The sequence below is a fragment of the Enterococcus sp. LJL128 genome (assembly GCF_056924295.1).
The window spans coordinates 1-49791 of record NZ_JBXPBP010000023.1 but is presented as its reverse complement, the minus strand read 5'-3'; the positions used below and the strand labels follow the sequence as shown (position 1 = coordinate 49791).

The window sequence follows — 49791 nt, the reverse complement described above, 5'->3', positions numbered from 1 at the left end:
ACATAGAGCCAAAATACTCTACCACTACTGTAATAGATATTGTCACAAATTACATTAAGAATTATAATACCCATAGAATTCAACGGAAGTTGGGTTATCTATCACCGATAGCCTATCGAAAACAGACCGTTTAATCGCCTCTCTTTTGCCCTCTCACTTTTGGGGGTCAGTGCCAAAGTGTTTAGCTCCGAGAAATAAGACGAATTATCCGAAAATAGCTTTTCATATTTTTGAGATAGTTCGGCTTATTTCCGAGAGAGCTACTTTTGGAACGCCGTTTATTCGGATTTTAGAGAAAGAAGAGTTCGGGCATTTACTTATGTCCCAAACTCTTTTTTGTCATTTTATTTGAAAATTAAAAAAATATTACAAAAATATGTTTCTTATTTGTTGTATAAATATTATAATAATAAGTAGGATGTTTTTTGGCATTCAAATATTTTTTAGGGGGAAAAAAATGAAAAAGAAACATTTGTATTATTTTATTGTAGGAGTTTGTCTATTTTTAGGTATTGGTTTTTTTCAAACTGAAGAAGTACATGGAGAAAATAAGGATCCGCATGTTTTTGTCCATGGATTGGTTGGTTTTGGTCCAGATGAGCTGAAACCTTTCCCAATTACTTATTGGGGTGGATTTTCTAATATTTTAGGGGATTTGAATGCGAAAGGCTATACTAGTTTGGAAGCTATTGTTAGTCCGTTTGGAAGTAACTGGGATCGTGCTGTAGAGCTGTACTATTATATTAAAGGAGGAACAGTAGACTATGGTGCTGCTCATGCTCAAAAGCATGGTCATGACCGATATGGACGAACATTTCCTGGAATTTATCCTCAATGGGATGGTCAGCACAAAATCCATTTAATAGGACATAGCCAAGGAGGGCAAACCAGTCGAGTGCTGGAAACGCTGCTGCGGGAAGGATCCGCGGAAGAACAAAGTTATGCCGCAGCCAATGGAACAGATATATCAGAACTGTTTCAAGGAAATAAAAATTGGGTTCACAGTATTACGACCTTGGGAACCCCACATAATGGGACGAAAATCGCAGATGTTGCTAAACCACTAATTAGTGATCTTATCTATAGTTTGGCAGCTGCAACCGGAAGTAGTAAAAGTAAGATTCCATATGATTTCAAATTAGATCAATGGGGGCTGCGTCAGCGCACTGGAGAAAGCAACAAGGACTATATGAAGCGGGTATTGAGCAGTAATGTTTGGAATAATAGTCAAGATATTGCCCTTCATGATTTAACTGTAGCTGGTTCAGATACAATTAACCAAATGACAAATCTTGCTGAAGATGTATATTACTTCTCTTTTGCTGGAGATGCTACTTATAAATCAGGGATTAGCAGTAATTATTTACCATTTATTACAATGTCTCCTCTGTTTACAATTCCTTCATCAATTCTTGGGAAAACAGGAACAGTGGAATGGCGAGCGAATGATGGACTTGTACCAGTTATTTCGGCAAAAGCTCCTTTCACACAAAAGAGTAAAGTTGCGGATAATCAAATGGAACCAGGAATTTGGTATGTAGAACCAGTTATTAAAGGCTGGGATCATATTGATTTTATTGGACAAGATTATTTGCAGGCACCATTACTAAAAAAAGATGTAAGAGCATTTTATGAAAAAATTGTTCAAAGAAACTATACAATTTAATATATAAATAATAAAGAAGCATTCAGCGGTCAATAATCTGCTGAATGCTTCTTTATTAGGGAAATAGCTGTTTAGTCGTGGAAACAAAAGTATGGGGTTTAACTTCCTATTTTTATTGTAGCTTAGACTAATCATTCTCTTTGTGAGTCTGCTTACGTTCCTGTTCAAAAGCATAAATTCGTTTCAAACCACGCCCGCAGTTAAGGATAATTAAAAGCATACCCAGAATAAGAGGAAACCAAAGGATATTCGGAGAGTAGCCCAGTTGAACATCTGATTTTGCATTAGATGCCCAGAATTCCTGCATAACTTGAAAACTAAAAACAGTCATAAATGATGAGATGAGTAAAAGAATAAAACCTATATAATAATGAACATGGGTTTTTAGTCTAATCCATTCAAAAAAGATATATAAAACAATTAGAAACACTGGCACACCGAATGCAAAATACCCGTTCAGCATATAATTTCCCTCCTTCTTTTTGTTAGAAATTATCATAAATACAAAAGCAAAACTAAATTTCAAAAAAAGCAAAGTCTAAAATCAAAATTAGCGTTTGTTTTTTTCAGAACAATTGAAAAGTAACTCGCTGGATAAAACAAGTATCATGTTTTGAATCTGATTTCCATAACGGATAGTATGTGTTTCGATAGATAGCTGTAGTTTAGCTTCATATACCTGTTCAATAAGATTTATCTATATAATAACTGTAAATCGTTTAGTTTTCAAAAAATATTTTCTTTAAAAAGCATTCGCCTGACATGACAAATAGTTGTTTTTTGATTAGACTTAGAATTAAGTGTAAAGGAGGCGACAAGATGGCAGCATATGAAGGACCGATTCAGACAGCAATCTATACTTTTCCATTTTTAGCATTTGCTATTTCATTTATTTTTATCATTTATGAATATCGAAAATATGGTACATTTTTATTTAGACGGGCAGTTATTCTATATTCATTCATTTTTTATCTTTTATGTGCCTATTTTTTAGTTATTTTACCACTACCATCCCGTGAGGAGGTAGCAAAATACACAAGTCAGATTATTGAACTGCGGCCATTTTATACGGTTGTCCGATTTTTAGATCAAACGAAGCTGGTTATAGGAGAGCCATCAACCTATCTGCCGGCACTCAAACAGGGAGTTGTACTAGAGCCTGTTTTTAATATTTTACTTTTAGTTCCTTTTGGTATGTATTTAAGGTACTATTTCGGGTTAACCTTCAAAAAAGTTGTTTTATATAGTTTTTTGTTATCATTATTTTTTGAACTGACACAATTGAGCGGGCTATATTTTATCTATCCTAGACCGTATCGTTTAGCAGATGTCAATGATTTAATGAACAATACTTTAGGCGGAATGATTGGCTTTCTGTTTACACCGTTATTCACCTTTTTACTGCCGACAAGAGCGGAAATTGATGAAGCGGCTTATAAGAAAGGACAGCAGGTGACGCTGTTTAGAAGATTTGTTGCTTTTACGATTGACTGGATAAGCATTTTTATTCTTGAAGGCTGCATTAATATTATACTGCGGCTCATTCCAAGCTATCGTATTTGGGATGATCAAGTACAGTTTTCTGGAAGCCGTTTCTGGTACTTCTTGATGGTTTTTCTTGTATTTATGGTTTTACCTGCCGTAGCGAATGGTCAAACGCTTGGGAAAAAAATTGTTAAAATCAGAATCGTTTCAGAAGATGGTAGTAGTGTTCGTTTTCGCTCGTTAATCTTGAGATATGGCTATTTCTACTATGTATTTGGGTTAATCTCGCTTTATCTCAGCAGTTCAGCGCAATGGCTAAATTCAAATAATCGTATGCTTCAGTTGATTTCATTCATACTTACCTTGTTTTGTGGACTGCTTTTTTTACTGTTCTTTCTAAATATCGGCTATGCCTTTTTCAAGAAAAACAGAAGGCTATTTTATGAAAGAGCCAGCCATACGTATACTGCCAGTACCATCGCTAGAGAAGAAAAGTTCAGAAAAAGCGGAGAGTCTGAATGACTTTTGTGGTATAATGCTTGAGGACTTACTAGTAATTAAAAGAAAAGAGGTGGGCAAGTGAGCTCCTTTGAACAATTTCAATTTCAGCCTTTTATTATGAAGGCCTTAGAGGATAAAGGATTTAAAGCACCAACTGAAGTTCAGGAAAAGCTAATCCCTGTGATTAAAAAAGGAAAAAATGTGATTGGACAATCACAAACTGGAAGCGGAAAGACGCATACCTTTCTGTTGCCTTTAATGGATAAAGTTGATGCAGCACGGGATGAAGTACAGATAGTTATTACTGCTCCTAGCCGTGAACTGGCTGGTCAGATTTATGGAGAGGCAAGTCAAATTGCACAATTTAGTTCGCCGGAAATCCGTGTTACAAACTTTGTTGGCGGAACAGATAAGCAGCGTCAGCTCAATAAACTGGGGAATCAACAACCCCATATTGTAATAGGTACGCCTGGCCGGATTTTGGATATGATTAATGAACAAGCACTGAAGGTCCATACGGCGTTTGCTTTTGTAGTAGATGAAGCGGATATGACATTGGACATGGGCTTTCTTGAGGAAGTAGATCAGATTGCGGGACGTTTGCCTGATAAGCTGCAAATGCTGGTGTTTTCAGCCACAATTCCTGAAAAGCTAAAGCCTTTTTTGAAGAAGTATATGGAAAATCCAGTTGTTGAACATATTAAACCGAAGACGGTTATTTCTGATACTATTGACAACTGGCTGATATCTACCAAAGGTAAGGATAAAAACCGTTTGATTTATCAGCTGCTGACAGTTGGTCATCCTTATCTGGCAATTGTATTTGCTAACACTAAGCAACGTGTGGATGAAATTGCGGATTATTTGAAAAAGCAAGGGCTAAAAGCAGCCAAAATTCACGGAGATATTACGCCGAGAGAACGAAAACGCGTGATGCGCCAAGTTCAAAATCTGGAGTTCCAATATGTAGTAGCAACAGATTTAGCCGCACGGGGCATTGACATTGAGGGAGTTTCTCATGTCATCAATGCAGAAGTGCCTTCAGAACTGGATTTCTTTATTCATCGCGTTGGTAGAACTGGAAGAAATGGTCTGGATGGAACTGCGATAACACTTTATGATCCTTCCGATGATTTACTTATTGCTCAGGTTGAGAAACTTGGGATAAAGTTTTATCCTAAGGAAATCAAAGACGGTGAGATTGTGGATACCTATGATCGTAATCGTCGGACGAAACGTGTAAAATCAAAAGATGAGTTAGATCCTACGCTGATTGGCCTAGTAAAGAAGAAAAAGAAAAAGATTAAACCAGGCTATAAGAAAAAAATTGATCGTGCGATTTCTGCCAGCAATAAGCAGAAACGAAAAGTAGATCGTCGACAGCAAACAAGAACTGCAAGAAAAGCCAAGAAAAACTCTAATCAATAAGACACAGGCAGAGACTTTATTGCATACATTTGTATGGTAAGGTCTTTGCTTTTTTAGAGTAGGTTGTAGGTATTTTTAGACATCAAGAGGTGTTTGCACCTGTTTACATTCTATTGACTGAAGTTAGCTATAACACAAAATAAAAGATTATGATTATGTTATTATATTTTTCAGACACTTATAGGCAGGTGAGGAATCATTGCGTACAGATTTGCGGCGTGTAAACTGAAATCGTTCTATGCTATAATAATCTGGTTAGTACGAAAATGGAGGAAATAAGATGGATGGAATCCTGCCTTTATGGAAGGAAAGCGGAATGACCAGTCATGACTGTGTCTTTAAGCTAAGAAAAATTCTGCATACCAAAAAAATTGGTCATGGAGGCACACTAGACCCTGATGTCTCTGGTGTCTTACCCATTTGTATTGGTAAAGGAACAAAGGTAATTGAATATATGGTTGATTCAGGAAAAACGTATGAAGGAGAGATTACCTTAGGAATCTCTACAACAACTGAAGATGCCAGCGGAGATGTGGTTGAGCAAAAAAGCATTACCATACCTTTTCCTGTTGAGAAAATCGACTGGGCGATGGAACAGATGCTAGGAGAAATCACTCAAATCCCACCGATGTATTCTGCTGTTAAAGTGAACGGGCGGCGATTGTATGACTATGCCCGAAATGGTGAGGAAGTTAAACGACCTAAAAGAACGGCGCTGATTCATTCATTTGAACGAACTAGTACGCCGCAGTTAGATGAGGAGAAAGGAACGCAGTCTTGGCGTTTCAAAGTGGTCTGCGGAAAAGGGACTTATGTACGTACTCTTTCAGTTGATACAGGTACTTTATTAGGCGTACCCGCTCATATGTCTGAGTTAGTTAGAACAGCGAGTGGTGGTTTGAGACAGGATCAGTGTCTGACATTAGCAGAAGTGGCAGAGAAAATGGAGGCCGGAGAAATTAATCAGGTGTTACTACCTATTGAAACAGCAGTTAAAGACTTTCCTGCGTTTTATTTAACGGACGAACAGTATAGTAAAGTACGGAATGGCGTATTTTTGACGATGAAAGAGTTGGGCATCACTGATATGCCGGCAGAACTAATTGCCCTCTATCACCATGATTTGGTGGTAAGCTTATATAAACAGCATGAGGAAAAATCTCATCTTTTAAAGCCGAGCAAGGTATTGAGAAATAATTAAAGAAAGAAGTTTTGAATTATGAAAATCGTTTCAATCCGCCATCCCTACGATCCAAAAGAAATTCCAAACGAGGATGTGGTGATGGTTCTGGGTTTTTTTGACGGCGTGCACAAAGGACATCAGAAGGTTATCGAAACCGGCAAAAAAATTGCCGAAGAAAAAGGCCTGAAGCTCGCAGTGATGACTTTTAATCAACATCCTTCAATTGTATTTCAAAAAATTGAGCCGGCATCTATGAAGTACCTGACCAGTTTAAAACAAAAAGAAGAACACATGGAAGCGCTAGGCGTAGACATTCTTTATATTATTGACTTCACCTCTGCATTTGCAAAGCTGCCTCCACAGGAATTTGTTGATCAATATATTGTAGCGCTGCATGGAAAAGTTGCAGTATCCGGGTTTGACTATACTTACGGACCTAAGGATATCGCTGATGTTGCTCATTTTCCTGAATATGCCAAGGGGCGGTTCGATGTTGTTACTGTTCAGAAGGAAGAGCTGGAGGGGCTGAAAATTAGTTCCACACGTATTCGGGAAATGATGGATGATGGTAATATGGAAGAGGTTACTGAGCTATTAGGGTATGTGTATGAAACTGAAGGAACAGTTGTTCATGGAGATGCACGGGGAAGACAACTTGGTTTTCCTACTGCGAATATTCAAGTGAAAAGTATTGTTAGACTACCTCGAATCGGCGTTTATGCTACTCGGATTAAAATTGGTAATCAGTGGTATGCCGGAATGGGATCCATTGGGCATAATGATACATTTGGTGAAGGTAGGGAGTTAACAGTAGAAGTCTATATTTTAGATTTTCATAAAGACATCTATGGTGAGCAGGTTACTGTCCGCTGGGACCACTATCTGCGTGATCAGGTCAAATTCAATGGGGCAGACGCCTTAATTAGCCAACTGAAGCAGGATGAGCAGGATACTGCGGATTATTTTGCAAAAAGGAAAAAGTGAAATAAAGCAGCAAGCTATAGTTAAAGCGACTCTTGCATAACTGCAGTTGGCAAGAGAAGAATCCTATTGGTGAGTAGAATTAGTGCTTCTAATTGATGCGCCACTCTTAATTAAGGACAGGTTGAGCATAAGACGTTTTAGATCTCATGTTCAACCTGTCTTTTGTATATTCGTGATAATTAGTTTCTCAATTTTAGCAGCGTAGCCTCTAATTGCATTTAATTTGAACGTTTTTTACAAATCACAGGCTGGAAACTGCTTTCTTATCTTTTCATAAATAGCTAATAAATCGTAGGGATTAAGCCGCCATCTGCACGTAAAGCAGAGCCGGAAAAAGATGAGGCATACGGGCTGGCAACAAAAACGGCCAACCGACCGATTTCTTCAGGACGAATCAGCCGCTGAATCTGTGAAAGAGGACGATGGTTTTTCATAAAATCATGTTCCCATTCATCTGAAGGAAGACTGCTATCCTGGTACATGTCCTCAAGCATTTTCTGAACACCTTCAGTCAAAGTAGAGCCAGGCATAATCGTATTTACCGTTACATGAGTACCTACGGTCAGCTTCGATAAGCTTTTTGCTAAGGATAGATTCATTGTCTTCGTCATACTGTACTGGGCCATTTCTCCTGACGGCATCAAGGCCTCTTCGCTGGCGATAAAAATAATTCGTCCGAAATCCTGTTTCAGCATAGCTGGTAAATAATGGTTGGCTAGAGCATTACCGGCTAAGACATTAACCTTGAAAAAATGTTCCCAAATATCATCGGTGATAGCCCAATAATCCATTGGCTGAAAAATACCCATGTTGTTAACTAAAATATCTACTTTAGGAAAGGTATTGAAAAGCTTCTCACGTTCTTCTAATTTTTCTAAATCAGCTGGGGCCCCCTGTGGGTCAGTTTCTGGAAACAGCTGCTTAATCTCCTCAACAACATGCATCACCTGAACTTTATCTCGTCCGTTAATAATCACATCTGCTCCTTCGCGTGCCAGCTCAATAGCGATGGCTTTTCCAATTCCTTTGGTGGAACCAGTAACAAGAGCAGTTTTTTTAGCTACATTCATCTCCATAATAAAAACCTCCTTTAGAAGTCAAACGTATCAGGATCTGGTCCGACGCGTAGATTTTCGTTCAAATTAGTTATTGCCACCATCTCTTCATCAGATAATTCAAAATCAAACAGTTGTGCATTACTTTTCATCCGAGCAGACTGCACAGATTTTACTACCAGCAGAATATCCTGTTGAACAGCCCAACGCAAAACTATTTGTGCGCTGGAACGCTGGTGAGCTGCCCCAATCTTTTGTAGGAGGGGGTCATTTAATATTCTGCCCTGCATCAATGGTGACCAAGCCTGAATATGGATATTATGCTGTTTACAAAAATCCCGTAATTTCTGTTGGTTCAATTTTGGATGCAGCTCAATTTGATTGATGACAGGTAGAACGGTTGCGAAACTTAGCAGCTTTTCTAAATGCTGAATCTGAAAATTGCTGACGCCGATAGCCTTAACTTTTCCAGCTTTGTATAGGTCCTCCAATGCTTTCCAGGATGTCTCAAATGCATCTGTTCCAGGCCAGTGAATCAGGTATAAATCAAGGTAGTCCAGCCCTAGAAGTGACAAACTATTTTCAAAAGCAGTTATTGTTTCGTCATAGGATAAGTGATTATTCCAAAGCTTGGAAGTCACAAATAGTTCTTCCCTTGCTATATTTGCTGCCGCCATTCCTTTTTTTATTCCAGCGCCTGTACCAGCTTCGTTTCCGTAAATTTGAGCAGTGTCAATCAGGCGGTAGCCTTGAAGAATTCCTTCAGAAACCACTGCTTCTGTTTCTTCATCAGGTATTTGAAAAACCCCTAAGCCTAACCCGGGAATTTGGCTTCCATTGTTTACTATTATTTTTTCTTCTAATGAATGAATCATTGATTTTCCTCCTCAAGCTTTTTCTGAAATTACTATATAACGGAATTATCCAAAAGGATAGTACCGACTTTTTCGTGCTATACTAACAAAAAAGTATCAATTGTGAAACTAGAAGGATTGGAGCGAAAAAATGAAACAAAAAATTTATAATATTGGTGTTGAAGCTGCGATGGAGGTTATTGGCGGGAAATGGAAACCGATTATTTTATGTAATTTGCGTCATGGTGCATTGCGTCCAAGCGACTTGCAGCGTAAAATTCCGGGAATTAGTCAGAAAATGATGACTCAGCAGCTGCGTGAATTAGAATTGGATAATATTGTCAAACGAAAATCATACAATCAGGTACCGCCAAAAGTAGAATACTCATTGAGTCCATATGGAGAAACACTGGAAATTGTTTTGGATGGATTGTGTCAGTGGGGCACGATGCATGTGACCACCTTGCAGAATCAGGGGGAAGAGGTACTGCTTTTAGCAGAAAGTTGATAGAAAATGAAGAAAATTGAGCGTGTTTTATCAATCATTATTTTACTTTTAGAAAATGATGTTATTTCCGCTTCTGAGCTGGCTGCACGTTTCGGCGTTTCTAAGCGAACAATTTTCAGAGACATTGAAACGATTGAATATGCAGGTTTTCCGATTCACTCAGCTTTTCAAAAAACAGAGCCATTGTACTGAATCCTCAAGAAGTGTTGCCAATAGATACTCTGATTATCTGTATCCAGATGGCACTAACCTACCATGATAAAAAATAGAACTGAAAGATTCCAAACAGACTCTCTATAACCTATGCGGATAATATGCTAAAATAGACGGAAACATCCAGTGTTTAACTGGCGGCTTAAGCTTGAAAAGCAACCGAAGGGCGCTAGAAATGATTAAAATTTGAACGATGATACAAGTGAATTTTTTTCTAATGGTTTCCATGGTGTTAATATTGTGTGATTTTGGTTTTTGGAAGGAAAATGAATAGAATGACGATAAACAATGATTTAAGAAACAACAGCAAAATTTCAGCTTACATTCACATACCATTCTGTGAGCATATCTGCTACTATTGCGACTTCAATAAAGTTTTTCTGGAAGGTCAGCCGGTAGATGAATATATTGAAGCGCTGCTAAAAGAGATTCGTCTGACATTGGCGGAATCCCCTCGAAAAAAGATGGAAACAATCTATGTAGGCGGCGGAACACCAACATCGCTAAGTGCAGAACAGCTGGACCGCTTGCTGTTTGGTGTGAGGGAGCTGCTTCCTTTTGATGACTGCAACGAGTTTACAGTAGAAGCAAATCCGGGAGATTTAAGTCGAGAGAAGCTGAAAGTAATGAAGAATTATGGTGTAAACCGTCTATCAATGGGGGTTCAGACCTTCGACGATCAACTGCTGAAAAAAATTGGTAGAAAACATACCGCAGCTGATGTCTACCAGACAATGGACTTTTTAGACAAAGAGGCATTTGAGAATGTTAGTATTGATTTAATTTATGCGTTGCCAGGGCAGACGCTTGCCAGCTTCCAGGATACACTTCAGCGGGCAATTGATTTAGACCTCCCTCATTATTCATTGTATTCACTGATATTGGAAAATAAAACGATGTTTATGAATTGGGTGAGACAAGGAAGGCTGACTCTTCCTGATGAGGATGCGGAAGCAGGGATGTTTGAAGAGACAATCAAAAAAATGGCGCAGACGAACAGACAACAGTACGAGGTCAGCAATTTTGCGTTGAAGGGAAAAGAGAGCCAACACAATCTTGTGTATTGGAATAATGAACATTATTATGGATTTGGTGCTGGAGCCAGTGGTTATCTGGGAGACAATCGTTACCGTAATTACGGACCCATTCAGCATTATTTAAAACCCTTGCGTGAAAATCGTCTGCCAGTATTAGAAACTGAACATTTAACTAAGAACAATCAAATTGAAGAAGAAATGTTTCTGGGACTAAGAAAGCTAAGCGGTGTAAACAAAAAGCGTTTTGTAGAAAAGTTTGGCATTGACATAACGACAGTTTACGGGGAAGTTATTCCTTCACTAATCAATAAGGGATTATTAGTTGAAACAGCAGAGGCACTTCGCCTCAGTGAAAAAGGACTATATATTGGAAATGAAGTCTTTGAATCCTTCCTTTTGGATGCTTAATAACAAGAAAAAAGAAAACTATAGCAATTTTTAGCACTCGGTTATAAAGAGTGCTAAAAATTGCTGTTTTTTTCTTGACAATCATGATAGAACTTGCTATATTAATAATTGTATTAGCACTCATTAGAGAGGAGTGCTAATGGAGGGTGGTATTATGATTACTGAAAGACAAAAAGAAATCTTGAGACTTATCATCCAGCAGTACACAACTACGGGGACACCTGTAGGTTCGAAAAAATTGATGGAGGATGGAATCAAGTCCAGTTCTGCCACAATTCGAAATGATATGAAAGCTTTAGAGGAGCAGGGATTGCTGCTTAAAACCCATTCTTCTTCTGGAAGGGTTCCGTCTATGAACGGCTATCGCTATTATGTTGATTACCTGCTGAAACCAGCTGAGGTAGAACCGGGAGAATTAAATAGTATTCGCCAGTCCTTTGGCTCAGAGTTTCGGGAGATTAATGATATCATTGAACAATCTGCGAAAATCTTATCTGAGCTAACCAGCTATACAGCGTTTTCTTTGGGGCCGGAGGTTAAGGAAAGAAAATTAACAGGATTTCGGATGGTTCCTTTGAATGATCGGCAGGTTATTGCTATCATTGTTACTGACAAAGGAAATGTCGAGAGTCAGGTATTTGCTATCCCAAACACTGTTTCCAAAGAAGATTTAGAAAAAATGACTAATATTATCAACGAAAAGCTTGTTGGGCAGCCTTTGCTGACCGTTTACCATCGTTTACGCACAGAGATTCCAATGATTCTGCACAGGTATTTCCAAACGCCTGAAGGGATGATGAATCTTTTCGACACGATGCTGGGGCACATTTTTGAAGAGAAGGTTTATGTGAGCGGTCGTTTGAATCTGCTGGATTTTGGCGTTAGTATGGATCACAGTCAGTTAAAATCAGTTTATTCTTTTATGAATAACACAGAAGCGCTGACCAATCTGCTGGAAATGACTGAAACAGCTGCAAGACCAATTAGCTTTAAAATCGGTTCGGAAATCGGCAACGATTTACTGAAAAGCATGAGCATGATTACGGCAACCTATGAAGTTATCGGACATGGCAAAGGAACTATCGCATTACTGGGACCGGCAAGTATGCCGTATTCTAAAATATTTAGTCTAGTTGATGTATTTAGAAATGAGCTGGCTTCACAGTTAGGCTCTTACTATCGATTTCTTGATGGATAGCGCTTTGGTGATATTCTTAAAGATAAATTGAATCTACGAAACGGGAAGGGAAGTTGCTGGATTGAACAAAGAAGAAAAAGAAGAGCTTCAGGATCAAGTAGAAGAAACAGCTTCGGAAAACACAGAACCTGAACTGACAGAAACAGAAACACTAAAGAACGAGCTTAATGAAATGGAAGATAAGTTCCTGCGGGCCCGTGCAGAAATTGCTAATATGAGCAATCGTTTTAAAAATGAACGAGAGCTGCTGGTTCGTTACAGATCACAGGATTTAGGGAAAAAATTATTGCCGGCTCTAGATAATTTAGAACGGGCAATGGCGATTGAAGTCGACGATGAACAAGGCGCAAGCCTGAAAAAGGGCATCGAGATGGTTTATGAAAGCATGATCTTTGCCTTGAAAGAAGAAGGAATCGAAGAAATACCGGCACAGGGAGAGTCTTTCGATCCGAATCTTCATCAAGCAGTTCAGACAGTTCCGGCTGATGATGGTGTTGCTTCAGACACAATTGTAGAGGTTCTGCAAAAGGGCTATAAGCTACAGGATCGTGTTCTGCGCGCCAGCATGGTAGTCGTTTCTCAATAAATAAAATAAGCACATTCAATTTTAAAATTAAAATAGAAGATAGGAGAAATAAACATGAGTAAAATAATTGGTATTGACTTAGGAACAACAAACTCAGCAGTTGCTGTATTAGAAGGCGGAGAAGCAAAGATTATTGCGAATCCAGAAGGAAACCGTACAACACCTTCTGTTGTATCTTTTAAAAATGGAGAAATTCAAGTAGGGGAAGTTGCTAAGCGTCAGGCAGTGACAAATCCTCATACAATCGCTTCAATTAAACGCCACATGGGTGAAGCTGGCTTTAAAGTGGAAGCTGAAGGTAAATCTTATACGCCTCAGGAAATTTCTGCAATGATTCTGCAATATCTAAAAGGTTTTGCAGAAGACTACCTAGGTGAAAAAGTAGATAAAGCAGTTATTACTGTTCCAGCATATTTCAACGATGCACAACGTCAGGCAACTAAAGATGCTGGTAAAATTGCCGGGTTGGAAGTTGAACGGATTGTCAATGAACCAACAGCAGCAGCATTGGCTTATGGTTTGGACAAAACAGATAAAGATGAAAAAATTCTAGTATTTGACTTGGGCGGCGGTACATTTGACGTTTCCATCCTTGAGTTAGGCGATGGTGTCTTTGATGTATTATCTACTTCTGGAGACAACAACTTAGGTGGGGATGATTTCGATAACAAAATCATTGATCATATGGTTGCGGAATTCAAGAAAGAAAACGGTATCGACTTAGGTCAGGATAAAATGGCATTGCAGCGTTTGAAAGATGCTGCTGAAAAAGCGAAAAAAGATTTATCAGGTGTTACAAGTACACAAATCAGCTTACCGTTTATTACAGCTGGAGATGCAGGTCCGCTTCACTTAGAAATGAACTTGACTCGTGCAAAATTTGATGAGCTAACTGCTGATTTAGTAGAACGGACAAAAATTCCTGTACGTCAGGCATTAAAGGATGCAGCATTGAACGCTTCTGATATTGATGAAGTGATTTTAGTTGGTGGTTCAACTCGTATTCCAGCGGTTGTTGAAGCAGTTCGTAAAGAAACGAATAAAGAACCAAATAAATCTGTGAACCCGGATGAAGTAGTGGCAATGGGTGCGGCTATTCAAGGGGGCGTTATCACTGGTGATGTGAAGGACGTTGTACTATTAGACGTGACTCCTTTATCACTAGGTATTGAAACAATGGGCGGCGTATTTACGAAGCTGATTGACCGCAACACAACGATTCCAACAAGTAAATCTCAAGTATTTTCTACCGCAGCAGATAACCAGCCGGCAGTAGATATTCATGTACTGCAAGGTGAACGTCCAATGGCGGCAGACAATAAAACATTAGGAAGATTCCAATTGACAGATATTCCAGCTGCTCCTCGCGGTGTACCGCAAATCGAAGTAAGCTTTGATATCGATAAGAATGGTATCGTGAACGTACGTGCGAAAGATTTAGGAACACAAAAAGAACAAACAATTACAATTAAATCTTCTTCAGGTTTATCAGACGATGAAATCGAACGCATGGTGAAGGATGCTGAATCAAATGCGGAAGCAGATAAACAACGTAAAGAAGAAGTAGATCTTCGTAATGACGTAGACGCTTTGCTGTTCACTGTAGACAAAACATTGAAAGAACTTGAAGGTAAAGTTGATGCGGATGAAGTGAAAAAAGCAGAAGATGCTCGTGATGAACTGAAAGCAGCTGTAGAAGCAAATGATATCGAACAAATGAAAGCTAAACGTGATTCATTAAACGAAATCGTTCAAAATCTAACAGTTAAATTGTATGAGCAGGCAGCTCAGCAACAAGCACAGGAAAATCCGGAAGCAGCTCAAGGCGGCGCAGATGATGTTGTTGATGCAGACTTTGAAGAAGTCGACAAAGACGAACAATAAGCAGACTGCCTAAAAAGAAGTCAGGAAAGAGGTCGGGACAGAAGCCGGAAACTGCTTCTGTCCCGCCGTTTATTGTAGAGAGAAAAATAATTTTCTGATAATCAAAAAGGACACTGCCAATGTTGATTTTACATAAATGTATTTAGGTTTTACTTGAATTATGGTATGATTACAACGGTGCTTTTGTTGTAAAAGACTAAAAAAGGCAGTCAGTGCGGAGAAAACAGGCGGGAATAAACCAGATATTTTTTGCATGTATGTGTCTGATGTGACGCCGAATTCTCTATAAGCAAAACCTTTGTTTCTGATCACACTGCTTCTGATTGTCAACTATTCAAGTTTTGAGTGATGATGGCTAAGGTGTATCTATACTCAAGGGAAATACAAGTTGGAGGGAAACCAATGGCTACAAAACGAGATTATTATGAGGTACTGGGGCTGTCTAAAGGGGCTTCAGATGATGAAATAAAAAAAGCGTACCGTAAACTATCTAAGCAGTATCACCCAGATATTAATAAGGAAGCAGATGCCGAAGATAAGTTTAAAGAAATTTCTGAAGCATATGAGGTTTTAAGCGACCCTCAAAAGAAAGCGGCGTATGATCAATATGGTCATGCAGGTACTGACCCGAATTATGGCGGTGCCGGCGGCTTTGGTGGTTTTGGCGGCGGTGGCTTCAGCGGCAGCAGCTTTGGCGGATTTGAAGATATCTTCGATTCATTCTTTGGCGGCGGTGGTGGACGTACTGTTGATCCGACTGCACCAAGACAAGGATCGGATCTTCAATATACCATTCAGTTAAAATTTGAAGAAGCGATTTTCGGTATAGAAAAAGAAATCAAATATAAACGTGAAGATGTTTGCGGCACTTGTCATGGGAATGGGGCTAAGCCGGGAACGCAACCGGAAACCTGTCATAAATGTCATGGCTCTGGTTCAATCAATGTAGAACGTCAAACTCCATTAGGACGAGTTATGAGCCGTCAAACATGTGATGTCTGTCGTGGAACCGGAAAAGAAATTAAGGACCCATGTCCAACCTGTCATGGCTCTGGACATGAGAAGAAAGCACATCACGTGAAGGTTAAAGTTCCTGCTGGCGTGGAAGATGGTCAACAAATGCGCCTGGCTAATCAGGGAGAAGCTGGAATGAATGGCGGACCGTATGGCGATTTGTACGTTGTCTTTCATGTGGAGGAAAGTAATATTTTCGACAGGGATGGTGCTGAAATTTACTATGAAATGCCGCTAAGCTTTGTGCAGGCTGCACTAGGTGATGAGGTACAGGTACCTACTGTTCATGGAGATGTGAAACTAAAAATTCCTGCCGGTACACAAACTGGAACCAACTTCCGCTTACGTGGAAAAGGAGCACCTCGTTTACGAGGCGGAGCAAATGGCGATCAGCATGTGAAGGTGAAACTAATTACACCAAAAAATCTTAGTGAGGAACAACGGAATGCACTTCGTTCTTTCGCTAAGGCAGGCGGACAAGAAATTAGTGAGCAGCAAGAAGAAGGTTTTTTCGATAAAATGAAAGATGCTTTTGGCGGTAAGAAAAAGAAATAGTTGAATAAATCGAAGAGAGACAGCTTCTATCAATAGAGTACTGGTTAAAAATTAAGAGCTGTACTGGATTGTCAATTTGACAACTAGTACAGCTCTTTTTTTATAATTAGAACAGTCTTATTCATACTGTGTCAGCATTTGTCGGACACGCTGAGCAAGTTCTTCACGAACAAATGCGGGACCGTGACATATACATCGATTGCCAAAGCCTAAAAGGAGATGATAGCCAAAATCATCGGGTATAAAATAAGGAAAGGTAACATCAAAGTAATCACTATTCTTTTTTTTGTTGAATATTAAATCAGGAAATCGCTCTAGAAGCTGGTCCTTTACAGAGTAGTCAACTTCAAGAAAAATTGTAGTAAAGTCTGCTTCTTTAATGGTATTTTTGCCCAGTGCAGCAGGAGGAGCAGCTCTCGGGACAAAGGTATCCTCTGTTACAATAACATTTTTCATTCTGGATAGTTTAAAGATACGGAAATCCTGTTTTTCCAAACAATATGCTTGTGTGTACCAGCTGGCTTCTTTCAGAATCAACCGATAGGGCTCTAATTTTCTTGTAGAGTACTGACCAGATCTATTCTCATAAGCAATAGACAAAATTTGATTTTTGTCTAGACATAGTTGGATAGCTTCGATGGTATTACGGGAAAGTTCTCCTCGGATCCAAGGAGTTAAATCAATAATCAGCTGATCGGTTTTCAGTGCAATTTCCTCTTCCATTTTTTGCGGAATCAATGATTTTAACTTTTCAAGAGTGTATTGTGTTTGCTTCATATTGATGTGGTTATTCAAGCTGGCTAGGCTAATCATGAGAGAAACCAGCTCAGAAGAAGTAAAGAAGCGCTGATCGATTTTGTAGTTTTCCATTATTCGAATTCCGCCTTTGCTGCCGGGAATTGTTGTTATGGGGATTCCCGCTTGTCCCAAAGAGTCAACATCTCGATAGATAGTTCGAACAGAGACCTCAAAGCGTTCTGCTAATTTAGGTGCACTGATTTGTTTTTGTTCCAGCAGCAACATAGTGATTGCCAGCAGACGTTCATTTTTCATCTTTTTTCACACTCCTCAATTAAAATAATAGAACCCTGACAAATAGTTGTCAAGGTTTGTTTGATAAACTAAATTTGTACTAGGATATGTTTGAAAAAAAGTTTAGCAGTAAATGTTTTGTGTAGGAAAAAGCAGCAGATGACAGAGCTAAAGGAAGTCGATGCATCATACAAATTACTTCTGTTTTAGTAAAATCTACTAGCCCCAAATTTCAAATAAGTCCTAGAGAATAAGCTTATGGAGGCGGAAAAATGAAAGTCAGAGAAAAATATGAAGAAATGATGGAAACTCAAATGGAGATTGCTTTAGCAACAAGTGTTTATGGACAGCCAAATGTTCGAATCGTTAATTTTCTTTATGATTCAGAACGCAAGGTCGTTTATTTTTCCACATTTAAGGAAAGTGACAAGGTAAAAGAAATCGAAAAAAATCCTAAAGTTGCTTTTACCACAGTTGTCACGGGAGAAGAAAACAATCACATACGGGTATTAGAGGGACACGCTGAAAAGAGTGAATACTCACTGCTTGATCTGGCTGAGCAATGGGTAGCTAAGATGCCGTTTTATCAAGAAATTATCGATATGGGAACAGCACAGCTGGATGTGTATGAAATTTCATTTGAAAAGGCAACCGTCATCCAAGGAATGATGGCACGGGAGGATATTGCTGTTTAGGAGGAAAAATCAATGAGGTACTGGCTAGGAGTAGCATCGAAGGAGCACGTGGAGATTGGTGTGGCAGGAGGATTCAGTCAGCTGTGTCACGGAAAACAAGCCCCGTTAAATAGAATGAAGGAAGGGGATTGGCTGATTTATTATGCACCTAAGGAAAGCTTGAAACGAAATGAACCTTGTCAGAAGTTTATTGCGGTAGGTACCATAAAAGCCGGCTGTGCTTATCAGGTAGAGATGAAGCCGAATTTTTTCCCGTTTCGAAAAAATGTCTCTTATTTACCCAATCCGTATCCAGTTTCACTTCAAGCAGTTAGTGACTATCCTTTGTGGTCTGAGTACCGTTCTAAACTGCGTTTGGGTCATTTAGAAATACCGCAAGAATTATTTGAATATATTACTTTTCATATGTTTGAAGCATAAGCAGAAGGTTCAAACAGCTCGTACAAACAGCTAAAAAGATGCCGGACGATACTGAAAATAACTCTTCATATTTTCAGTATCGCCGGTTTATTTCCGAAGAGGCAGCTTTTAGACCACCGGTTATTCGATTTTTAGGAGTAGAAAGAGTTAAAAATTTCTTTATGTCCTACTTCCCTTTTCGATAAATAACCAACGTTATTTTTTTGTGGTCATTTTACCTAAAACAATGATTTTTTAGGAGTTTCTGAGGTATACTATAAATAGAAAAAGTTTTTCCAAGGTTTAGGAGGAAAGATCATGAAGAAATATGTTTATGCAATCAGTGATATTCATGGAGAATTTGACTTATTTGAACAGCTGATCAATTACTATGACGATAGAAGGCATCAGCTGGTCTTGATTGGTGACCTAAATGACCGCGGAAAAAAGAGTAAAGAAAGTTTTTTACTTGGAAAAAGACTTGTAGAAGAATATGGGGCTGTTTATCTTCGGGGAAACCATGAGGAATATTTCCTTCAATTTTTACAAAATCCGGAAGACTGGTATCAAGGGTATGTTCGCAATGGAGGCAAAGAAACGATTGATAGTCTTCTTCATACAGGCGCTACAGAAGAATATTCTCCAACAGAAATCGCGCTGATGATTCGTAGTCGTTATGCCGATTTAGTAGACTTTTTAGTGAAGCGTCCCCTTTACTATGAATGGCGGAATTATGTTTTTGTTCATGCTGGCGTTGATTTAACAAAAAAAGACTGGCATCAGACCAGTCCTCGGGACTTTATCTGGATTAGAGATGCTTTCCATCGAGGTAAAAATAAGACTGGCCGGACGATTGTTTTCGGTCATACAATTACACCCATGCTTCACGGAGATATGCAGACGACAGATTTATGGATTTCAGATAACAAAATTGGGATTGACGGCGGAGCCGTTTTCGGCGGTTCTGTTCATGGAGTAATCTTTGATGAGGATGGCATTGTTCAGGATATAGAATATCAGAACATGCACGGACCGTGGCAGCCGGAATTTTAAAAAAGTAGAGCAGCAGGTAAAGATATGGAAGGATGGCTAAGTAAAGAGCTGTCTTCACCAATACTTATCGGAGCTGCTTTTTTGTGTCGTGTATATCTTTCACATGTCAGGTATAGACAAGTCAGTTATGCATCTGGGTTTCTACAAAAAACTGGCAGGATGTGCTAAAATAGATAGGTATGCTAAAGAAAGAGGTTGAAACAATGACTGATAGTTACAATCAGAAAATAGTAGAATTACTCCAAAAAGAATTAACAGAATATCGCCCAAAACAAATGATTACAGTACTGACTTTATTGGGTGAAGGAAATACAGTCCCGTTTATTGCCCGCTACCGTAAAGAGATGACGGGAAGTCTAGATGAAGTACAAATTAGAGAAATAGAAGAACGCTACGGCTACTTGGAAAATCTGGAAAAAAGAAAAGAAGAAGTTGTACGAATCATTGAAGAACAGGGAAAATTAACAGAAGAGCTGAAAAAAGAAATCCTTGCTTCTGCAAAAATGCAGCAGGTAGAAGACCTCTATCGTCCATATAAGCAAAAACGGCGGACCAAAGCAACAATTGCAAAAGAAAAAGGGCTGGAGCCGTTGGCAGATTGGCTGGCTCAACTGCCTGAAGCCGGGGATGTTTCTGCCGAAGCCGAGAAGTATACTGACAGCGGTAAGGAAGTAGCATCAGTTGCTGACGCATTGGCTGGCGCACATGAAATCCTGGCTGAACGAATTAGTGACGAAGCCAAATTCCGTAAATGGATTCGTGATTTTACTTTCAATAAAGGACAATACACGAGTACAGTTAAGAACGGTGATAAAGATGAAAAAGCTGTTTATGAGATGTACTATGACTTTTCAGAACCGGTAAGTAAGATGGTCTCTCATCGAATTTTGGCTACAAACCGTGGAGAAAAAGAGGATATCTTAAAAGTATCTCTGCTTGTAGAAGAAGAGAAGATTAATGATTATTTTAACAGACAGCTGATTGGTAAAAAGCAGAACTCGGTTGCCGCGTCAGCGATTATCGCAGCTTATACAGATAGTTATAAACGGTTTATTGGACCAGCAATTGAGCGGGAAATCCGCAATCAGCTGACTGAAATGGCTGATGAGCAAGCCATCCGTATTTTTGGCGAAAATCTACGCAATTTACTACTGCAGCCGCCGCTAAAAGGCAAAGTAGTGATGGGCTTTGACCCTGCTTATCGCACAGGATGTAAGCTGGCAGTCGTGGATGCTACAGGAAAGGTGCTGGCTATTGATGTCATTTATCCGCATAAACCAGCGTCTGGTGAAAAACGAGCTGCAGCAGGCCCGGCTTTTCAAAAGCTAATTGAAAAATATGGTGTAGAGATGGTTGCGATTGGTAATGGTACAGCCAGCCGGGAATCAGAACAGTTTGTTGCTGAACATCTGAAAAAACTGCCGCGGGATATCTATTATGTTATCGTAAACGAAGCAGGTGCTTCCGTATATTCTGCCAGTGAGGTAGCTCGAACAGAATTTCCTAATCTTCAGGTTGAAGAGCGAAGTGCAGTCAGTATTGCCCGCCGTTTACAGGACCCATTGGCAGAGCTGGTAAAAATTGATCCTAAAGCCGTTGGTGTGGGACAATATCAACATGATGTTTCTCAAAAAAGATTGGCTGAACAGCTGGCGTTTGTCGTTGAAACAGCGGTAAATCAGGTTGGTGTAGATGTGAATACGGCGAGTCCGCAGCTGCTGCAGTATATTTCTGGTCTGAATAAAACAACAGCTCAGAATTTGGTAACCTATCGGGATGAGAATGGCGCATTCACTGCTAGAAATCAAATAAAAAAGGTTCCTCGCTTAGGACCGAAAGCCTATGAACAGGCTATCGGCTTTTTACGAATTCCGGATGGGAAAAATGTTCTTGATAATACAGGTATTCACCCAGAAAGCTATGATACGGCGAAAGCTATTCTTGCAAAAGCTGATGTTGAACTGAAAACTCTGGGAACCGCTGAAGCAACAGAAAAAATTAAAACGCTGAAAGCACAGCAGTTGGAAGCAGAGCTATCTGTCGGGCTTGAGACGTTAAAAGATATTTTAGCATCGCTGCAGCAGCCAGGAAGAGATATGCGGGATGAGATGAGCGCCCCTCTTTTAAGAAAAGATGTACTTTCTATGGAGGATTTGAAGCCGGGGATGGAGCTTGAAGGAACCGTTCGAAATGTGATTGATTTTGGTGCTTTCGTAGATATTGGCGTAAAGCAGGATGGCTTGGTTCATATTTCCAAACTGAGCAATCGTTTTGTTAAGCATCCAACAGATGTAGTAGCTGTTGGAGATGTAGTGACTGTCTGGGTAGAAGCAATTGATGTAGCAAAAGGACGAATTAGTCTGACGATGCTGCCAAAAGGAAACGACAAGTGAGCCAATTATTAGCAGAGCTGAGCGCACCAGAAACAGATGGAGAGCTGCAGCAGCTGGTATCGCAGGTATCGCAGGAATTTTTTCAAAAGCCGTTTCTTCATAAAGCGTATTTCAATAGTCGCTTGAAAACAACCGGAGGCCGCTACCATTTAAGCACTCACGACATTGATTTTAATCCCAAAGTATTGGAAAAATATGGATTGGCAGAATTGATCGGCGTGATTAAGCATGAATTATGCCACTATCATCTTCATATAGAGGGTAGAGGCTATCAACATAAAGATCCTGAGTTTAAAAAGTTGCTTGCTGTTACTGGTGGGAGCCGATATGTGCAGTCACTGGTTGATGAGCAGCAGTTTCAGGTTTATCGATGTACGAGCTGTGGTGGAGTAATCAAACGAAAACGAAAGATAAATACTCAGCGCTATGTCTGTGGAAATTGTCGGGGTACATTGAAATGGATAGGGAAATAGAAAGTAAGAAGAATATAACTTTTTTGTCAAATAAAACAAAAAAGATTTATGGCTAAAAAACAGGCAAGAAATCCCGTAAATACTCTTCAAATTTTAGGGAATGTCTGCTTGTTTTTGAAAGAGCTGTTCCTGTAATTATTTGCCGTAGTTTAGTATAAGAATTTACTTCTGTCTTGTTGCTTATCCTGTAAAGAGCGCACCAAAACGAACTATCTGTTTTGGTGTGCTCTTTTTGTCTGCTATTCAGCGTAATGGTAATCGAAAAGCTGCGGTCGGTACTCTAGTTCTTCAAAGATAGCGGAATCCTCTGCAAGAAACCGCTGTGCCCATTGACTATGGTCATAAAAATCTAAGAACGTATCATTTTCTGCAAGGTATGGTGTTTCAAGAAAGTCCGGGAGATCGGTGAAATTGTCATAGCCAATAATAAATATATTGGCAGGGTTGTAAAAGTGGTAGTAACGGATTTTTTTATTAGTTGTAAGTAACTTCTTTTTGAAGTAGATAGACTCAAGGGAGCGTAATGTGATACCAGTTTGCCCAGGTCGCATAATCTCTAAAATACTCTTACTTTGAGCAGTCAGGATCAGATAATCAGGATAGGAGAGATAGCCTTTTTGGTCGTTTCCTTTTCCTTCCAATATGAAAAAACGACTATGTAAGCGTAGGTAGTTAAAGATTTCCAAAAGATAGTGCGCCTGTTTTCCACGGCCATTATTAGAAGCACCAAAAAAGATATCATGATTCACGGGCTCTTTCGGCAGCTGCATGTGCTTCGAGTAAAAGCTTGAATTATGTTTTAATGAGAAATTCTGAGCTTCCAGAGGATCAAAGCTGTAGATGTCGTCGATGATTTGATCTGATTGTGTTTGTTGAAGCATGGTGATTTTTTCTTCAGTAAGGTGATTCCAGAAGAAAAGGACCAGTTTGGCATTTGTTAATGGACGAACCAGCTTGGCCATGACTGGTTCAAAGCCGTTATCAAGAAAAATAATCAGACAATACTGAGAGAGTTTGTTTTCCAAGCTTTTTTTATCCAAAGGAATGCGAAGTAGCTGATGGCCTGAAATGACATCGATATCAGTTAGCGTATCAAAAAAATACAAATGTTCATCTTTAGCAACTAACAAGGTTGTTTGCTCATGCATGATTTTCTCCCCACTTTCCATATAATGCTGGTTTTGATTATAGTAGCATGTTCTAGATAATTTCCCATCTGATTTGCTCACAACTGATTGGAAAGAGCAGCTTCAAAAAATTGGAATGAGCATATTTTATTAGTAAAAAACCAGCAGGCTATTTCAAAATAAAAAATTGTACCGACCCCAAAAGTTAGACCAAAAATCTAACGTTTGGAGGTCGGTACAATTCTCTGCTTTTTCGTTCCAAGCTCTTCATTTTTATTCAGTTTTTTCTTGCCAACATAATTTGCTGCAGACTCCTTTTAAAAGGAAGGATGTTTCTGCTGCTGATTCAGCGGAGAGAGTGTATTGCTTTGATCTGCTGTAAATGCTTCGTATAAGCTAAATATCTGATTTCTTTTTTTGATGTTTAGTTTAATAAAAATATTGTGGACATGGGTTTTGACTGTGCCGATAGAGAGAAAAATTTCATCGGCGATTTCCTGATTCTGTTTATGAGCAAGTAACAGGGTGAAAATTTCTTTTTCCCGTTGTGTAAGAGCGTAATGACAGCAAAAATTTTCAAATAGAACGGCTTCATTATTTTGTTCAGGCTCTTCAACTGCCACAGGTTTCTGACTGTCATGGAGGAAGAACTTCATCATTAACACGCAAATAAGGATTGAGAAAATATCTTCACAAACGTTTCGATTGTTGATTTTAATCGATAGGGAGGTGTATTGATCCAGGTTAAAGATGACGTAGGTGTCTTCAAGTAAAATCAGAATCCCGCCAATTAGAGAAGCAAGTGCAGCCCACTTCAAATAGTAAGCACTGTTAGTAGATAATTCAGCCGAATGTCTGCGCCACTTCATCCAGGCAAAGAGCCCCATGTAAATCATGAGTAGTTGATTAGGCAGATAGTAAAGCCAGATTTTAAAAGCAGAGTTAGGCAGAAGCGGAACACTTAAGAGCCAAACAGCCATCATAATTAAGAGTAGGTAGTGAATCATTTTGAGTTTTTCATTTAAAAGTGTTGTGATGATTAAAAATGAGCAATAAGCGTTTGCCAAATAAATAATGGTTTTAGCAGCAGGAATACTCATAAAGGTTTGATTGTAGCTGGAGGCAAAGGAGTTAATAAACTCTGTCATATAAATAATGACATTATCAAAAATAAAAAATAGCAGAAAAATAGTTAGTACCATGTAGATTTTCTTTTTTTCTTTCATGTAAAAGCTAATAGAAAGAGACATGGCGAGCGCATATAGGACAATCAATAAGATATTATAGATAAAAATAGATATCATCATGAAGAAACCCCTTTCATTTTTTTCGAATGATAACGATTTGTGTATAGTAGACAGCAAAATAAAATGATCGAAAATAAATAAAAAATGACTAAGTAAAGCATAAGGTTCTATTTCTTCTTTGCGCTTAAATTATAACATTTTTTCAAAGGTTTATTCATAAAACTTGCTAAACTTTTCATCTAAACTTTTCTAAACCCTTGATAAACCTACATTTTCTGAATGTTTAAATACTTAGGTAGGGACAAAATGATAGCGTTTACATCCGTTGGTTTATCGTAAACTTGTTTTTTAAAGTTTATAGTTTGGAGTGTAAAAAGCACAAAGGAAAAATGAGGAGGAAACAAACATGTCAAAAAAAGATTTTATTACAACTGAAAATTATACGAAAGGAGAAATTACTGAAATTGTAGATCTTTCATTAAAAATTAAAGCATGTATCAAAAACGGTTATTATCCTCAACTATTAAAAAATAAATCACTTGGAATGATTTTCCAGCAAAGCTCTACTCGTACACGTGTATCTTTTGAAACAGCGATGACACAATTAGGTGGTCATGCTCAATACCTAGCACCTGGTCAGATTCAACTGGGCGGACATGAAACAATAGAAGATACTAGTCGTGTTCTTTCAAGATTAGTAGATATTATCATGGCTCGTGTTGACCGTCATCATAGTGTAGATGATTTAGCTACTCATGCCACAATACCTGTAATCAACGCAATGTCAGATTATAATCACCCAACACAAGAATTAGGTGATTTATGTACAATGATTGAACATTTGCCGGAAGGTAAAAAGATTGAAGACTGCAAAGTTGTTTTCGTAGGGGATGCTACTCAGGTATGTTTCTCTCTTGGTTTGATTGCTACTAAAATGGGAATGAATTTTGTTCATTTTGGACCTAAAGGGTACCAATTAAATGAAGACCATCAGGCTAAACTGACAAAAAATTGTGAAGTTTCAGGAGGAAGCTTCTTAATCACTGATAATGAAGATGATATTATGGGAGCTGATTTTCTATATACAGACGTTTGGTATGGTCTTTATGATGCTGAGCTTTCTGAAGAAGAACGTTTAGCTATTTTCTATCCAAAATATCAGGTGACTGCCGACATGTTGAAAAAAGCAGGAGAAAATTGTAAATTTATGCACTGCCTGCCTGCTTCAAGAGGTGAAGAAGTAACAGATGAAGTGATGGACGGACCAAACTCTATCTGTTTTGATGAAGCAGAAAATCGTTTAACCTCAATTCGCGGTTTACTAGTTTATCTATTAGGCAAGCATGACGAAAGAAATCCGATTGATATCAAAAAACAAGCGGATGCAAAAGCAGCACTGGAAGTATTTTTAGGTAAACCATTGTAAAAAATGCTATCGGAGTATTCAGAGAAAACAGCTTAGGAACATTCTTCTGAGAAGTATATTCGTTGACGGGAGGGAAAGTTAAGCTGTTTTCCCTCCTACTTCCATACACCCAAAAGAAAGGATGTTAAACATGGAAGCAAAACGAAAAAAGTTTAGTCTATTCAGCGCCATACTTTCTGTAATATGTGTGGTGTTTGTGGCAGAAGCGGCCGCACCAGTAGCTGCAATTGGGAATTCGCAGTTTTTTTGGTGGATTTTTCTATTAATTGCCTTTTTACTCCCTTATGGTCTAATTTCATCTGAGCTTGGAACTACTTATATTGGCGATGGGGGAATCTATGATTGGGTGACAAAGGCTTACGGTCACCGCTGGGGCTCTAGAGTATCCTGGTATTATTGGATTAATTATCCGCTGTGGTTAGCATCGTTAGCAGTTATGTGTCCTGAATTAATTACCACAATTACTGGTATTGAAGTATCTACAGTAGGAGCTGTTATTATTGAATTAATCTTCATCTGGTTGATTGTCTGGATTAGCTTTTACCCAGTCAGCGACAGTATCTGGATTTTGAACGGAGCAGCTGTTGTTAAAATGCTGCTGGCAGTTCTAATCGGCGGACTGGGCGTTTATGTAGCATTAACCAAAGGTGTAGCGAACGAATACTCTGTTGGTTCAATGCTGCCGAAATTTGATCTTCACAGCTTATCCTTTATCTCTGTAATCATTTTTAACCTACTAGGTTTTGAAGTAATCTGTACGTTTGCTGATGATATGGAAAATCCTAAAAAACAAATTCCTCAGTCAATTATTGCTGCAGGAATTGTAATTGCCGCGATTTATATTTTCTCAGCATTTGGTATTGGCGTAGCCATTCCGACAGAAGAAATTAGTACAAGCAGCGGTCTAATGGATAGCTTCAAGCTGCTTACAGGATCAAACTCAGGGTTTTTCATTGGCGCGATGGCTTTCCTATTCCTGTTAACACTTTTTGGCAATATGATTTCATGGTCACTTGGTGTAAATAATACGGCCTGCTATGCTGCTGAAAATGGCGATATGCCGAAATTCTTTGGTTTGAGAAGTAAGAAGAATGAAATGCCGATTGGTTCAGCAATCATGAACGGTGTCGTTGCATCAGTTGTAGTAATAATCGCACCAATATTGCCGAATCAAGATTTATTCTGGGCATTCTTCTCGTTAAATCTGGTGATGTTCTTATTATCTTATGTACCGGTTTTCCCAGCTTTCTATAAACTGAGAAAAATCGATCCAGATACACCGAGACCATTCAAGGTTGGAGGAAGCGATTTGTTCTTAAAAGTTCTAGTTGTTGTACCAATGATTCTAATTCTTATTTCTCTGGTATTTACAGCGCTGCCTCTACAATTTGATGCGGAAACACTAAATGAACAGCTGCCGATAACCATTGGCGCAATTGTTTTTGTCCTATTTGGTGAAGGAATCATTTTATTCAAGAAAATAAAAAAATAAAACGAATGGAGTAGATAGAGATGGCTAAAAGAATTGAAGGAACAACCCCTAAGCAAGACGGATTTAGAATGCCCGGTGAGTACGAACCTCAGGAAAAAGTCTGGATGATTTGGCCGGAACGTCCTGATAACTGGCGGGATGGCGGCAAACCAGTGCAAGAGGCGTTTACTGAAGTTGCTAAGGCAATCAGCCGTTTTACCCCAATGAATGTGGTTGTTTCTCAAGCACAGTTCCAGAACTGTCGCCGGCAGCTGCCGCCGGAAATTACGGTTTATGAAATGTCTAATAATGATGCTTGGGTGAGAGACTGCGGTCCGTCATTCCTAATTAACGATAAAGGTGAATTGCGTGGTGCAGATTGGGCATTTAATGCCTGGGGCGGTTTAGTAGATGGCTTGTATTTCCCTTGGGATCAAGATGATTTAGTGGCTCAGAAAATTTGTGAGATTGAACATGTGGATTCTTATCGGACACCAGATTTTGTTTTAGAAGGCGGTTCGATTCATGTAGATGGTGAAGGAACAGTTTTAACTACAGAAATGTGCTTATTGAGTGAAGGACGCAACCCTCATATGACCAAAGAAGAGATTGAAGCTAAACTTTGTGATTATCTAAACTGTGAGAAAGTTCTCTGGCTGAAGGATGGTATCGATCCTGAAGAAACCAATGGACACGTTGACGACATCGCCTGCTTTGTTGCACCGGGAGAGGTTGCCTGCATTTATACAGAAGATGAAAACAGTCCTTTCTATGCAGCTGCTCAGGATGCATATAAGCGTTTAAATGAAATGACTGATGCGAAAGGTAGAAAACTGAAGGTTCACAAAATTTGTTGTCCTGTTGAAAATGTAACAATCAAAGGCTCATTTAAGATTGATTATGTAGAAGGAACAATGCCAAGAGAAGATGGAGATATTTGTATTGCTTCTTATATGAACTTCCTGATTACAAATAATGGTGTAATCGTTCCTCAATATGGGGATGAAAATGATGCACTGGCTATTCAGCAAATTCAGGAAATATTCCCAAATCATGAAGTAGTAGGGGTTAATACAGTAGAAGTAGTGTACGGCGGTGGAAACATTCACTGTATTACACAGCAACAGCCAAAACGTTAGGAAGCAGGAGGAAAAAAGATGTCACGAATCGTTATTGCACTTGGAGGAAATGCGCTGGGAAATTCTCCAGAGGAACAGCTGGAACAAATTGAAGCATCCGCTCCTGCATTAATCAATCTAATTAAGCAGGGTCATGAAATCATTCTGAGCCATGGAAATGGTCCTCAGGTTGGGATGCTGGAAAAAGCATTGAATATGGCTGCTGATCAGGATGAATCTGTTGCTCATTTCCAGCTTCCAGAATGTACAGCAATGAGTCAGGGGTATATTGGTTTTCATTTGCAGAATAGAATTTTGAATCAGCTTCGGAAAGAAGGCATGCCTTGGAACGTAGCGACAATTGTTACTCAGGTAGAAGTAGATCCGAAAGATCCGGCGTTTGAAGCGCCAACCAAGCCGATTGGCAGCTTTTACACTGAAGAACAAGCTGAAAAGCTACAAAAAGAAAATCCGGCGTTAGTATTCAAAGAGGATTCTGGCAGAGGCTACCGCCAAATGGTTGCTTCGCCTAAGCCGATTGATATTGTAGAAAGTAATTCCATTTTGAATTTACTTAATAGTGAGTTCATCGTAATTGCTTGCGGCGGCGGCGGAATCCCGGTGGTAAAACAGGGAGACGGCGATTACAAAGGTGCGTTGGCGGTTATCGATAAGGATGCAGCTTCAGCGAAGTTGGCTGACCTGGTAGATGCTGATTACTTCTTTATCCTAACAGCTGTTGATCATGTTGCTATTCGTTTTGGACAGCCGGATCAAAAGAATCTTGAAGAAATAACAGTAGCTGAGGCCAAAGAATATATTCAGGCCGGAGAGTTTGCACCAGGCAGCATGCTGCCAAAGGTTGAAGCGGCCGTAGAATTTGCTGCTTCAAAAGCTGGTAGAACAGCAGTCATTGCTTCCTTAGAAAAAGCACCGCTCGCAATTAATGGAGAAAGTGGTACCCGTATTCGTTTATAATAGAGAACAATGTGAAAACTCCTTATGAAATGCAGAAGAAACAGTCAGTTATAGCTATGACTGTTTCTTCTGCATTATTTAGTAAGCAATGCCAATGGTGTGCAGATTTTTTATAAGCTGTCATTTTAAAGAGTAGACAAAAGTTTCTATTGAGAGTAATGAAGAAACATGAACAGCAGTGTTCATTTTATCTATCTGGTAGGTGGTAGCTTTTAGGTGTATATAAAATTGAAAATCATTTTGAGAAAATTAAAGGGATACCTATTTTTTAGATTAATTTTTGAAATTGTTAAGTTTAACGCTGATTAGTATGAAAAAATTATTGATTTTTTTCATTTATAGTAAGAAATGTCTTTTTCAATATGTTAAAATAGTTACATATTTCAAATGGGGAGGATAAAAATGAAAAGCAAAGTGTTGAATGGTGTGCTGATAGGTGCTACAGTAGTTGCGGTAATTGCTGCTATAGTATTTTTGTTTATCAGTAGTGGAGAGATAAATGGCGAAACAGCAGAGAAAGTTGCTTCAGAAAAAATAGAAGAACCAACAAAAAAAGGAACAATAGATAGTCATATCCTCCCTGAAACAGGGACAGTTGCCTATCAGGAATTTGGCGTTGATAGAGGATTGGGTGTCTTTCATTTAATCGGAAAAAACGGATCTACAGCTAATGGTGTTGTTCCAAGTATTGATTCAGATAAGGTAATTGTTGCACGTATTCATTACGAAGCGAGAGATTTCGATCCAGCACTGTCGACCTATATATATATTGACGGAGTTGAAGCTGGACAAGCACAAGTAGGGAATAAAGCATTTACTTTAATTTTAACGGAAGAGAACGGCGGACTGGTTATCGGCAGTCATAAGATTCAGCTTGTACAGTTTCCAGAAAATAAAAGAGATGCACTGGCTGTTTCAGTTAAAACTCAGCAATATGAGGTTCAATAGCAACAGAAGCCTTTTTTGTCGATTGAGTTACTTTGGAATAATTTTCAACTTGATTTTAAAACTGTGTTTGACCATAAAAATAGCGACCTCGAAAAGTTAGATTTTTAAGTCTAACCTTCGAGGTCATTTCATTTATTTTTTGTTTTTCTTTTTGCAGCAATTGAGACCGATGATTAATAGTACGGATTTTTCCTCATTTTTTGAAGAATACAATGCCCTTTAAACGTTAAACCAATTGGAAAGGTATCGCCATTTAATGAACCAAGATTTATCAATGGATTATTGCCAGTAGTGAGGACTAAAATTGCATAATCGACATCCGTATTTCGATAGTCCCAAGTAGTTTCAGTTATATGATTCTTACCATAGATTGTTTCGTTATCTAAGCTTTCTGCGTATTCCAAAACCTGTAACAGTAATTCTTTTTTCAATTCCATTGTACTCACCTCCAGTTCTTATTATAACATGTATTTAATACGTTTCGAAGCGCTTACAATCTATTGGCGAAAGAAAAAGCAGAATTTATTATACTGCTGAGGTTTTATGTCTGAATATTGACAGTGTAGAAGGTGTAATGTATTATAAAATAGCATGACAGATGACGTTTTGTATATTTTATATAAGCGAAGCAGCTGTTATCGTATTAGGCGGTCATGGCGGAATGGCAGACGCGCTGCCTTGAGGGGGCAGTGGGAGAAATCCCGTGGAAGTTCGAGTCTTCTTGGCCGCATTAATTTATTTTTTTATTTAACGCTCACTTATCAAAGCCTTTTGGCTGGGTAAGTGAGCGTTAAAATTATCTCTCCGTAAGATAACAGAGACTTACAATATTTAGTTATACTATTGAAGTAGTGTAAGTTCTAATTCTCCTTCAAGTGTGTAAATTTCACCTTGTTCAATAACTACGCCGTGATATCGTTCATCACCACCGTTATTATTTTCCCAGAAGCCATTCTCATCACTAAAAGAATTATAGCCGCTGCCGATAAAAGAAAGATCATAGGTGCCTGTTGGTAAATCTTCTCCCCCAATGTATTTACCGCCATATAAAGCGTAAACACCATCGCTGCTTTCAATTTTTTTAGTCTTAGTTAGTTTTACATCACCACTAATACTGTAGGTTAAGCCTTTTTCAATTTCAATACCGTGAATTTTTTCTCCGCCACCGTTGTTATTTTCCCAAAATCCATCATCGTTGCTGATAGAATTATAACCTTTTCCCACAAACTCTAAGTTGTAACGTCCAGTAGGAAGATAGCTATCTCCACCTTTGTATTCTCCATCAAAAAGCTCTAAATCGCCATTTGTGCTTTTGCTAGATTTCGTGTTCTCACTTGAGCTTTCTTTTGTCGACTTATAGCTTTTTTCTGATGATGAGCTGCTTTCTTCAAAATCCTCATCCTCTTCATCCTCGTCTTTTGAAGTCTCATCTGTTGAAGAATCATCGAGCTTACTTTGTAGTTTTTCAATTTTCTCTTCCAGCTCTTTTACCTTTGCACTATCCCCATTACTGCATCCGGCAAAGACCACTGCTGATAAAAGTGTTACCCCCAATAAACTAATTCTTTTCATTTTAACTCCTCTTTTCTATGGTATAATTTATGTGGATAGTTTATACAGCAATATAAATATCCAACACATCCTGTCTTTGGTTGGAGGGATGTGTTTTTTTATTTCAAGTTGGAACATAAAATTAAAAAAATAGTCATCATCTGTCCAGTACTTAATAACCTATTTAACCAGCATAGCTTATTTTCAATTTATATTGAGATGTTCCACAATAATAAAGTATAGCAAAATTTGAGAGATAAAACATCAAGTTTTTAGTCATTTAATTTCAATTTATAGTAGCTTTTTGAGCATATTTGAGAGACGGAGAATTTACAGATAATGAATATTTGATAACCAACGGAGAGCGGAGAAGTTGAACAGGGAAGAGCTAATAAATATCTATTTTGTATTCTTTCTTTTTTCTATGTGTATCATTTTTGTATTGGATTATCTGACTAATGGCTTAGCGAATGAAGCTTTAGTCTTCAATTCTGAAAAATTTATTGCTGATAAAGAGTTTTATTGACTGTTTATGTATTCCTTTTACTATTTCAAATTGTCTCACCAGATAGGTAATGTATTGCTTATGGATTTAGCCTGGCTGTTTCATAAACGTACAAAAAGCTTTTGGCTGCTAATTGTGCTTTTCTTAAGTACAATAGCAACGGGGCTAATCTTTCTTATCGTACGTTTTCCTGCTGATTTTATTATGCAGAGTTCTTCTGCCGACTTCTATGCTTGGTATAGAATGGTGATTTTCGACTATGTAAAGCTTGGAAAAAATAAATTCATTAAAGATTTATCAAGGAGACCATATATAATTAATCCATTGATTGTTGGAAATTTAGTAAGCTTGTACCGGAGCGGTTTTATCGATTATTCAGGAGTAGTTATTCATTTTATCAGCTTTGTTGTAGGAGTAATTCTTTCGGTTATTGACTTAAAATATTATCTAAGGATTTGTAAACAGATTTGAGCTTTTACTTTAAACTAATAAAAAACATATATGTTTTTTAATTTATTCTTTTTTGTCTAAATATAAATCAACAAAATTTTACGGGATAACTTGGTTGATTAGCTTTCTTTAAATAAAAGTGTCTTTTGTTTATAGAGGAGATGATTTTTTATTATAGTGGATATATTCTACTATAAGAGGGGAATAGATATAGGAACTAAGATTGAACAACTAATAAATGACTGTGATGTAATTGCACTGACGGTGAATGAAGATGCCGGATTTCCACATAGCAAAATATGTTCTGCTCCTATTGTTAAAACTAGCTATTATTCCTTAAAGTTTTATTTGGAATCAAAGGATCCAATTATTAACCATGTTTGTAGAAATCCTAAGGGATGTGTACACTGTTTTAAAATGGATACTTTTGAAAATGTTATTTTAAAAGGGGTATTCTGCTTGGAGGAACTGAGAAATTACGAGGAATTTAATGAAGTTATCGAGCGCCAACAGCAGGTACTGAAATGTCAGCAGCCAATTATTCTCGGTTTTGATACGATGAATGCAGAGATGGTTAGGAATAAACGGATTTTTAGATAGATTGTATTTATAATTAACTATTTTTAAAATCGAGTTAGATAAAAGAAATAAGTATCATTTTGTAGTGCCCCTAAAAGTTTGACTTTTTGAGGCACTACATTTCATTCAAGCTGCTCTTGTTTCTTTTATTATTGCCCTTTTAAAAATTGATAGAAGGCAATGATAATGGAAAATACAGTTAAAACAGAGACAATTAACTGAGAAACATTTGTTGCATACTCAGTTTGAGAAGGATCAATAATTCCAATAAACATAAAATAGAATGTCCAAACCAGTCCAATTCCTAAAAGTAGAAAGGTAAATAAATTAATGATGGTACTATAATCTTTCATTTTTTGTGTTAGAAAGCTGGCTCGATTCAATTCTCTTTGATTTGGACGAAGAATTTTTGAATAGATTCCCCAGATAAAGCCAACAATTAAGCCTATGGTTATACTAAATGAAATACTCAACATAAAATCTATCATACGTACTCCTTAAATTGTATTAGCAAAGTAAAAATCAGCCTAGAATCAATTAAAGTAAGAAAAATTTAATTTGTAATCTTGTTAATGCTGGTTAAAGTTCTAGACTTTATATCCGGTTGTTTTTTACCTCAAAAAGATAGTGAGGCATGTCAATGCCTTGATAATGCTTAACGAAACGCTCAGTTGGAAGCATTCCGTTTCGGATGGCTACCCGCATAGAAGACAGATTGGTATCTCGTATAATGGATACAACTGAGGGGGCTCTAAGTTTTTCAAAGGCATAGTTTTTACAGTATTCAGCCGCTTCAGCTGCATAGCCTTTATGCCAAAAATCCTTTCTGAGGTGATAACCAATTTCCAAGTAAGACGTGCCGGCGATTTCTTGATGAGTTAAACCACATTCCCCGATAATTGTTCCAGATGCTTTTTCTTTTAAGCCCCATAAGCCATAACCTAGCTCCTTATAGTTAGAAAGATTCCATTCTAACCAGCTGCGTACCTCCTGATCCGAAAAACTATGTTCATAGGCATACATAACTTCAGCATCCTGAAGGAAGCTTTGCAGACCATAAAGTGTATCTTCCGACCATTCAAAAAGCTGCAGTCTTTCTGTTTCCATTATTTCCATCGCTTCATCCACTCCTTCAAAAAAATTTTGATTATGTAATCATACAACTAATAGTTTACCATGAAAAGTTTCGCTAAGGAGCTATAAATGTGCATATTTGTGAATAAAAAAAGCGAAAATGAGCAGTCTCTTATTACCAACTCTAGCCCCGCTAATAGTTGATATAGATGGTTATTTCAGAAAAGGAAGCAGTCCAAAGGTTATTGTAGAAGATGCTTGACAAAATTTATATAAAACATTATTATAAATTAGTCGGGGTTGAGACGTTTTGTTATATTAAATGCGGTCATGGCGGAATTGGCAGACGCGCTAGCTTCAGGCGCTAGTGGTAGAAATACCGTGGAAGTTCGAGTCTTCTTGACCGCATCCTTAAAAGCAGAAATTTCTTCTGCTTTTTTATTTTGTCATGGAAAAGAAGAAAAAACAGAGAAAAGCAATCATGCTTTTCTCTGTTTTTTTACCTGTATAATTACCCATTGATTCGACGGCGGTTCTCCATAGAGATGTTCCCAAGATATTGGTAAAGAGGGAGAATATCTGTCTTCTTAGGAAATTCAAATTTATGTTTTGCATGGCTTTCATTGTTTGACCGCTGATTAACATTTGTTAGATAGGTAACGACAATTTCACTGTCATCCACACCGAAGCCGGCAGTCTCCATTTCCACATCGATAATGGATTCCATATGAACAGATTTGAAAGAGGTCTTCTTACCTGTAGCTCCTTGCTTATCAACAAAAATAATTCGATAATTCGTAAAAATCAACGCATCGCGTACCAACTGATAGCCCATAACAATTTCCTCGCCATCGAATAAGTAACCACGATATTCATTCGTTAATTCCTTTGGTGTTTTTTCAGAATAATTACCTAGTGCTCCTTGTACAATAGTACCAAAACCAAATTTCGCCATTTTTATTCCTCGCTTTATGCTATAGTTTATTCTATACCAATACAATGACAACTGCTTTTTTACCACAAATCAATTGTTACTGTCTATAATAAATTAAACCATAAAACTACTAAAAGAAATAGAGGCTAGAGCGATTGTTTATTCCTTTATTGGTTATTTAAGGGATATATTGAACCAGCAGCCTGAATTCATAGATTGATTCATTTTTAGTGTATATTTGTTAGGAGGAAAAGATGATTTTTGGAAAATGTAAAGTGTGTAAAGAGGTACCATTATTTGAAGGGCATGGGGAGTCAAATCAAGGGAATGCGTTGCTGCTTTGCCGTGAACTTGTTAAGGAGAAAAAACTTTCTTATGGAGGCGGGAATTGTCCTTTAGAGAAGACTGAAGAGATACTTATGGCCGAAACACAATATACGGTCAGTCATTTTTTTCGCTGCAGAAAATGTAAACAATTGTTTCATTTAGGCTTTTGCATAAGAGGAGCGCCTTTTCTTAAAAAGATAAAGCGAATTTCACCAGTTTTTTTCAACAAGTGAAATTTTTTTGCTGAGTAAACACGTGGAAAAAGGCTCTTTAATGATATATTTCTAACATAATTATTGATGAAATAAAAAAATAGCTAAAATTCAGAAAATATCGTTGCTTTTTTTGAGAGACTGGCGTAATTTTAAAAGTATAAATTTTGAAAATGAGGGATTCAGTATGAGAAATTTTGACAAATCAAAGAAACTTGAAAATGTAAGTTACGATGTCCGTGGTCCTGTTTTAGAAGAAGCTGATAGAATGCAGGAGGAAGGCATCAATATCTTGAAGTTAAATACTGGAAATCCCGCCCCGTTTGGCTTTGATGCGCCAAATGAAGTGGTCAGAGATATGATTATGAATGTCCGTAACTCTGAAGGATATTCTGATTCAAAGGGGATTTTTTCTGCTAGAAAAGCGATTGAACAATATTGTCAGCTGAAACAGTTTCCCAATGTTACAATCAATGATATTTATACAGGAAATGGTGTCAGTGAACTGATTACTATGTGTATGCAGGGATTACTTGATAATGGAGATGAAGTACTGGTACCGACGCCGGACTATCCGTTGTGGACAGCATCTGTTTCACTGGCTGGCGGACATCCTGTTCACTATATCTGTGATGAGCAGGCAGAATGGTATCCTGATATCGATGATATTAAAGCTAAAATTACAGCAAATACAAAAGCGATTGTTGTTATTAATCCCAATAATCCTACAGGTGCACTTTACCCTAAAGAATTGTTGGAGGAAATTGTTAAAGTCGCAAGAGAAAATGATTTAATTATTTTTTCTGATGAAATTTATGATCGTCTGGTGATGGATGGGCTGATTCATATCCCAATCGCAACGCTTGCGCCGGATTTGTTTGTGGTCACATTAAACGGCTTGTCTAAGTCTCATCGTGTAGCAGGCTTTAGATGTGGATGGATGGTACTGAGCGGCGATAAGTCACGAGTACAGGGATACATTGAAGGGCTAAATATGCTTTCTTCAATGAGATTGTGTTCGAATGTGCTGTCTCAGCAAATCATTCAAACAGCCCTTGGAGGCTATCAAAGTGTTGATGAACTCCTTCTTCCTGGCGGACGGATCTATGAGCAGCGAGAGTACATTTATAATGCAATCAATGCAATTCCCGGTCTTTCAGTTGTGAAGCCTAAAGCAGCATTCTATATTTTTCCTAAGATTGATACTGCTCGTTTTAATATCTATGATGATGAAAAATTTGTTTTGGATTTTCTTCATGAACACCATATTCTTTTAGTTCATGGGGGCGGATTCAATTGGCAGCAGCCTGATCATTTCCGGATAGTTTATTTACCTAAAATGGAAGATTTAAAATATACAACGGAAAAAATGGAAGAATTTTTAAGTACCTATAGACAAAAATAATTAATAAAAGTCTGGAATAATACCTAATTCCAGACTGTTTGTTTTTTTCTAATCTATTGAAAACTCTAAAAGCATATGCTTTTTTGGGTGGATTGACCTACCTTTGATTTTATGCCTCTTGTTAACAAAGGAAGGCTAAAAAATATGCAATGCTGGATTAGCTGAAATTTTTTAGTTACTGGATACTACAAAAGTTGGTAACAGTTGGATATACAGATGATTCAAGCTTTGTTGATACTACCGATTTATTGGGGAATTTCGATTGAGTGGATTGTTAAAAAGCAAAGATTGTGCAGAAGTGTGAGATAAGAGAGAATCTAATAATTAGGCTGAAAAAATAACTTATGGTTATTAAATAAAAAACAAATCTTTCAGACGGGAGTGTCTGAAAGATTTGCCGAGCACTTTATTTAATAATACTGTGTCTGTTATCTGGTCAGCTGCATTCAATCAAGGTGCACTGTTTTTTACTGATGACCATACGATTAGTGTATTTTTCTTCCATATCAGAGCTGGGGTCGTTAACAACGATTAGATAGGAATTCTCATACTCCTTTTCGATATAACCGACATGACTGCCTTTTTCCCAATTAAAACTTACCTTCTTTTCTTGTGTCATAAATAACACTCCTTATTCGAAAAATAAAGTGATGTTGACAGTTGGTGAAGTGAGTGAAGTATATTCTTGCAGTTTATTATGCAATAAAGTACAATAAATTCAAAATGCGAATTCGCATATTTTACTAAATATAATATATTTTAATGGTTTGAATATTTATTTATTAAGAAAGCATTTTACAGGGGAGAAATAATGAATTCTTTTGGAAGTGTTATTAAGGAAATACGTAAAAAAAGAAAGCTGACGCAGAAGATGTTATCTGAGGATATTTGTTCTCAAAGTGTGCTCAGCAGAATAGAGAACAATGAAGAACTGCCGAACGTTGTTGTGATGCAGCAGATTTGTCAGCGTTTAGGGGTTACTATGGATCAGATTATGCACTTTCGTTCGGAAGAAGTTCAAATGTTAACTCAGCTGTTCGAAAAAATGGCAGATTATTTTCGTCATAAAGAATATAGTAAGCTGATGTTCTTTATTTGCGATATGAAGCTGGAGGAGCGAATCTATCTTGATACAGATTGGCAGCGCTATTATTATTATTTAGGCAGCTGCGAATTTTATCTGCATAATCATTACGAAAAAGCAGTAATGGATTTAAGAAAAGGGCTTTCTTATACGTACCAGTCAAATAAGAACAATCTTTCAGATTTTGAAATTCAGATTATCAGCTGCTTGGGCAGCACTTATGGGGTGATGGGAAAAAAAGAAGCTGCGGAAAAATATCTAAAACTAAGTATCTATTATTTTCATGATTTGCCTTACGAGCGGATCAATGCTGAGCTAACGAAAATATTTTTTAACTATGCTTATTTTCTTTTACAAGAGGAACGCTATGAAGAAGCTCAAATTTATATTAATCAAGGGATTGGCTGGGCGCGGAAAAAGAACAGCTACTACTACCTTGAAGAGCTGTTCAATTTGAAAAGCGAGCTGCTCTATCTGAGTAATCAGCATAATGAAGCTGAAAAATATAGACATTTGGCTGAGCAGCTGAATCAAGTCATTCATTTAAAACTATAAAGGTCTACACCATTCTTGACTTCTGGTGCTATTAAGAGTAACTTAAACATAAGATAATATTAGAAAGAAGGATAACAATGAAAACATTTATTTATGCTGAAAAATTCTTTTTAAAAAGCGATGTCAAGGGTCCTGGTTATCTGGAAATAACCGACGGACTTTTTGGAGATTTCTACAAAGAACTTCCTGAAAAGGATGCCAAAGTAATTAATGAAGAAGGTAAATGGATAGCGCCAGGCCTTGTCGATACTCATATTCATGGGTTTATGAATCATGATGTAATGGACAACGATGCAGAGGGCATCAAAGTGATGTCGGAAGGACTGCTTTCTTGTGGGGTTACTTCATTTTTGCCAACAACTTTAACTTCCAGTAAAGAACGTTTGAAGGATGTTGCTGAAACAATTGGCAAGGTTCATCAAGAGGTATCTGGTGCGAAAATTCAAGGCATTTATTTTGAAGGTCCCTTCTTTACTGAAGAACATAAAGGGGCTCAGAACCCAAGTTACTTTGGTGATCCGGATTTAGCTGTTTTTAATGAATGGCAGGAAGCATCAGGCGGTTTGATTAAAAAAATTGCTTTAGCTCCTGAACGTAAAGGAGTAAAAGAATTTGTCAAAGCTGTGACAGATGAGGGTGTTGTGGTAGCCTTGGGACATAGCGACGCTACTTTAGAACAGGCTACAGATGCAGTGGAGTCTGGTGCTAGCGTTTTTGTTCATGCCTACAATGGAATGAGAGGATTGAATCATCGTGAACCTGGGATGGTGGGTGCGCTGATGTCGCTGAAACATGTCTTTTCTGAGCTAATTTGTGATGGACACCACGTTCATCCAAATGCAGCGGATATTTTGATGGAAAAAGCTGGTCATGATCATGTTGCGTTAATTACAGACTGTATGATGGCTGGCGGTATGCCTGACGGCAATTATAACTTAGGTGAATTTCCTGTGGTTGTAAAAGATGGAACAGCTCGCCTGGAGTCAGGAAATCTGGCAGGAAGTATTCTTAAGCTGAAAGAAGCGATTAAGAATGTTGTTGACTGGGAGATTGCAACACCTGAACAAGCAGTAATGATGGCAACACTTGTGCCAGCTGTCAGCTGTAAAATTGATGACCGTTGCGGTATGATTGCCAGCGGACGTGAAGCAGACTTTATCGTATTAAATCCTTCAATGGAATTAGAAGCAACATATCTAGACGGTGTAGAACGTTACCGGGCAGAGTAATCAATCAATTAGAATAAATAGCCGAGAGATTGTAACAGAAGTGTTGTGTATTGAGACAAAGGGTTAGGTACCTGCAGCTTGTCTGTGATTCACGTGTTACTTCAATCGTCGAAGCTTAGAGAATCTTTGAAATACGGTTTAATCGATTTTAGGGTCTGGAGACATTTATTGTCCCAGATCCTTTTTGTGTTCATGAAGAAAGTTAAGGGGATACTCAAAATTTTTTGTTTAGTGCAAGTCGGTTTTTATAGTACAATACTAGTAAAACCGACAGGGAGGCTGGCGTATGAGACAGAGTTTGCTGAGCAGACTGAAGCATCAATATATTATTACTCAGGTCAATAGAGCAAAAATTCCTGATTTTACGGAGAGTGGGCAGATTCGTGAAAAACTGGTGTTTTCTGGAAAGGTTCAAAACGTTGGGTTTCGTTTTCAGGCGAAACTGATGGCGGAGCGTTTAGAGCTTTTCGGCTGGGTCAAGAATAGAGAAAATGGTGATGTTGAAATGGAAATACAAGGACCACAAAAGAAAATCACGTTCTTAATAGAGTACATGAAAAGTAGAAAACGTATGAAAATTTCTGAGGTAACACATACAACACTTTTCATTAAAGCAGATTCTCCTCAGATATTCGAGATTGTCTAACTGTGTTGAAAAAGACTACATGATATTTTTGTGAATAAACTTTTTCTCTGGATTTCTACAATAGAGCAATCAGGAAAAAAAGGGTCGTGTACTGGTTTTCAGTACACAACCCTTTTTTAGTCTTTATTGTTATCTGGTGAGTGAGGCGGTAAGATATTAGATTCGATTTTCCCTTCCTCGTAAGCAGTAAAGAAATCTGCTAAAAATAAAGGATAGATTTCTATGTCCAGTTTGTAAAGGGAGCTGGGAATAACAAAGGTTTCATCTGTATTTCCACCAATATAATCTCCATCAATAGTTTGACAAACAATAGTGAAATCGTGCTCTTTCCAGTAATCAAGGTCTTCGGAAGATAAGGTTTCTTCCGAAGAAAGAAAGTTTACATTTTCTTCAAAGGTTTCTTCAGCGTTGTCCTGAAAAAGAAAAAACGGGTCCTCTTCCTGCTCAGAAAACATTTTAGCAGCAGATAAAAAGGAATGTGGATCCTGTGTTGTCAAAGTATCTCGAATTTCATGAAAGTTCATTGTATCCACCTACTTTTCATTCAAAATTTTTACACGAAAGTTAATTGTAGTATTACTTTTTATTCCTTTTGCTTCCATCTCTATTTCTTTGCAAAGCAAATCTGAACCTTCATAAATTGGCGTTACCCGGTAACGAATGGTCTCTCCGTCATCCAAGGCTTTACGTATCTGGTTTTCGTATTTTGTCATATAGGGCGAATTTACAGGCGTTTGATAAAGTGTCGTAAGATTGCGGCTGTCATCACCAGAACCGCCTAATTGTCGTCCAATTAGGTGCCCGCGGGAATGATCATAAGGTGCTTTACCAGAAATGAAGCCCGGGGGACGTACATCCTGATTGGCAGTAGTCCCAGTATTTACCATATTTGGTTTCAATAAGGCATCTGCTCCAGTTGCACGCCCTAGAGAGTCCAATTCGTGATAAGTAATCCAGCCCTTTTTGCTATCCTTTGTTTCAGCGGAAGAAAAGGCTGCTGTTCCCAATTCTTCAGGACCAGGATTAGTAGATTCCTGATTCGGAGTTGAAGCGGGCAAATTCTGTTCAACAGGTGTTGACTCTAAGCCAAAAAATTCCTGAACCTGGGATGGAACCTGAACACCCAATGCACCTAGAACAAGGATAATTAATACTCCAGCCACTAAAACCATTGGCGGAACTTTAACGGATGAACTGCTTTTCTTTTTTTTACTCATAAATAATCTCCTTTATAGCAATTACGCTCATTTTTCCATTATACGAGAAAAAGAAATGAAAGCAAAAGAATTTTTCGAATTTTAATTGAAGGATAATAAAAGTAATCAGAAGCTAATTATGATAAACTTTTATTGAGAAAGGGAGAGTGTAGATGGCTTATATAGATGTAATCAATGAGTATAAAAGATACCATATGGGGGATACAACGATTGCTGCAAATGACGGCATCACGTTCTCCGTTGAAAAAGGAGAAGTAGCCGTTATTTTAGGACCTAGCGGTGCTGGTAAATCAACTGTTCTAAATATATTGGGAGGTATGGATTTCTGCGATGAGGGGCAAATTATCATTGATGGGACAGATATTTCTAAATTTAGTAGTAAAGAACTGACAACCTATCGCAGGAACGATGTCGGTTTTGTGTTTCAATTTTATAATCTGGTTCCTAATTTGACTGCCAAAGAAAATGTTGAGTTAGCCTCGCAGATTGTCGCTGATGCATTAGATCCTGTAGAAGTTCTGCAGTCTGTTGGCTTAGGTGAGCGTTTAGATAATTTTCCGGCGCAGCTATCCGGAGGAGAACAGCAGCGGGTAACCATAGCCCGCGCCATTGCCAAAAAACCCAAGCTGCTCCTTTGTGATGAACCAACAGGAGCCTTGGATTATGAAACAGGAAAACAAATTCTAAGTATTTTACAGGATACTGCAAGAAATACGGGAACGACTGTGGTGATTATTACTCATAATTCATCACTGGCTCCCATGGCTGACCGGGTAATCCGGATCAATGATGCGAAGGTCCGCAGCATGGTTGTCAATGAACAGCCGGTATCTGTCGCTGAGATAGAATGGTAGGTCTTTAAAATGAAAAAAAGTGCGTTAATTAAAACTGGTTTGCGGGAAATCAGGCAGTCAAAAACTCGTTTTTTATCTATCATGGGCATTATTTTTCTAGGTGTGATGGTGTTTGTCGGCTTAAAAGCGACTGGTCCGGATATGACACAAACTGCTGATAACTACTTTTCAAAACAAAAGCTGTCAGACGGGAAAATCGTTTCTTCTTTAGGTTTATCCGATAAGGATGTTCAAGCAGTTCAAAATGCTGCTACTGCTCAAGTTCTGCCTAGGCACACAGCAGATGTGCTTGTTTCAGACAAAAATGTAGGAATAAAGTTTATTGGAAAAAATCTTGAAGCTAAAGATGAACTTATTGAGTATGTTGTAACGGAAGGACGAATGCCTGAAAAAAGCGGTGAAATTGCCTTGGATAGTTTAGCGGTTGAAAGAGGCAATTACAAGCTAAATGAGCGGCTTATTGTATCCGATAGCGATGACAAAGATAAGCAGCTGAAAACTAGAGAGTTTACCATTGTAGGATTTATCCGTTCACCAGAGTATATTGAAAATATCAGCAGAGGAAATACCACGGTGGGCAAGGGAACACTGGACTATTTTGCGGTAATTCCAGAAGCGGATATGGAAAGTACTGTGTATACAGAGATTCTTTACACTTTTGACAAGCTGAAAAATGAAGCCAGCTACTCTGAAGGCTACGACAAAATTAGAGATAAAGAAGTAAAAAGTCTGAAAGAACAGATGAAAGACCGTCCGCAGGAACGTAGAGAAGAAGTGAAAGAAGCAGCAGCTTCAGAGCTGATAAAGGCTGAACAGGAGATTCAAGATGGAGAGAAAAGCTTAGCGGATGCTCAAAGTCAATTGGCTAGCAGCAAAGCTGAGCTGGAAGCTGGAAAAACAGCGTTTGAGACCTCTCAAGCTGAGTTTTTAAATCGAATGACGGCAGCTGAGAATGAATTGACAGCAAGTCAGATTCAAATAGATCAATCAGAAGCAGAACTAAGCAATCAAAGAATACTTTTAGAACAGAAAAAAGCAGAGTTGAATGAGCTTGCACCGCAGATTGCAGCAGGGCAGACGGCACTGGTACAGCTACAGGCTCAAAGAGATGAACTGAGCAGTACATCTGCAGTTTTGCAGCAGCAATTTGATGGGTATCAAACGTTGACAGCTGCGGTAACAGGGCTGCAGCTGACTGCTGATGAGTATTTTGCAGCAGCCGTTGCCCAACAGGCCGCTGGCTGGCAGAGTACTTTAGCTCAGCTGCAGGGGAATGAATCAGTTTCAGCAGCTTTGCAACAGCTGATTGCTAATCCTTTGAAGGAAAATATAGGTTTGTTTGTAGCAGCAGTTAATCCTGTTATAGCTGGCATTCAGGAACAATTGAATCAGGCAATAGCTGGTCTGCAGACAATAGATGGGCAAATCGGATTGCTGAATCAGCAGCTTGCCCAATACAATGACGGCCAGCAGCAGCTTGCTGCCGGCAAAGAACAGCTTCAACAAGCGGAATATCAGCTATCAGCTGGGAAAGATCAGGCTGCCGCCGGACGAGCACAGCTTGAGCAGGCTCGGAGTGAGGGGCAAGCACAACTGGATGAAGCGCAGCGGCAGTTAGTGTCGGGAGAAGCTGAACACAATGAAGCAGCTGCTGAATTTGAAAAGCAAAAAAAGGAAAATGAACCAAAACTGCTTGAGGCAAAGCAGACATTGGAAGAAAAGAAGCAGGAGCTGGAAGAGCTGCCGGAGGCCAATTATTATTACTTTAGCCGTGAAGACAATCCCGGTTATAAGGAATTTAAAGAAAATGCAAATCGTATTTCTTCATTAGCAGTTGTCTTTCCAATCTTTTTCTTTTTGATTGCTGCGCTTGTAAGTCTAACAACCATGACAAGAATGGTGGAAGAAAAACGAACAGAGATTGGCAGCTTAAAAGCTCTAGGCTATCGTGATGGTGAAATTGCTTTTAAATTTCTTCTTTATGGTGTTGTTGCCAGCCTGTGTGGAGCGGTATTGGGATTGGCAGTAGGCTATTATCTGTTTCCAGTAATCATATTCGATGCATACGGTCAGCTGTACAATATTCCAGATTTTGTGACACCTTGGTATCTAGGATATAGTGTTTTTGCCTTATTATTGGCTGTTTTATGTACAGTTGGCGCATCCATGCTTGTCTTGCGGATGGATTTATTTAGCTCACCCGCTGTTCTGTTAAGGCCGAAGGCACCAAAAGCTGGAAAACGGATTCTGTTAGAACGTGTAGCGCCGATTTGGAAACGGCTAAGCTTTATTCAAAAAGTAACAGCAAGAAATCTTTTCCGATACAAACAACGCATGTTAATGACTGTTTTAGGAATTGCCGGCTGTATGTCTTTGATTATTACTGGCTTTGGTTTAAGAGATTCAATTTCAGATATTGTGGCGGTTCAATATAATAAGGTCTGGCATTATCAGGCAGTTGTTACTAAAGCAGAGAATCATTCTGCTGAAGAAGAACAAGCATATCAAAAAGAACTAAAAAATTCCAGTAACTTGAAAGAGGTAATGCCTCTTCATGTTGAAACGCTGGAAACCAGCCATAGAGGGCGGCAAGCGGCTCAAGATGTGATGATTTATGTTCCTGAGAAACCAACAGAGGTAGAACAATTTATCACATTTGCAAATCGGCAAACAGGGGAAAAATATGCACTTACAGATGACGGTGTTATCATTAATGAAAAACTGTCTAAATTATTTGGTTATAAGATTGGTGATGACCTCACTTTAAAAAATGCAGATAATCAAAAGTTCCAGTTTAAAATTACTGGTATTGCTGAAAACTATACGGGTCATTTTGCTTACCTAACTCCTACTCTTTATCGACAAATTATAGGGAAGGAACCAGATTATAATACAGACTTTCTCTTATTCGATAAGCAGCCTTCGAAAAAGGCTGAAGAAACTATCGGCAGCCAGCTGCTGGCGCTTCCTGGTGTGCTAAATGTTACCTTTCTTTCTACATCAAGTAAGGCGCTCAATGATACAGTAGGCAGTCTGACTGTTGTTGTCTGGGTGCTAATTATTGTGTCAGGCTTACTGGCATTCATTGTTTTGTATAATCTGACAAACATCAATGTTTCTGAACGGATTAGAGAGCTTTCAACAGTAAAGGTGTTAGGTTTCTATGATCAGGAAGTAACTATGTATGTGTATCGGGAAAATATCATTTTAACACTGCTAGGTATTCTGTTTGGCTCGCTGCTGGGTAAAATTGTCCATCGGTATGTTCTAGAAACAGTAGAGGTTGACATGCTGATGTTTTCACCAACGATTCATTGGGAAAGTTATGCATATTCTGCGTTAATTACAGCCTTCTTTACCTTACTAGTTATGATACTGATGCACGTAAAATTGAAAAAAATCGACATGATTGATGCCTTGAAGTCCAATGAATAATTTCATTTTTTCTTAATAAAAAATTAATGTTTTGCAGACAGAAGACTTGATTTTACTCTTCTGTCTGTTTTTATTCTCTTATTTAAGATATGAAGGAATTATTTTTTGATTATGATTCATTTGTTATTAAATGTAACTGATTTTATAGATTCCCTCCCTTTTATAAAAGAAAATACAAAGGAAAAAATCATATTAATGCTTGGAATCATCAATATTATCCTGTTATTTTTGAATAAACATTGGTAGAATATAGATAACATCGGACAGGAAAGGGAGTGAGAAAGTGATACAGGGGATACCGCTTCAGACGATTTATTTATATGTTCTGATCATTTGTGCGGGGCTTGCAGTGATTTTACTATTGATCGGAGATATTTTCGATTTTGACGGACCAGTTGATCCGATGCTGATTATTCCATGGCTGGCGTTCACCTCTCTGTTCGGCTATTTAGGAGAATACTTGACTGATTGGAGTCATATTCTGATCTTTGCAGGTGGTGCAGCTGTCTCAATGGTGCTTGTTTTTCTGATGAATTTTTATCTGTTTGCACCAATGCGAAATGCTGAGTCGACGATTTCAATTTCAGAGAAGGACATGGAAGGACAGGTTGCAGTGGTCATTACCCCCATCCCAATTTCAGGTATGGGCGAGATTCAATTGCAAAGTGTAACTGGATCGATGAGTAGACCGGCAGCTCTCTATAGTCCGCAGGAAGCAGTCATTGAAAAGGGTGCCAAGGTACTAATCATAGAAGTAACGAATCGTGTTTGCTACGTTGTTCCTTACGAGAACAGCATTAAGATTTAAACGGGAAACTCGCGAGATGAAGCAAAAGACCTCTACAGCAACTATTTTTCTCTGTTTGATAAATAAAAAGTTTATTTGCAAATGAGTGTGAAAATGAGTTGTAAAAGGAATGCTTATTTGATACTGAATTGTTAGGTCAGGTTTCAGATAAGCAGATGAAATGAAACAATTAGTATTTTAGTGAAAGAGGAGAGAAAAAATATGAGTTTTGGGATTTTGATACCAGTTGCTTTAGCTGCTTTTGTCTTATTGATGGTACTGATTATATTTGTATCGAAGTATCAGACAGCTAAGCCGGATGAGGCGCTAATCATTAGCGGAAGCTATTTAGGAACAAAAAATGTTCATGCCGATGACCGAGGTAATAAAATTAAGATTGTCCGCGGCGGCGGAGCTTTTGTACTTCCAGTATTTCAGCGTTCCAACCGGATTAGTCTATTATCAAGCAAGCTGGATGTTTCCACACCAGAGGTTTATACGGAACAAGGGGTTCCCGTTATGTGTGATGGGACATCGATTATTAAAATCGGCTCATCAGTTGAAGAAATTGCAACAGCAGCCGAACAGTTTTTAGGTAAAACACGGGAAGAACTGGAAAATGAAGCAAGAGAAGTCCTTGAAGGACATTTACGCTCAATTCTTGGTTCAATGACCGTCGAAGAAATATATCAAAACAGAGATAAGTTTAGTCAAAGTGTTCAGGAAGTTGCAAGTGTCGATTTGGCTAAGATGGGTTTAATCATTGTATCCTTCACAATTAAAGAAGTTCGTGATAAAAACGGATATCTGGATTCTCTAGGTAAACCTCGAATTGCTCAAGTCAAACGCGATGCGGATATTGCTGAAGCTGAAGCATGGAAAGAAACACGGATTAAAAAGGCAGAGGCCGAAAAAGAATCTCAGCAGGCTGAGCTGCAAAGACAGGCAGAAATCGCGGAAGCCTCAAAAGAGAAAGAATTGAAGTTGGCAACCTATAAAGAAGAACAGGATATTGCTAAAGCCAAAGCCGATCAAGCCTATAACTTGGAAAGTGCCCGGGCACAACAAGAAGTTATTGCTCAAGAAATGGAAGTTAAGGTCATTGAGCGTCAAAAGCAAATCGAGCTGGAAGAAAAGGAAATTACTCGCCGCGAGAAACAATACGATTCTGAAGTGAAGAAAAAAGCTGATGCTGACCGTTATGCAAAAGAGCAGGAAGCACTTGCACAAAAAGCAAGAGAGGTAGCCGAGGCAGAGGCAGAACGTTTTAGAATTGAATCATTAGCAGAAGCCGAGGCAAATCAGACACGTCTTGCTGGTCAAGCGCAGGCAGAAGCAACACTAGCCCGTGGCGCGGCAGAAGCAGAAGCAAAAGAAAAAATTGCGGATGCCTTTAAACAATATGGCGAGGCTGCTGTTTTAAGTATGGTACTGGAAATGCTGCCTGACCTGATGAAGGAAGCTGCACAGCCTTTAGGAAATATTGATAAGATTTCAGTAGTTGACACAGGAGCCGGCGGTGAAAACTCCGGAGCTAACCGTATTACTAATTATGCAACGAACCTACTAGCTGGAACGCAGGAAACATTGAAAGAAACAACTGGCTTAGATGTAAAGGAACTTATTGAGAACTTTACTAAAAAAGGAACCCACAGTAGTGTCAATGTTTATGGAGAACCAAAAGATACAGACAAGCATTCACAGTAATCTATCATTTTCGATTGTTTAGGTTTCAAAAGGAAACGATTCAAATTAAGAAAAACAAATAGACAATATAAGGTTTAATATAACGGTACTATAGTTATAAAATAATAAGAAAACAAGGTCGGGACGAAATGGCACTGACCCCCAAGAATGAGAATATAAAAAAGAGGCACCTCCGTTGAATTTATTTTATATAATAAATTTAGCGGAGGTGCTTTTGATGAAGAAAAAAATGGCGTATTCTCTTGAAGTCAAAGAGAAAGTAATTGAATTGAAAATTGAAGGAAAGACAACAAAAGAGATACTAGAGCTGACAGGGGTTAA

The 49791-nt window shown here is 38.3% G+C and carries 48 protein-coding genes and 2 tRNA genes; 36 read left to right on the top strand and 14 right to left on the bottom strand.

Going from position 1 to position 49791, the window contains the following annotated elements:
- Positions 1 to 134: IS3 family transposase (locus tag AC1Z3K_RS17715; RefSeq protein ID WP_461732511.1), on the top strand; the 134-nt coding region annotated here is incomplete at its 5' end.
- A 323-nt stretch (positions 135 to 457) separates the two neighbouring features.
- Positions 458 to 1666 carry an esterase/lipase family protein gene (locus AC1Z3K_RS17710; protein WP_461733470.1) on the top strand — a complete coding sequence of 403 codons (1209 nt, stop codon included), beginning with the start codon at positions 458 to 460 and terminating at the stop codon, positions 1664 to 1666.
- A gap of 127 nt (positions 1667 to 1793) precedes the next feature.
- Here AC1Z3K_RS17710 and AC1Z3K_RS17705 read toward each other — a convergent pair whose 3' ends face one another.
- On the bottom strand, positions 1794 to 2129 hold the full coding sequence (locus AC1Z3K_RS17705; protein WP_426082440.1) for a hypothetical protein: 336 nt from the start codon (positions 2127 to 2129) through the stop codon (positions 1794 to 1796).
- 356 nt (positions 2130 to 2485) lie between these two features.
- On the opposite strand from AC1Z3K_RS17705, the gene AC1Z3K_RS17700 reads away from it, so the two are divergent.
- The 4 genes from AC1Z3K_RS17700 (at position 2486) to ribF (ending at position 7247) form a co-directional block, all read left to right on the top strand.
- The gene (locus tag AC1Z3K_RS17700; RefSeq protein WP_461733469.1) at positions 2486 to 3673 is read left to right on the top strand and encodes a VanZ family protein; all 1188 of its coding nucleotides are present in this window, start codon (positions 2486 to 2488) and stop codon (positions 3671 to 3673) included.
- Between the two features lie 57 nt (positions 3674 to 3730).
- Positions 3731 to 5080, top strand: coding sequence for a DEAD/DEAH box helicase (locus AC1Z3K_RS17695; RefSeq protein ID WP_461733468.1), 1350 nt, complete (start codon positions 3731 to 3733; stop codon positions 5078 to 5080).
- A 280-nt stretch (positions 5081 to 5360) separates the two neighbouring features.
- Positions 5361 to 6281 (top strand): tRNA pseudouridine(55) synthase TruB, encoded by a 921-nt coding sequence (gene truB / locus AC1Z3K_RS17690; RefSeq protein WP_461733467.1) that lies wholly within the window; start codon positions 5361 to 5363, stop codon positions 6279 to 6281.
- An 18-nt stretch (positions 6282 to 6299) separates the two neighbouring features.
- Positions 6300 to 7247 (top strand): riboflavin biosynthesis protein RibF, encoded by a 948-nt coding sequence (gene ribF / locus AC1Z3K_RS17685; RefSeq protein WP_426082444.1) that lies wholly within the window; start codon positions 6300 to 6302, stop codon positions 7245 to 7247.
- Between the two features lie 281 nt (positions 7248 to 7528).
- Here the strand turns inward: ribF and AC1Z3K_RS17680 are convergent, their stop codons facing one another.
- Positions 7529 to 8323, bottom strand: coding sequence for an SDR family NAD(P)-dependent oxidoreductase (locus AC1Z3K_RS17680; RefSeq protein ID WP_461733466.1), 795 nt, complete (start codon positions 8321 to 8323; stop codon positions 7529 to 7531).
- 14 nt (positions 8324 to 8337) lie between these two features.
- Positions 8338 to 9177 carry an aldo/keto reductase gene (locus AC1Z3K_RS17675; RefSeq protein ID WP_461733465.1) on the bottom strand — a complete coding sequence of 280 codons (840 nt, stop codon included), beginning with the start codon at positions 9175 to 9177 and terminating at the stop codon, positions 8338 to 8340.
- Positions 9178 to 9307: 130 nt separating this feature from the next.
- Here AC1Z3K_RS17675 and AC1Z3K_RS17670 point away from each other — a divergent pair, with 130 nt between their 5' ends.
- The 7 genes from AC1Z3K_RS17670 to dnaJ all read left to right on the top strand — a co-directional run bounded on the left by AC1Z3K_RS17670 (position 9308) and on the right by dnaJ (position 16559).
- Positions 9308 to 9664, top strand: coding sequence for a winged helix-turn-helix transcriptional regulator (locus tag AC1Z3K_RS17670; protein ID WP_461733464.1), 357 nt, complete (start codon positions 9308 to 9310; stop codon positions 9662 to 9664).
- Between the two features lie 6 nt (positions 9665 to 9670).
- Positions 9671 to 9856: a helix-turn-helix transcriptional regulator gene (locus AC1Z3K_RS17665; protein WP_461733463.1), complete on the top strand. Its 186-nt coding sequence runs from the start codon at positions 9671 to 9673 to the stop codon at positions 9854 to 9856.
- A 296-nt stretch (positions 9857 to 10152) separates the two neighbouring features.
- Complete coding sequence (hemW, locus tag AC1Z3K_RS17660; protein ID WP_461733471.1) at positions 10153 to 11322, top strand: radical SAM family heme chaperone HemW; 1170 nt, start codon at positions 10153 to 10155, stop codon at positions 11320 to 11322.
- Positions 11323 to 11476: 154 nt separating this feature from the next.
- Positions 11477 to 12520, top strand: coding sequence for a heat-inducible transcriptional repressor HrcA (gene hrcA / locus AC1Z3K_RS17655; RefSeq protein ID WP_426082449.1), 1044 nt, complete (start codon positions 11477 to 11479; stop codon positions 12518 to 12520).
- Positions 12521 to 12581: 61 nt separating this feature from the next.
- On the top strand, positions 12582 to 13106 hold the full coding sequence (gene grpE, locus AC1Z3K_RS17650; protein WP_426082450.1) for a nucleotide exchange factor GrpE: 525 nt from the start codon (positions 12582 to 12584) through the stop codon (positions 13104 to 13106).
- A 54-nt stretch (positions 13107 to 13160) separates the two neighbouring features.
- The gene (gene dnaK / locus AC1Z3K_RS17645) at positions 13161 to 14990 is read left to right on the top strand and encodes a molecular chaperone DnaK (RefSeq protein ID WP_426082452.1); all 1830 of its coding nucleotides are present in this window, start codon (positions 13161 to 13163) and stop codon (positions 14988 to 14990) included.
- Between the two features lie 402 nt (positions 14991 to 15392).
- Positions 15393 to 16559: a molecular chaperone DnaJ gene (gene dnaJ, locus AC1Z3K_RS17640; RefSeq protein ID WP_426082453.1), complete on the top strand. Its 1167-nt coding sequence runs from the start codon at positions 15393 to 15395 to the stop codon at positions 16557 to 16559.
- Positions 16560 to 16676: 117 nt separating this feature from the next.
- On the opposite strand, the gene AC1Z3K_RS17635 is transcribed toward dnaJ, so the two are convergent.
- On the bottom strand, positions 16677 to 17612 hold the full coding sequence (locus AC1Z3K_RS17635; protein WP_426082454.1) for a helix-turn-helix transcriptional regulator: 936 nt from the start codon (positions 17610 to 17612) through the stop codon (positions 16677 to 16679).
- A 251-nt stretch (positions 17613 to 17863) separates the two neighbouring features.
- Here AC1Z3K_RS17635 and AC1Z3K_RS17630 point away from each other — a divergent pair, with 251 nt between their 5' ends.
- From AC1Z3K_RS17630 to AC1Z3K_RS17610, 5 genes are all read left to right on the top strand, one after another.
- On the top strand, positions 17864 to 18286 hold the full coding sequence (locus AC1Z3K_RS17630; protein ID WP_426082455.1) for a pyridoxamine 5'-phosphate oxidase family protein: 423 nt from the start codon (positions 17864 to 17866) through the stop codon (positions 18284 to 18286).
- A 12-nt stretch (positions 18287 to 18298) separates the two neighbouring features.
- Complete coding sequence (locus AC1Z3K_RS17625; RefSeq protein WP_461733462.1) at positions 18299 to 18706, top strand: EVE domain-containing protein; 408 nt, start codon at positions 18299 to 18301, stop codon at positions 18704 to 18706.
- Positions 18707 to 19003: 297 nt separating this feature from the next.
- A complete protein-coding gene (locus tag AC1Z3K_RS17620; protein ID WP_426082457.1) occupies positions 19004 to 19738 on the top strand; it encodes a metallophosphoesterase in 735 nt (244 codons plus the stop codon).
- 203 nt (positions 19739 to 19941) lie between these two features.
- Positions 19942 to 22131, top strand: coding sequence for a Tex family protein (locus AC1Z3K_RS17615; RefSeq protein ID WP_426082458.1), 2190 nt, complete (start codon positions 19942 to 19944; stop codon positions 22129 to 22131).
- On the top strand, positions 22128 to 22604 hold the full coding sequence (locus tag AC1Z3K_RS17610) for a SprT family protein (RefSeq protein WP_426082459.1): 477 nt from the start codon (positions 22128 to 22130) through the stop codon (positions 22602 to 22604). Before AC1Z3K_RS17615 ends, AC1Z3K_RS17610 begins: the two co-directional genes overlap by 4 nt.
- Positions 22605 to 22843: 239 nt before the next feature.
- On the opposite strand, the gene AC1Z3K_RS17605 is transcribed toward AC1Z3K_RS17610, so the two are convergent.
- Both AC1Z3K_RS17605 and AC1Z3K_RS17600 read right to left on the bottom strand, forming a co-directional pair.
- A complete protein-coding gene (locus AC1Z3K_RS17605; protein WP_461733461.1) occupies positions 22844 to 23752 on the bottom strand; it encodes a WaaS/CpsH family glycosyltransferase in 909 nt (302 codons plus the stop codon).
- A gap of 296 nt (positions 23753 to 24048) precedes the next feature.
- The gene (locus tag AC1Z3K_RS17600; RefSeq protein WP_426082461.1) at positions 24049 to 25038 is read right to left on the bottom strand and encodes a helix-turn-helix transcriptional regulator; all 990 of its coding nucleotides are present in this window, start codon (positions 25036 to 25038) and stop codon (positions 24049 to 24051) included.
- A 346-nt stretch (positions 25039 to 25384) separates the two neighbouring features.
- On the opposite strand from AC1Z3K_RS17600, the gene ptcA reads away from it, so the two are divergent.
- The 5 genes from ptcA (at position 25385) to AC1Z3K_RS17575 (ending at position 30919) form a co-directional block, all read left to right on the top strand.
- Positions 25385 to 26404: a putrescine carbamoyltransferase gene (gene ptcA, locus AC1Z3K_RS17595; protein ID WP_426082462.1), complete on the top strand. Its 1020-nt coding sequence runs from the start codon at positions 25385 to 25387 to the stop codon at positions 26402 to 26404.
- A 130-nt stretch (positions 26405 to 26534) separates the two neighbouring features.
- Positions 26535 to 27896, top strand: a complete 1362-nt coding sequence (locus AC1Z3K_RS17590) for an APC family permease (protein WP_426082463.1) — start codon at positions 26535 to 26537, stop codon at positions 27894 to 27896.
- Between the two features lie 20 nt (positions 27897 to 27916).
- A complete protein-coding gene (gene aguA / locus AC1Z3K_RS17585; protein ID WP_461733460.1) occupies positions 27917 to 29014 on the top strand; it encodes an agmatine deiminase in 1098 nt (365 codons plus the stop codon).
- 18 nt (positions 29015 to 29032) lie between these two features.
- Positions 29033 to 29971 carry a carbamate kinase gene (gene arcC / locus AC1Z3K_RS17580; protein ID WP_426082465.1) on the top strand — a complete coding sequence of 313 codons (939 nt, stop codon included), beginning with the start codon at positions 29033 to 29035 and terminating at the stop codon, positions 29969 to 29971.
- A 402-nt stretch (positions 29972 to 30373) separates the two neighbouring features.
- The gene (locus AC1Z3K_RS17575; protein ID WP_461733459.1) at positions 30374 to 30919 is read left to right on the top strand and encodes a hypothetical protein; all 546 of its coding nucleotides are present in this window, start codon (positions 30374 to 30376) and stop codon (positions 30917 to 30919) included.
- A 173-nt stretch (positions 30920 to 31092) separates the two neighbouring features.
- Here AC1Z3K_RS17575 and AC1Z3K_RS17570 read toward each other — a convergent pair whose 3' ends face one another.
- Complete coding sequence (locus AC1Z3K_RS17570) at positions 31093 to 31356, bottom strand: hypothetical protein (protein WP_461733458.1); 264 nt, start codon at positions 31354 to 31356, stop codon at positions 31093 to 31095.
- 210 nt (positions 31357 to 31566) lie between these two features.
- Here AC1Z3K_RS17570 and AC1Z3K_RS17565 point away from each other — a divergent pair.
- Positions 31567 to 31649, top strand: a tRNA-Leu gene (locus AC1Z3K_RS17565).
- Positions 31650 to 31759: 110 nt separating this feature from the next.
- Here AC1Z3K_RS17565 and AC1Z3K_RS17560 read toward each other — a convergent pair.
- Positions 31760 to 32491 carry a hypothetical protein gene (locus tag AC1Z3K_RS17560; RefSeq protein ID WP_461733457.1) on the bottom strand — a complete coding sequence of 244 codons (732 nt, stop codon included), beginning with the start codon at positions 32489 to 32491 and terminating at the stop codon, positions 31760 to 31762.
- Between the two features lie 565 nt (positions 32492 to 33056).
- Between AC1Z3K_RS17560 and AC1Z3K_RS17555 the strand changes: the two genes are divergently transcribed.
- Positions 33057 to 33446: a hypothetical protein gene (locus AC1Z3K_RS17555; RefSeq protein WP_461733456.1), complete on the top strand. Its 390-nt coding sequence runs from the start codon at positions 33057 to 33059 to the stop codon at positions 33444 to 33446.
- A gap of 438 nt (positions 33447 to 33884) precedes the next feature.
- The gene (locus AC1Z3K_RS17550) at positions 33885 to 34025 is read left to right on the top strand and encodes a hypothetical protein (RefSeq protein ID WP_426082471.1); all 141 of its coding nucleotides are present in this window, start codon (positions 33885 to 33887) and stop codon (positions 34023 to 34025) included.
- A 128-nt stretch (positions 34026 to 34153) separates the two neighbouring features.
- On the opposite strand, the gene AC1Z3K_RS17545 is transcribed toward AC1Z3K_RS17550, so the two are convergent.
- Together AC1Z3K_RS17545 and AC1Z3K_RS17540 are read right to left on the bottom strand one after the other, a co-directional pair.
- Positions 34154 to 34492, bottom strand: a complete 339-nt coding sequence (locus AC1Z3K_RS17545) for a hypothetical protein (RefSeq protein WP_426082473.1) — start codon at positions 34490 to 34492, stop codon at positions 34154 to 34156.
- Positions 34493 to 34598: 106 nt separating this feature from the next.
- Positions 34599 to 35120 (bottom strand): GNAT family N-acetyltransferase, encoded by a 522-nt coding sequence (locus AC1Z3K_RS17540; protein WP_426082474.1) that lies wholly within the window; start codon positions 35118 to 35120, stop codon positions 34599 to 34601.
- Between the two features lie 282 nt (positions 35121 to 35402).
- Here AC1Z3K_RS17540 and AC1Z3K_RS17535 point away from each other — a divergent pair.
- Positions 35403 to 35486: transfer RNA gene (locus tag AC1Z3K_RS17535), tRNA-Leu, on the top strand.
- Positions 35487 to 35589: 103 nt separating this feature from the next.
- Here the strand turns inward: AC1Z3K_RS17535 and AC1Z3K_RS17530 are convergent.
- On the bottom strand, positions 35590 to 36033 hold the full coding sequence (locus tag AC1Z3K_RS17530) for a PH domain-containing protein (RefSeq protein ID WP_461733455.1): 444 nt from the start codon (positions 36031 to 36033) through the stop codon (positions 35590 to 35592).
- Between the two features lie 233 nt (positions 36034 to 36266).
- On the opposite strand from AC1Z3K_RS17530, the gene AC1Z3K_RS17525 reads away from it, so the two are divergent.
- Both AC1Z3K_RS17525 and AC1Z3K_RS17520 read left to right on the top strand, forming a co-directional pair.
- Entirely contained in the window at positions 36267 to 36572 is a 306-nt protein-coding gene (locus AC1Z3K_RS17525; protein WP_426082476.1) for a hypothetical protein, read from the top strand.
- A 166-nt stretch (positions 36573 to 36738) separates the two neighbouring features.
- On the top strand, positions 36739 to 37956 hold the full coding sequence (locus AC1Z3K_RS17520; protein ID WP_426082477.1) for a pyridoxal phosphate-dependent aminotransferase: 1218 nt from the start codon (positions 36739 to 36741) through the stop codon (positions 37954 to 37956).
- Positions 37957 to 38392: 436 nt separating this feature from the next.
- Here the strand turns inward: AC1Z3K_RS17520 and AC1Z3K_RS17515 are convergent, their stop codons facing one another.
- Positions 38393 to 38575, bottom strand: coding sequence for a hypothetical protein (locus AC1Z3K_RS17515; protein WP_426082478.1), 183 nt, complete (start codon positions 38573 to 38575; stop codon positions 38393 to 38395).
- Between the two features lie 192 nt (positions 38576 to 38767).
- On the opposite strand from AC1Z3K_RS17515, the gene AC1Z3K_RS17510 reads away from it, so the two are divergent.
- The 3 genes from AC1Z3K_RS17510 (at position 38768) to AC1Z3K_RS17500 (ending at position 41470) form a co-directional block, all read left to right on the top strand.
- The gene (locus tag AC1Z3K_RS17510) at positions 38768 to 39595 is read left to right on the top strand and encodes a helix-turn-helix domain-containing protein (protein WP_426082479.1); all 828 of its coding nucleotides are present in this window, start codon (positions 38768 to 38770) and stop codon (positions 39593 to 39595) included.
- 77 nt (positions 39596 to 39672) lie between these two features.
- Entirely contained in the window at positions 39673 to 40824 is a 1152-nt protein-coding gene (nagA, locus tag AC1Z3K_RS17505; RefSeq protein ID WP_426082480.1) for an N-acetylglucosamine-6-phosphate deacetylase, read from the top strand.
- A 286-nt stretch (positions 40825 to 41110) separates the two neighbouring features.
- Positions 41111 to 41470, top strand: coding sequence for an acylphosphatase (locus AC1Z3K_RS17500; protein WP_461733454.1), 360 nt, complete (start codon positions 41111 to 41113; stop codon positions 41468 to 41470).
- A gap of 116 nt (positions 41471 to 41586) precedes the next feature.
- On the opposite strand, the gene AC1Z3K_RS17495 is transcribed toward AC1Z3K_RS17500, so the two are convergent.
- Both AC1Z3K_RS17495 and AC1Z3K_RS17490 read right to left on the bottom strand, forming a co-directional pair.
- Positions 41587 to 41994 carry a hypothetical protein gene (locus AC1Z3K_RS17495; RefSeq protein WP_426082482.1) on the bottom strand — a complete coding sequence of 136 codons (408 nt, stop codon included), beginning with the start codon at positions 41992 to 41994 and terminating at the stop codon, positions 41587 to 41589.
- A gap of 9 nt (positions 41995 to 42003) precedes the next feature.
- Complete coding sequence (locus tag AC1Z3K_RS17490) at positions 42004 to 42687, bottom strand: DNA/RNA non-specific endonuclease (protein WP_461733452.1); 684 nt, start codon at positions 42685 to 42687, stop codon at positions 42004 to 42006.
- 152 nt (positions 42688 to 42839) lie between these two features.
- On the opposite strand from AC1Z3K_RS17490, the gene AC1Z3K_RS17485 reads away from it, so the two are divergent.
- The 4 genes from AC1Z3K_RS17485 (at position 42840) to AC1Z3K_RS17470 (ending at position 49470) form a co-directional block, all read left to right on the top strand.
- The gene (locus AC1Z3K_RS17485; protein WP_426082485.1) at positions 42840 to 43541 is read left to right on the top strand and encodes an ABC transporter ATP-binding protein; all 702 of its coding nucleotides are present in this window, start codon (positions 42840 to 42842) and stop codon (positions 43539 to 43541) included.
- Between the two features lie 9 nt (positions 43542 to 43550).
- Positions 43551 to 46976 carry an ABC transporter permease gene (locus AC1Z3K_RS17480; protein ID WP_461733451.1) on the top strand — a complete coding sequence of 1142 codons (3426 nt, stop codon included), beginning with the start codon at positions 43551 to 43553 and terminating at the stop codon, positions 46974 to 46976.
- 283 nt (positions 46977 to 47259) lie between these two features.
- The gene (locus AC1Z3K_RS17475; RefSeq protein ID WP_426082487.1) at positions 47260 to 47784 is read left to right on the top strand and encodes an NfeD family protein; all 525 of its coding nucleotides are present in this window, start codon (positions 47260 to 47262) and stop codon (positions 47782 to 47784) included.
- A gap of 201 nt (positions 47785 to 47985) precedes the next feature.
- Positions 47986 to 49470, top strand: coding sequence for a flotillin family protein (locus AC1Z3K_RS17470; protein WP_426082488.1), 1485 nt, complete (start codon positions 47986 to 47988; stop codon positions 49468 to 49470).
- The last annotated feature ends 321 nt before the right edge of the window (positions 49471 to 49791 follow it).

Coding starts and splice junctions, on each gene's coding strand:
- AC1Z3K_RS17710 (WP_461733470.1), top strand. CDS start 458: ATGAAAAAGAAACATTTGTATTATTTTATTGTAGGAGTTTGTCTATTT.
- AC1Z3K_RS17705 (WP_426082440.1), bottom strand. CDS start 2,129: ATGCTGAACGGGTATTTTGCATTCGGTGTGCCAGTGTTTCTAATTGTT.
- AC1Z3K_RS17700 (WP_461733469.1), top strand. CDS start 2,486: ATGGCAGCATATGAAGGACCGATTCAGACAGCAATCTATACTTTTCCA.
- truB (WP_461733467.1), top strand. CDS start 5,361: ATGGATGGAATCCTGCCTTTATGGAAGGAAAGCGGAATGACCAGTCAT.
- ribF (WP_426082444.1), top strand. CDS start 6,300: ATGAAAATCGTTTCAATCCGCCATCCCTACGATCCAAAAGAAATTCCA.
- AC1Z3K_RS17680 (WP_461733466.1), bottom strand. CDS start 8,323: ATGGAGATGAATGTAGCTAAAAAAACTGCTCTTGTTACTGGTTCCACC.
- AC1Z3K_RS17675 (WP_461733465.1), bottom strand. CDS start 9,177: ATGATTCATTCATTAGAAGAAAAAATAATAGTAAACAATGGAAGCCAA.
- AC1Z3K_RS17670 (WP_461733464.1), top strand. CDS start 9,308: ATGAAACAAAAAATTTATAATATTGGTGTTGAAGCTGCGATGGAGGTT.
- AC1Z3K_RS17665 (WP_461733463.1), top strand. CDS start 9,671: ATGAAGAAAATTGAGCGTGTTTTATCAATCATTATTTTACTTTTAGAA.
- hemW (WP_461733471.1), top strand. CDS start 10,153: ATGACGATAAACAATGATTTAAGAAACAACAGCAAAATTTCAGCTTAC.
- hrcA (WP_426082449.1), top strand. CDS start 11,477: ATGATTACTGAAAGACAAAAAGAAATCTTGAGACTTATCATCCAGCAG.
- dnaK (WP_426082452.1), top strand. CDS start 13,161: ATGAGTAAAATAATTGGTATTGACTTAGGAACAACAAACTCAGCAGTT.
- dnaJ (WP_426082453.1), top strand. CDS start 15,393: ATGGCTACAAAACGAGATTATTATGAGGTACTGGGGCTGTCTAAAGGG.
- AC1Z3K_RS17635 (WP_426082454.1), bottom strand. CDS start 17,612: ATGAAAAATGAACGTCTGCTGGCAATCACTATGTTGCTGCTGGAACAA.
- AC1Z3K_RS17630 (WP_426082455.1), top strand. CDS start 17,864: ATGAAAGTCAGAGAAAAATATGAAGAAATGATGGAAACTCAAATGGAG.
- AC1Z3K_RS17625 (WP_461733462.1), top strand. CDS start 18,299: ATGAGGTACTGGCTAGGAGTAGCATCGAAGGAGCACGTGGAGATTGGT.
- AC1Z3K_RS17620 (WP_426082457.1), top strand. CDS start 19,004: ATGAAGAAATATGTTTATGCAATCAGTGATATTCATGGAGAATTTGAC.
- AC1Z3K_RS17615 (WP_426082458.1), top strand. CDS start 19,942: ATGACTGATAGTTACAATCAGAAAATAGTAGAATTACTCCAAAAAGAA.
- AC1Z3K_RS17605 (WP_461733461.1), bottom strand. CDS start 23,752: ATGCATGAGCAAACAACCTTGTTAGTTGCTAAAGATGAACATTTGTAT.
- AC1Z3K_RS17600 (WP_426082461.1), bottom strand. CDS start 25,038: ATGATGATATCTATTTTTATCTATAATATCTTATTGATTGTCCTATAT.
- ptcA (WP_426082462.1), top strand. CDS start 25,385: ATGTCAAAAAAAGATTTTATTACAACTGAAAATTATACGAAAGGAGAA.
- AC1Z3K_RS17590 (WP_426082463.1), top strand. CDS start 26,535: ATGGAAGCAAAACGAAAAAAGTTTAGTCTATTCAGCGCCATACTTTCT.
- aguA (WP_461733460.1), top strand. CDS start 27,917: ATGGCTAAAAGAATTGAAGGAACAACCCCTAAGCAAGACGGATTTAGA.
- arcC (WP_426082465.1), top strand. CDS start 29,033: ATGTCACGAATCGTTATTGCACTTGGAGGAAATGCGCTGGGAAATTCT.
- AC1Z3K_RS17575 (WP_461733459.1), top strand. CDS start 30,374: ATGAAAAGCAAAGTGTTGAATGGTGTGCTGATAGGTGCTACAGTAGTT.
- AC1Z3K_RS17570 (WP_461733458.1), bottom strand. CDS start 31,356: ATGGAATTGAAAAAAGAATTACTGTTACAGGTTTTGGAATACGCAGAA.
- AC1Z3K_RS17560 (WP_461733457.1), bottom strand. CDS start 32,491: ATGAAAAGAATTAGTTTATTGGGGGTAACACTTTTATCAGCAGTGGTC.
- AC1Z3K_RS17555 (WP_461733456.1), top strand. CDS start 33,057: ATGGATTTAGCCTGGCTGTTTCATAAACGTACAAAAAGCTTTTGGCTG.
- AC1Z3K_RS17545 (WP_426082473.1), bottom strand. CDS start 34,492: ATGATAGATTTTATGTTGAGTATTTCATTTAGTATAACCATAGGCTTA.
- AC1Z3K_RS17540 (WP_426082474.1), bottom strand. CDS start 35,120: ATGGAAATAATGGAAACAGAAAGACTGCAGCTTTTTGAATGGTCGGAA.
- AC1Z3K_RS17530 (WP_461733455.1), bottom strand. CDS start 36,033: ATGGCGAAATTTGGTTTTGGTACTATTGTACAAGGAGCACTAGGTAAT.
- AC1Z3K_RS17525 (WP_426082476.1), top strand. CDS start 36,267: ATGATTTTTGGAAAATGTAAAGTGTGTAAAGAGGTACCATTATTTGAA.
- AC1Z3K_RS17520 (WP_426082477.1), top strand. CDS start 36,739: ATGAGAAATTTTGACAAATCAAAGAAACTTGAAAATGTAAGTTACGAT.
- AC1Z3K_RS17515 (WP_426082478.1), bottom strand. CDS start 38,575: ATGACACAAGAAAAGAAGGTAAGTTTTAATTGGGAAAAAGGCAGTCAT.
- AC1Z3K_RS17510 (WP_426082479.1), top strand. CDS start 38,768: ATGAATTCTTTTGGAAGTGTTATTAAGGAAATACGTAAAAAAAGAAAG.
- nagA (WP_426082480.1), top strand. CDS start 39,673: ATGAAAACATTTATTTATGCTGAAAAATTCTTTTTAAAAAGCGATGTC.
- AC1Z3K_RS17500 (WP_461733454.1), top strand. CDS start 41,111: ATGAGACAGAGTTTGCTGAGCAGACTGAAGCATCAATATATTATTACT.
- AC1Z3K_RS17495 (WP_426082482.1), bottom strand. CDS start 41,994: ATGAACTTTCATGAAATTCGAGATACTTTGACAACACAGGATCCACAT.
- AC1Z3K_RS17490 (WP_461733452.1), bottom strand. CDS start 42,687: ATGAGTAAAAAAAAGAAAAGCAGTTCATCCGTTAAAGTTCCGCCAATG.
- AC1Z3K_RS17485 (WP_426082485.1), top strand. CDS start 42,840: ATGGCTTATATAGATGTAATCAATGAGTATAAAAGATACCATATGGGG.
- AC1Z3K_RS17480 (WP_461733451.1), top strand. CDS start 43,551: ATGAAAAAAAGTGCGTTAATTAAAACTGGTTTGCGGGAAATCAGGCAG.
- AC1Z3K_RS17470 (WP_426082488.1), top strand. CDS start 47,986: ATGAGTTTTGGGATTTTGATACCAGTTGCTTTAGCTGCTTTTGTCTTA.